This window comes from Chromatiales bacterium 21-64-14 (assembly GCA_002255365.1).
Lineage (GTDB): Bacteria > Pseudomonadota > Gammaproteobacteria > 21-64-14 > 21-64-14 > 21-64-14.
The window spans coordinates 57,516-110,351 of record NCBI01000007.1; the positions used below are offsets into that span (position 1 = coordinate 57,516).

General features: G+C 65.9%; 44 protein-coding genes. 31 read left to right on the plus strand and 13 right to left on the minus strand.

Annotation, left to right across the window (positions count from 1 at the left end; genetic code table 11):
* Positions 1-18 precede the first annotated feature (18 nt).
* Positions 19-993 (minus strand): zinc transporter ZntB, encoded by a 975-nt coding sequence (locus B7Z66_05915; protein OYV77163.1) that lies wholly within the window; start codon positions 991-993, stop codon positions 19-21.
* A 465-nt stretch (positions 994-1,458) separates the two neighbouring features.
* Positions 1,459-1,887 carry a hypothetical protein gene (locus B7Z66_05920; protein ID OYV77119.1) on the minus strand — a complete coding sequence of 143 codons (429 nt, stop codon included), beginning with the start codon at positions 1,885-1,887 and terminating at the stop codon, positions 1,459-1,461.
* Between the two features lie 274 nt (positions 1,888-2,161).
* Between B7Z66_05920 and B7Z66_05925 the strand changes: the two genes are divergently transcribed.
* From B7Z66_05925 to B7Z66_05950, 6 genes are all read left to right on the plus strand, one after another.
* Positions 2,162-3,469 (plus strand): hypothetical protein, encoded by a 1,308-nt coding sequence (locus B7Z66_05925; GenBank protein OYV77120.1) that lies wholly within the window; start codon positions 2,162-2,164, stop codon positions 3,467-3,469.
* A 251-nt stretch (positions 3,470-3,720) separates the two neighbouring features.
* On the plus strand, positions 3,721-6,030 hold the full coding sequence (locus tag B7Z66_05930; GenBank protein OYV77121.1) for a penicillin-binding protein 1B: 2,310 nt from the start codon (positions 3,721-3,723) through the stop codon (positions 6,028-6,030).
* Positions 6,027-6,530 carry a hypothetical protein gene (locus B7Z66_05935; protein OYV77122.1) on the plus strand — a complete coding sequence of 168 codons (504 nt, stop codon included), beginning with the start codon at positions 6,027-6,029 and terminating at the stop codon, positions 6,528-6,530. The genes B7Z66_05930 and B7Z66_05935 overlap by 4 nt, the downstream gene beginning before the upstream one ends.
* 126 nt (positions 6,531-6,656) lie before the next feature.
* Positions 6,657-7,166 (plus strand): hypothetical protein, encoded by a 510-nt coding sequence (locus B7Z66_05940; protein OYV77123.1) that lies wholly within the window; start codon positions 6,657-6,659, stop codon positions 7,164-7,166.
* Positions 7,167-7,251: 85 nt separating this feature from the next.
* Positions 7,252-9,207, plus strand: coding sequence for a helicase (locus tag B7Z66_05945; protein ID OYV77124.1), 1,956 nt, complete (start codon positions 7,252-7,254; stop codon positions 9,205-9,207).
* Between the two features lie 111 nt (positions 9,208-9,318).
* Entirely contained in the window at positions 9,319-10,002 is a 684-nt protein-coding gene (locus B7Z66_05950) for a tRNA (adenosine(37)-N6)-threonylcarbamoyltransferase complex dimerization subunit type 1 TsaB (GenBank protein ID OYV77164.1), read from the plus strand.
* A 364-nt stretch (positions 10,003-10,366) separates the two neighbouring features.
* On the opposite strand, the gene B7Z66_05955 is transcribed toward B7Z66_05950, so the two are convergent.
* The 4 genes from B7Z66_05955 to B7Z66_05970 all read right to left on the minus strand — a co-directional run bounded on the left by B7Z66_05955 (position 10,367) and on the right by B7Z66_05970 (position 14,006).
* The gene (locus B7Z66_05955; protein OYV77125.1) at positions 10,367-11,506 is read right to left on the minus strand and encodes a succinyl-diaminopimelate desuccinylase; all 1,140 of its coding nucleotides are present in this window, start codon (positions 11,504-11,506) and stop codon (positions 10,367-10,369) included.
* Between the two features lie 72 nt (positions 11,507-11,578).
* A complete protein-coding gene (locus B7Z66_05960; protein OYV77126.1) occupies positions 11,579-11,923 on the minus strand; it encodes an arsenate reductase in 345 nt (114 codons plus the stop codon).
* A 33-nt stretch (positions 11,924-11,956) separates the two neighbouring features.
* Positions 11,957-12,778: a 2,3,4,5-tetrahydropyridine-2,6-dicarboxylate N-succinyltransferase gene (locus tag B7Z66_05965; protein OYV77127.1), complete on the minus strand. Its 822-nt coding sequence runs from the start codon at positions 12,776-12,778 to the stop codon at positions 11,957-11,959.
* A gap of 34 nt (positions 12,779-12,812) precedes the next feature.
* The gene (locus B7Z66_05970) at positions 12,813-14,006 is read right to left on the minus strand and encodes a succinyldiaminopimelate transaminase (protein OYV77128.1); all 1,194 of its coding nucleotides are present in this window, start codon (positions 14,004-14,006) and stop codon (positions 12,813-12,815) included.
* Positions 14,007-14,159: 153 nt separating this feature from the next.
* Between B7Z66_05970 and B7Z66_05975 the strand changes: the two genes are divergently transcribed.
* Both B7Z66_05975 and B7Z66_05980 read left to right on the plus strand, forming a co-directional pair.
* Entirely contained in the window at positions 14,160-15,056 is an 897-nt protein-coding gene (locus B7Z66_05975; GenBank protein OYV77129.1) for a hypothetical protein, read from the plus strand.
* A complete protein-coding gene (locus tag B7Z66_05980) occupies positions 15,053-15,442 on the plus strand; it encodes a glyoxalase (GenBank protein ID OYV77130.1) in 390 nt (129 codons plus the stop codon). Before B7Z66_05975 ends, B7Z66_05980 begins: the two co-directional genes overlap by 4 nt.
* 9 nt (positions 15,443-15,451) lie before the next feature.
* On the opposite strand, the gene B7Z66_05985 is transcribed toward B7Z66_05980, so the two are convergent.
* Both B7Z66_05985 and B7Z66_05990 read right to left on the minus strand, forming a co-directional pair.
* Positions 15,452-18,145, minus strand: a complete 2,694-nt coding sequence (locus B7Z66_05985) for a [protein-PII] uridylyltransferase (protein ID OYV77131.1) — start codon at positions 18,143-18,145, stop codon at positions 15,452-15,454.
* Between the two features lie 37 nt (positions 18,146-18,182).
* Complete coding sequence (locus B7Z66_05990) at positions 18,183-18,950, minus strand: type I methionyl aminopeptidase (GenBank protein OYV77132.1); 768 nt, start codon at positions 18,948-18,950, stop codon at positions 18,183-18,185.
* Between the two features lie 259 nt (positions 18,951-19,209).
* Here B7Z66_05990 and B7Z66_05995 point away from each other — a divergent pair, with 259 nt between their 5' ends.
* From B7Z66_05995 to B7Z66_06105, 23 genes are all read left to right on the plus strand, one after another.
* Positions 19,210-20,124 (plus strand): 30S ribosomal protein S2, encoded by a 915-nt coding sequence (locus B7Z66_05995; GenBank protein OYV77133.1) that lies wholly within the window; start codon positions 19,210-19,212, stop codon positions 20,122-20,124.
* Between the two features lie 37 nt (positions 20,125-20,161).
* On the plus strand, positions 20,162-21,052 hold the full coding sequence (locus B7Z66_06000) for a translation elongation factor Ts (protein OYV77134.1): 891 nt from the start codon (positions 20,162-20,164) through the stop codon (positions 21,050-21,052).
* Positions 21,053-21,110: 58 nt separating this feature from the next.
* Entirely contained in the window at positions 21,111-21,836 is a 726-nt protein-coding gene (locus B7Z66_06005) for a UMP kinase (protein ID OYV77135.1), read from the plus strand.
* Between the two features lie 17 nt (positions 21,837-21,853).
* Positions 21,854-22,414 carry a ribosome recycling factor gene (locus B7Z66_06010; GenBank protein OYV77136.1) on the plus strand — a complete coding sequence of 187 codons (561 nt, stop codon included), beginning with the start codon at positions 21,854-21,856 and terminating at the stop codon, positions 22,412-22,414.
* Between the two features lie 101 nt (positions 22,415-22,515).
* A complete protein-coding gene (locus tag B7Z66_06015; protein ID OYV77137.1) occupies positions 22,516-23,292 on the plus strand; it encodes a di-trans,poly-cis-decaprenylcistransferase in 777 nt (258 codons plus the stop codon).
* Entirely contained in the window at positions 23,285-24,112 is an 828-nt protein-coding gene (locus B7Z66_06020) for a hypothetical protein (GenBank protein OYV77138.1), read from the plus strand. The genes B7Z66_06015 and B7Z66_06020 overlap by 8 nt, the downstream gene beginning before the upstream one ends.
* The gene (locus B7Z66_06025; protein ID OYV77139.1) at positions 24,109-25,302 is read left to right on the plus strand and encodes a 1-deoxy-D-xylulose-5-phosphate reductoisomerase; all 1,194 of its coding nucleotides are present in this window, start codon (positions 24,109-24,111) and stop codon (positions 25,300-25,302) included. Before B7Z66_06020 ends, B7Z66_06025 begins: the two co-directional genes overlap by 4 nt.
* The gene (locus B7Z66_06030) at positions 25,302-26,666 is read left to right on the plus strand and encodes an RIP metalloprotease RseP (GenBank protein ID OYV77165.1); all 1,365 of its coding nucleotides are present in this window, start codon (positions 25,302-25,304) and stop codon (positions 26,664-26,666) included. The genes B7Z66_06025 and B7Z66_06030 overlap by 1 nt, the downstream gene beginning before the upstream one ends.
* A 31-nt stretch (positions 26,667-26,697) precedes the next feature.
* Positions 26,698-28,995 carry an outer membrane protein assembly factor BamA gene (locus B7Z66_06035; GenBank protein OYV77166.1) on the plus strand — a complete coding sequence of 766 codons (2,298 nt, stop codon included), beginning with the start codon at positions 26,698-26,700 and terminating at the stop codon, positions 28,993-28,995.
* A gap of 17 nt (positions 28,996-29,012) precedes the next feature.
* Positions 29,013-29,546 carry a hypothetical protein gene (locus tag B7Z66_06040; protein ID OYV77140.1) on the plus strand — a complete coding sequence of 178 codons (534 nt, stop codon included), beginning with the start codon at positions 29,013-29,015 and terminating at the stop codon, positions 29,544-29,546.
* A gap of 16 nt (positions 29,547-29,562) precedes the next feature.
* Complete coding sequence (locus B7Z66_06045; GenBank protein ID OYV77141.1) at positions 29,563-30,621, plus strand: UDP-3-O-(3-hydroxymyristoyl)glucosamine N-acyltransferase; 1,059 nt, start codon at positions 29,563-29,565, stop codon at positions 30,619-30,621.
* 42 nt (positions 30,622-30,663) lie between these two features.
* Positions 30,664-31,104, plus strand: coding sequence for a 3-hydroxyacyl-[acyl-carrier-protein] dehydratase FabZ (locus B7Z66_06050; GenBank protein OYV77167.1), 441 nt, complete (start codon positions 30,664-30,666; stop codon positions 31,102-31,104).
* Positions 31,101-31,871, plus strand: a complete 771-nt coding sequence (locus B7Z66_06055) for an acyl-[acyl-carrier-protein]--UDP-N-acetylglucosamine O-acyltransferase (GenBank protein ID OYV77142.1) — start codon at positions 31,101-31,103, stop codon at positions 31,869-31,871. Before B7Z66_06050 ends, B7Z66_06055 begins: the two co-directional genes overlap by 4 nt.
* Before the next feature lie 64 nt (positions 31,872-31,935).
* Entirely contained in the window at positions 31,936-33,108 is a 1,173-nt protein-coding gene (locus tag B7Z66_06060) for a lipid-A-disaccharide synthase (protein ID OYV77143.1), read from the plus strand.
* A complete protein-coding gene (locus B7Z66_06065) occupies positions 33,105-33,725 on the plus strand; it encodes a ribonuclease HII (GenBank protein OYV77144.1) in 621 nt (206 codons plus the stop codon). The genes B7Z66_06060 and B7Z66_06065 overlap by 4 nt, the downstream gene beginning before the upstream one ends.
* Positions 33,726-34,007: 282 nt before the next feature.
* Positions 34,008-37,547 carry a DNA polymerase III subunit alpha gene (locus tag B7Z66_06070; GenBank protein OYV77145.1) on the plus strand — a complete coding sequence of 1,180 codons (3,540 nt, stop codon included), beginning with the start codon at positions 34,008-34,010 and terminating at the stop codon, positions 37,545-37,547.
* 103 nt (positions 37,548-37,650) lie between these two features.
* On the plus strand, positions 37,651-38,613 hold the full coding sequence (locus tag B7Z66_06075) for an acetyl-CoA carboxylase carboxyl transferase subunit alpha (GenBank protein ID OYV77146.1): 963 nt from the start codon (positions 37,651-37,653) through the stop codon (positions 38,611-38,613).
* A gap of 75 nt (positions 38,614-38,688) precedes the next feature.
* Positions 38,689-40,041, plus strand: coding sequence for a tRNA lysidine(34) synthetase TilS (locus tag B7Z66_06080; GenBank protein ID OYV77147.1), 1,353 nt, complete (start codon positions 38,689-38,691; stop codon positions 40,039-40,041).
* Positions 40,042-40,219: 178 nt separating this feature from the next.
* Positions 40,220-41,869 (plus strand): CTP synthetase, encoded by a 1,650-nt coding sequence (gene pyrG, locus B7Z66_06085; GenBank protein OYV77148.1) that lies wholly within the window; start codon positions 40,220-40,222, stop codon positions 41,867-41,869.
* The gene (locus B7Z66_06090) at positions 41,866-42,708 is read left to right on the plus strand and encodes a 3-deoxy-8-phosphooctulonate synthase (GenBank protein OYV77149.1); all 843 of its coding nucleotides are present in this window, start codon (positions 41,866-41,868) and stop codon (positions 42,706-42,708) included. Before pyrG ends, B7Z66_06090 begins: the two co-directional genes overlap by 4 nt.
* A gap of 48 nt (positions 42,709-42,756) precedes the next feature.
* Complete coding sequence (locus B7Z66_06095; GenBank protein OYV77150.1) at positions 42,757-44,046, plus strand: phosphopyruvate hydratase; 1,290 nt, start codon at positions 42,757-42,759, stop codon at positions 44,044-44,046.
* 86 nt (positions 44,047-44,132) lie between these two features.
* Positions 44,133-44,426, plus strand: coding sequence for a cell division protein FtsB (locus B7Z66_06100; protein ID OYV77151.1), 294 nt, complete (start codon positions 44,133-44,135; stop codon positions 44,424-44,426).
* A gap of 168 nt (positions 44,427-44,594) precedes the next feature.
* Positions 44,595-45,302: a 2-C-methyl-D-erythritol 4-phosphate cytidylyltransferase gene (locus B7Z66_06105; GenBank protein OYV77168.1), complete on the plus strand. Its 708-nt coding sequence runs from the start codon at positions 44,595-44,597 to the stop codon at positions 45,300-45,302.
* On the opposite strand, the gene B7Z66_06110 is transcribed toward B7Z66_06105, so the two are convergent.
* The 5 genes from B7Z66_06110 to B7Z66_06130 all read right to left on the minus strand — a co-directional run bounded on the left by B7Z66_06110 (position 45,299) and on the right by B7Z66_06130 (position 52,427).
* Positions 45,299-45,583 carry a hypothetical protein gene (locus B7Z66_06110; protein ID OYV77152.1) on the minus strand — a complete coding sequence of 95 codons (285 nt, stop codon included), beginning with the start codon at positions 45,581-45,583 and terminating at the stop codon, positions 45,299-45,301. The two genes, B7Z66_06105 and B7Z66_06110, sit on opposite strands and share 4 nt — an antisense overlap.
* Positions 45,584-45,677: 94 nt before the next feature.
* Positions 45,678-46,694, minus strand: a complete 1,017-nt coding sequence (locus tag B7Z66_06115; protein OYV77153.1) for a cytochrome d ubiquinol oxidase subunit II — start codon at positions 46,692-46,694, stop codon at positions 45,678-45,680.
* Positions 46,695-46,696: 2 nt separating this feature from the next.
* Positions 46,697-48,124: a cytochrome ubiquinol oxidase subunit I gene (locus B7Z66_06120; protein ID OYV77154.1), complete on the minus strand. Its 1,428-nt coding sequence runs from the start codon at positions 48,122-48,124 to the stop codon at positions 46,697-46,699.
* 1,469 nt (positions 48,125-49,593) lie between these two features.
* Positions 49,594-51,732 carry a hypothetical protein gene (locus B7Z66_06125; GenBank protein OYV77155.1) on the minus strand — a complete coding sequence of 713 codons (2,139 nt, stop codon included), beginning with the start codon at positions 51,730-51,732 and terminating at the stop codon, positions 49,594-49,596.
* 86 nt (positions 51,733-51,818) lie between these two features.
* The gene (locus B7Z66_06130) at positions 51,819-52,427 is read right to left on the minus strand and encodes a hypothetical protein (GenBank protein ID OYV77156.1); all 609 of its coding nucleotides are present in this window, start codon (positions 52,425-52,427) and stop codon (positions 51,819-51,821) included.
* Positions 52,428-52,836: the final 409 nt, after the last annotated feature.

A 52,836-nucleotide genomic window follows, 5' to 3' on the forward strand; every position in this document is an offset into this window, starting at 1 on the left:
CCCCTGCTGCGGAGGCGTTCACAGCCAGCCTTTGCGCCGCAGTGTCCACAGCTGCAACCCGAAGATCGCGGCCAGCAGCACACAGACGATGGCGAATCCCTGGGAGTATTGGGCGCCTGGGAGTCCACCCACATTGACGCCCAGCAGGCCGGTGACAAATCCCAGCGGCAGAAACACCGCGGCCGCCAGCGACAGCACGTACATTCGGCGTTCCACCTGCTCGGCTAGCCGGCTGCTCAGTTCCTCGTGGGTGACCACGGCTCGGTCCCGCACCGCGTCCAGGTCTTCCACGTAGCGGGTGGTGCGGTCTGCTACCTCCCGGATACGCATCCGGTCGGAATCGTCCAGCCACTGGACCGGCTCGGTCTGGAGGCGTGTCAGCGCGTCGCGCTGGGGTGTCAGGTAGCGCCGCAGGGCGATCACTTCACGGCGCAACTCTGCGAGTTTTACCCGCAGTTCGTGGCTGGAGGCGGTCAGGACTTCTTGCTCCAGATCGTCGGCGGTCTCGTCGATGCGGCCGATGGCATCCGCCATCCGCGTCACCAACCGGTCCGCAAGGGTGACCAGAAAGTCGCCGGCGGTGCGCGGTCCCGAGCCGGCGGCGATGGCGTCGCGCAGGTCCTGTACTGCGGCAAGGCGCCGGCGACGTACGCTGATGATGCGCTCGCCATCGATCCAGAGCCGGATCGACACCATGTCCTCTGGGTCTGCACCCGGATTGAGGTTGACCCCCCGCAGGATTACCAGCAGTCCGTGGCCGCTGACGACGCTGCGCGGGCGGGTCTCTTCCGCCAGGAGCGCCTCGGCGGTGACCGGGTCGAGGCCGCTACGTTCGAGGATCCAGTCTCGGGCCGTGGTATCGGTGTAGTCCAGGTGGATCCAGAGCAGCCCGTTGCCTGGCGTCCAGGACTCGATCTCGCGCCAGCCCACCGGCTGGCCGGTACCGTTGGCGGCAAGTCGGTACGCGGCAACCAGTCCGTCTTCGTGTTTCATGTGGCCTCCCAGCGCACGCGCCGTCTGGCCCCCGGGCCGCGCGTAGTGCGCGACCATGCACCGGTGGGGTGCGGGGCTGCGGCCAAAGGCGTCATGTACCACCCGTGGGCGAGGCTTGCAAGTGGGCGCGGTTAGTGCCCGGGAGAATGGCCATCCTCCTCACTGTGACCGGGATCGGCGACCCGGTCCAGTGGAGACGCAGGGCCTTTGCATGGTCCGCGTTCCGCGGGGTCGCTCAGAGCGTGCCCGCAGCGTTTACCAGGCTCCTGCTGTGAACCCCTCGATGTCGAGTCGGCGCGCGCCGCACGCCGGTGAACGATGTGCGCTACGCCAGCGGCGGTGTCTGCCGTCGCGGTTGCCGGATCGTTGGGATGGCGTCGGATACCGGGAAGACCGAGTTTGCGGAGTTCCCGCCTCACCCGGGCGGGCGCGGCGATCCGATGAGACAGTACTCCCGCGGCCGGGTCAGATCCTCGGGAAATCCGCAGGTGCCACCATGGCCGGATGCCGGGGTCGTTCGGCGCCGCTGGCGGCGTGTGGGCGTGCGACTTCCCGGGGGGCGGCGTGGGATGTCAGGGTCGGCCGGGGGGGCGGTGCCAAACCGTCTTCGATGATTTGGCCCGCCAGAGAGTGGGCGCCCTGCGCTAGGTGTTCATTCAGGAGGCGCTGACGGGCGGTCAGGTCGCGGGTCAGTTCGGCGGTACCGGCGAAGTGTTGGGCCACCTGCTTGCGGAACGCCGCAAAGTCCTTGGTTGTCGCGTCCAATTCCCGTTCCAATTCCTGGGTGCGCCGGGCGTCCGTGGTGGTACTGCGCCCCAGGTAGAATCCGGCGCCGATACCGATGGCGAGACTTCCGATGGCGGTGGTCAACATCCACGTCAGGGCGTGATCCATGGTGGCGGTTCCGGTGGGTGAGATCCAGGGTGCCGGGCGCAGGGGGCGGACCTGTGCCGCTGCGTCGTCCACGGGGATAGCGGCGGTGGCTAGACGTCCTTTACCGCATGCCACCCCGGGTACTGGCGTCCGCGCGTGAATCCGGGCTCAATCTTTGAGCGCTACGGCCGATAGTCGTAACGTCTGGCGTTGCGGCCGGTGTATCCACCGGATCCGCGCCCAGGCCTGCGGGGCAGGGCGATACCAGGATCTGCGTTCGAGAGTTGGGGTTGAGATGGGAGAGAAGATCAAAGTCGATATCCAGGATCTGCGGATCGGCATGTATGTGGTCGAGTTGGACCGGCCCTGGCTCGAGACGCCGTTTCCGTTCCAGGGTTTCTATCTGAACAGCGCGCGGGCGATCGAAGCGGTCCGACAGGTCTGCGAGTATGTGTTCGTGGACTGCCAGCCCCGGGTCCGGCGCGGGCAATCCGCGGCCGTGGGGGACGTGCCTGCTGCCGCGGCGCCCGTCGGCGCAGCCCGCGATCCCGTGCCGATTGGTATCTCACCCGATGTCCTGGCACGCCTGTCGCTGGGTCATTCCGGAACGCCAGTCTACCGTGACCGCACTACCTTCCAGCAGGAGATTCCGCGTGCCTGCAAGCTGCGTGCGGAGGGCCGCGCGCTGATCACCCAGGTGTTTCGGGATGTGCGTCTGGGCCGGAGCCTGGAGCCCGGAGACGCCAAGGCGCTGGTCCGGGGCCTGGTGGAGAGCATCCTCGATAACCCGGACGCGCTCGTGTGGCTTACCCAGCTCAAGAGCCGGGACGAGTACACGTCACTGCACTGCCTGAACGTGAGCATCCTTACCCTGGCCTATGGACGCCAGCTGGGCTTGTCCAAGGAGGCGCTCTACGAAGTGGGCCTCGGTGCGCTGCTCCATGACATCGGCAAGATGCGCGTTCCTCTGGAGATCCTGAACAAACCCGGGCGCCTTAATCCCGAGGAGTTCGCGGTGGTCAAGACCCACGCGGGAGCAGGCCATGAGATCCTGCGGGTACACAGTGGCCTGCCCGACAGTGTGCTGGATGTGGTCTATGGCCATCACGAGCGGCGTGACGGCAGCGGTTATCCGCGCAATCTCAGGGGCGATCAGATTGGTCTCTACAGTCGTATGGTGGCGATCGTGGATGTCTACGATGCGGTGACCAGCGATCGTGTGTACCACGATGCCGCGTCGCCGGTGGAAACCCTGAAGTGGATGTACGAGAGCCGTGAAAAACTGTTCGATCCCTGGTTGATGGAACAGTTCATCCAGTGCGTTGGCATCTTTCCCGTCGGTAGCGTCGTGGAGATGACCACGGGCGAGGTGGGTGTGGTGGTCAGCGACAACCATCTGCGTCGGTTGCGGCCCCGGGTCCTGATGGTGCTGGATCCGGACAAGGCGCGCCGCGAGGCGCCACAGGTAGTGGACCTGATGGAGCGGCGGCGAGACGGTGCCGGCCGGCCGTTCGACGTGCGCCTGGTTTTGGTTCCCGGTGCCTACGGGATCCATCCCCAGGACTACCTCACGCCGGAGCGGGTCGCCGCCGGAGGTTCCTGAGCGATCCGGGCGCCGGCATCCGCGTGCCCCCCTGTCTGGCGCACCGGTTTGGGGTATCATGACGGCGGAATCCACCCGACCGATCACATGCCGTTGTTCTTAGCCCCGGCGGCAGGAGGCCCCGCTCCCATGAACCCCCACGCAATCCCCCCCCGGTTGCGCTCCGCTACTGGTGACCACCCGGTGCCGCGGATCTCCGCGCCGACGCCGCCCGTATCCATCCGCTGATCCGCCGGACCTTCCGCGTACTCATGGCGCGACGCAAGCGGCGCAAGGATGGCGTCACCCCCGGCAAGACCCGGTTCCAGCGGGCTTGGCCCTGGGCGACGGCGTTTTGCGTGCTGCTGCTGTTCCTCTATGTGGTCTATCTGGACTTCACGATCCGCAGCCAGTTCGAGTCCAAACGCTGGTCACTGCCGGCGCAGGTTTATGCGCGGCCGCTGGATCTCTATCCGGGGCTCGCTCTGAGTGCGTCCCAGTTCGACTACGAACTTCACGCCCTCGGCTACCGGCGGGTGGCCCAGCCCGGCGGCCCCGCTACCTATGCGCGGCACGGGAATACCTATGATTTCGTGACCCGCGACTTCACCTTCTGGGACGGTGAGCAGGCGTCCGCGCGCGTGGCCATCGATTTCTCCAGTGGACACGTGACCGGGCTCCAGCAGTTCCCTGCCGGCGGTGCTCTGCCGCTGGTGCGGATGGACCCGGTGCAGATCGGCGATATCTATCCTTCGCGCGCGGAGGACCGGATCCTGGTGCGCTTGAACGAGGTGCCGCCGCTGTTGCTCCAGGGTCTGATCGCAGTGGAGGACCGGCATTTCTATCAAAACTTCGGGATCGAGCCCAAGGCCATATTGCGCGCCACGCTGGCCAATCTGCGCGCCGGACATGTGGTGCAGGGCGGCAGCACCATCACCCAACAGCTGGTGCGCAATTTCTTTCTGAGCAATACCCGCTCCTTGTCGCGCAAGGCCAAGGAGGCGGTGATGGCGATGCTGCTGGAGTTGCATTACAGCAAGCAAGCAATCCTTGAGGCGTATATCAACGAGGTATATCTGGGTCAAGACGGGGCGCGTTCGATCCACGGTTTCGGTCTTGCCAGCCGCTTCTATTTCGACCGGCCCCTGGCGCGGCTCAAACTGCCCCAGCTCGCGTTGCTGATCGGGATGGTCAAGGGACCTTCCTACTATGACCCGCGGCGTCATCCGCAGCAGGCTAAAATGCGGCGCGACGTCGTGTTGGACGTCATGCAGACCCGCGGCGTTATCGATGCTGCACAGGCACAGGCCGCGAAGGCCGCACCGCTGGAAGTCACGCCGAAGCCGCGCCCGCTCACCGCCTACCCGGCGTTCTGGGACCTCATGCGCCGACAGCTGTTACGGGATTACCGCGAGCAGGACCTGCGCTCCGCGGGCCTGCGCATCTTTACCACGCTGGATCCTCTGGTGCAGCAGAGCGCCGAGCGCGCTTTGGACGAACAGGCGCGCGTCCTGGAGCGTGACCGCCATCTGCCGGTGGGTAGCCTGCAGGGCGCCGTGGTGGTGACCTCGGTCAGCGGTGGTGAAGTACTGGCGGTGGTGGGAGGCCGCGATGCGCGCTATGCCGGTTTCAACCGTGCCCTGGACGCGGCTCGCCAGGTGGGCTCGCTGATCAAGCCGGCGGTCTATGTGACCGCCTTGGGTGAGCCGAAGCGCTACACCCTGGGCACCCTCGTCGACGATGCACCCATTACCATCACCGATCCGGATGGCCAGACTTGGTCGCCGCGCAACTATGACCGGCGTTCCCATGGCGAGGTGCCGCTCTACCAAGCATTGGCTCATTCCTACAACCAGGCGACGGTGCGCCTGGGGATGCAGGTGGGCGTGGCTAACGTGGTGGACACCCTGCACCGCATGGGCATCGAAGCGCCGCTGCGTCCCTATCCGTCGCTGTTCCTGGGCGCCGCCTCCTTGTCGCCGTTGCAGGTGACCCGTATGTACGAGACCCTAGCCACTGGCGGCTTCCGGGTGCCGTTGCGCGCGATCCGGGACATCCTGGACGCGGACGGCAAACCCCTGCAGCGCTATCCCCTCGAGGTCCAGCAGGTGCTACCCGCGGCACCGACCTATTTGGTGAATACCGCATTGGAGGACGTGGTGGCCGAGGGGACCGCGCGCAGCGCGTCGCGCTGGCTGCCGCCCGGATTTACCGCCGCCGGTAAGACCGGTACCACCGACGATCTGCGCGACAGCTGGTTCGCAGGTTTTACCGGCAGCTACTTGGCGGTGGTGTGGCTGGGCCGTGATGACAATCAGCCGGCGGGACTCAGCGGCGCCACCGGCGCGCTCCAGGTCTGGGGTGACGTGATCAAGCGGATCGGTTCCCAGCCCCTGCGGCTGGTGCCGCCGCCGAATGTGGAGTCGGCCTGGATCGATCCCGCCTCGGGGCTACGTGCCGACGCGGACTGTCCGGGTGCCGTGCAACTGCCCTTTATCCAGGGTTCGGCGCCCACCGCCGCAGCACCCTGTGCGGGGGGCGGCGGATCGGTTGGTAGTTGGCTGCGGAGGTTGTTCCAATGACTTGGACGCGCGATGGGATCTTGGCCTTGGTCGGCGCGCTATTGTTGAGCGCCTGTACCGGAGTCACTCCCGTGCCCGGCGAAGCGCCGCGGCCCACGCCTACCGCGCCCGGCTTGCGGGAGCCGCCGGCGCCCGCACCGCCGGAGGCGGCGCTCGGGCGGCGCGCGGCGGTGCGGGCGCTCGTGGTGGACGCGGCTCGCAAGGCCCAGGCCGGTGCGTTGGAGGCGGCGGCGGCGAGCCTGGAGCGGGCGCTGCGGATCCAACCGGACGATCCGGTCCTGTGGCAGGGTCTCGCTAAATTGAGACTTCAGCAGAACAATTATAGCCAGGCGGAACAACTCGCGCGGCGCTCACTGCTGGCGGCCGGGAACCGCACGGCGGTAGCGGCCGAGGCGTGGCGGATCATCGCGGCGGCGCGAACCGGGGCGGGGGATGCGGCGGGGGCTCGGGCGGCACAGGTTCGGGCGGATGCGTTGGGTAGCGACGCGGCTCAGCATTGACGCCAGTGCCGGTCCCCGGGGGGGACGTTTCCAGGTACACTGTAAAGGGGGTATGCGGTCCAGGGGCGCGTGTTCCACGCGCAACGGGCCGTGTGCGCGAGAAGCGGTAAGGGAGGCGGGAGACCCGTGACGGTCTACTCGGTGGACAAATTGATTGCTCAGGCGCGCCAGTTGGCAGCGGACTACAAGCGCGCCATGGGCAAGCCGCTGGCGGGGGTCAGCGGCGAGATCGCCGAGTACGACGCGGCGTGCTTGCTGGACCTGGAATTGTGTCAGGAACGTAGGGGCGGTTACGACGCTATCGGCCGCGGCCCACGCGACGGACTACGGTTCCAGATCAAGGGGCGGGCGATCTTCGATGAAAAAAAATCCGGTCAGCGCATCGGGCAACTGAAGGTCGATCAGGAATGGGACCGCCTGCTGCTAGTACTGCTCGACGAGAACTTCGAGACGGTGGAGATCTACGAGGCACAGCGCGAGGCGGTGCTCGAAGCGGCGGGCAGCGGCGCGTCCAGCCGTCGCAGCAAGCGCGGAGCCATGTCCGTGGCACGATTCAAAAATATCGCTCGCTTGGCGTGGAGCCGCGAGCGGGGTGTGGAGGAGGACGAGGTCTGGGACAACCGCAGCGCACGCTGATAGCGGTCCGGCGTCCGACGGCGCGCACCCACCCAACGTGCCCGGGCGTGGTTGCTGCGTGCGATCCGGCGCACAGGCGCCGGTGATGGAGACCCTTGCTGAACTGTTGGGGGCTGGCGGGCCCCTCGCCCGCGCGCTGCCGGGGTTCGCGCCGCGTCCCCAGCAGCAGGCCATGGCGGAGGCGGTGACCGCGACGCTGGAGCACCGCGGTGTGCTCATCGCGGAGGCCGGCACCGGCACCGGCAAGACCTACGCCTACCTGGTGCCCGCGCTGCTCTCCGGCCACAAGGTCCTGCTATCCACCGGAACCCGCACCTTGCAGGATCAATTGTTCCACCGTGACCTGCCCGGTGTGCGCGCCGCCCTCGGGGTGCCGGTCACCGTCGCGCTGCTCAAGGGCCGCGCCAACTATCTGTGCCTGCACCGGTTAGAGAATACCGCGTCTAGCGGCCGGTTCCGCTCCCGCGAGCAGGCCGCCGAACTCCAGCGTATCCACGTCTGGGCCGGTCGCACCGCGGCCGGGGATATCGCCGAACTACCCGATGTGCCGGAGAACTCCGGGTTGTGGAGCCGGGTGACCTCCACCACCGAGAACTGTTTGGGTCAGGAGTGCCCCGAGTACGGCGAGTGTTACGTGGTGAAGGCGCGCCGCGCCGCCCAGGAGGCGGACGTGGTGGTGATCAATCACCATCTGCTGTGCGCCGACATGGTGCTCAAGGATGCCGGGTTCGGGGATCTGCTCCCCAGCGCCCATGGCTTCGTGGTGGACGAGGCGCATCAGCTTCCCGATATCGCGGCGCGGTTTTTCACCCAGTCCCTGGGTGCCACCCAATTGTTGGAACTGTCTCGGGATGCCACCATTGGGTCGGTGGCCGCCGCTGGGGACACTCAGGCGGTGCGCGAGTGCGCCGACGGGCTCGAACGGGCGGTGCGCGAATTGCGCTTGGCGCTCGGCGTCGGCGAGCAGCGGGCGGCCTGGCATCGGGTCGCGGGGCAATCGGGCGTGCAGACGGCGGTGGTGAGATTGCGCACGGCCCTGGGGGCTATGGCCGCGTTGTTGGAGCCGGTGGCGGGGGCCAGCAAGGAACTGGAGGGGGTGCTGCGCCGCTGCGCAGAGCAGGAACAGCGCCTCGCGCAGATCACCGCGGAGACGGCGCCGGATCCCGCTGCCCTGGACGCCGTGTGCTGGTGGGAGACCCACCGCCACGGATTCAGCCTGCACCGCACGCCGCTGGATGTGGCGCAGTTGTTTCGCGCACGCATGGAGGAGTACCCGGCGGCGTGGATCTTCACCTCGGCGACCCTGGCGGTGGGGGCTTCCTTCGATCACTTCATGGGCCGTCTCGGTTTGCACCACGCGCTGACGCGCCAGTGGCAGAGCCCGTTCGACTTCGCGCGCAACGCCCTTCTCTATGTTCCCCAGGGCCTGCCGGATCCCAATCAGCGCGGGTACACCGCGGCGATGCTGGAGGCGGCGGTGGGGGTGCTGGAGGCCAGCGCAGGGCGCGCCTTCCTGCTGTTCACCAGCCACCGGGCCCTGCAGGAGGCGGCGGAATTTTTGGCGGGACGCATCCCCTATCCGTTGCTGGTGCAAGGCACGGCCCCGCGCGATGTCCTGTTGCGCCGCTTCCGCGAGTTGGGAAACGGGGTCTTGCTCGGGACCGCGAGCTTCTGGGAAGGGGTGGACGTGCGCGGCCCCGCGCTGTCCTGCGTCATCATCGACCGGCTGCCGTTCGCGCCTCCGGACGACCCGGTGCAGCAGGCACGCATCGAGGCGTTGCGCGCTGCGGGGGGAAACCCGTTCCTGGAATATCAAGTGCCGAGTGCGGTGCTACAGCTCAAGCAGGGGGTAGGCCGGCTGATCCGCGACGTGGACGACCGCGGCGTGCTGGTGCTGTGCGATCCGCGGCTGATGAACAAGCCCTACGGACGGATATTTCTGCGCAGCCTCCCAGAGATGCCCAGCACCCGGGCGCTGGAGGATGTACAGGCGTTCTTCGAAACCGGGGAGACGGTGCTTGCAGACCATGCGGCGCAGTAACCGCCCGCGCGCGGGTCGGGGGGGAGGCGGGATCCTGGAATCCGCGTGGCGTGGGCGCTGCGGCGTGCCTCCGCGCTGCATGGGAACGTTTCCCGGTATCGGCTGGCTGCCATGAAGATCCTCGCCATCGAGACCGCAACCGAGACCTGTTCCGCGGCCCTGTATCAGGACGGTGCCGTGCTGGAACGCTCCGCGCTGGCGCCGCGCGAACACGCGCGGCTCATCCTGCCTATGGTGGACGCCTTGTTGGCCGAGGCCGCGCTATCGTTCGCCGCCCTGGATGCCCTCGCCTTCGGCCGCGGACCGGGCGGGTTCACTGGGGTGCGTATCGCCACCGCGGTGATTCAGGGCTTGGCATTCGGTGCCGGCTTGCCGGTGGTTCCGGTGTCCACGTTGGGGGCATTGGCGCAGGGGGCGCTGCGCGAGTCCGGGTACAGGGCGGTGCTCGCCGCGCTGGACGCGCGCATGGATGAGGTCTACTGGGGCGCCTATCGGGCCGGTCCCGAGGGGGTGATGGCGCCGGTGGAGGAAGAATGCGTGTGCCGGCCCGCGGCGGTCCCGGTCCCGTCCGGGACCGATTGGCACGGGATCGGGAGCGGTTTCGACCGCTACGGGGACGAACTGCAACGTCATCTGGGGACAGCGTTGTCGGGGTGGACCGCGCAGCGTGCGCCCCAGGCTTGGGATGTCGCGGTGCTGGGGGCGGCAGGGTGGAGGATGGGTCAGGCGGTGGCGGCGGAGGCCGCGCTACCGGTCTATCTGCGCGACCGGGTGGTCGGGGACGGGGGCCGCTAGCGGGTTTGGGTCGGCGGGCGCGCGGGTGGCATCAAGAAGGAGATCTCGCAGGATCGGACGATGGTGGGTCCTAGTCGTCGTTTGGGGGCTGCTCGCCGCCGGCGGGGAGCAGCCGGCACGGTTGGCGGCTTTGGGTCCCGACGCGGATCGAGGCCGATCGGGCCCTGACGTCCGACTCGGTCCATCCCAACGCGGAAGGCTACCGGGAACTGGCGCAGGCGATCTATGCCACGCCGAAACGAGCGGGCGCCCTACGACCAGCGGCGGCGCGGGTTGAATTCCCGGGGAAGTGGTGTGCCGGGGGGCGGGCAGAGACCGGCGGCATGACGCGGGGTCGGTAACCGCGCCGGCTGGGGCGTGTGGCCTATTCCACCAAAAGCCGTTCGAGCACCCGGCGGTAGAGCGCGGACAGGGCGTCGAGTTCTTCTAGTGCCACGCGTTCATTGATCTGATGGATGCTGGCGTTCACCGGTCCCAGTTCGACCACCTGGGCGCCGGTGGGCGCGATGAACCGGCCATCCGAGGTGCCGCCGGCGGTGGATGCCTCGGTCTCGATCCCCAGCACATCCCGCACCGCGCCGCGCACGGCGTCCAGCAGTTCGCCGCCGCGGGTGAGGAACGGCTGACCCGAGTGGCTCCAGTCGATCTCGTAGCGCAGTGCGTGGCGTTGCAGCAGCGCCTCCACTCGTTGTTGCAGATCCTGCGCCGTGACCTCGGTGGAATAACGGAAGTTGAACGCGACTTCCAGATCCCCGGGGATCACGTTGTAGGCGCCAGTGCCCCCGTGCACATTGGAGATCTGAAAAGTGGTTGGGGGGAAGTGTTCGTTGCCCGCGTCCCAACTGGCCGCGCATAGCTCGGCGAGCGCCGGCGCCGCGCGGTGGATGGGATTGTCGGCGCGTTCGGGGTAGGCCACGTGCCCCTGGGTCCCCAACACCCGGAGCCGGCCGCTGAGCGAGCCGCGCCGGCCGATCTTCACGGTATCGCCCAGCCTCCGCACGCTGCTCGGTTCCCCCACCAGGCACCAGTCGATGGTCTCGCCCCGGTTCTGAAGGTGTTGCACCACGCGCACGGTCCCGTCCACCGCGTCGCCCTCCTCGTCGCTGGTCAGCAGCAGCGCAACGGAGCCGCGCAGTAGCGGACCGGAGGCGAGGGCGGCCTCGCAGGCGGTGACCATGGCCGCCAGGCTTCCCTTCATGTCGGCGGCGCCGCGGCCATAGAGCTGCCCGTCGCGCACGGCTGGCTCGAAGGGAGGGGTATCCCAGCGTTCCTCCGGGCCGCTCGGCACCACATCGGTGTGTCCCGCGAACACCAACAGCGGCGCGCTGTCGCCGAGGCGGATCCAGGTGTTGGTGACGGGACCGAAGGGCAGCCGTTCCGCCTGGAAGCCGAGGGCCTCCAGGCGTCGGATGAGCACTTCCTGGCAGCCGCCGTCCGCGGGCGTGACCGAGGGACGGCGGATCAGCTCGCGGGCGAGGACGACGGTGGCGGATGGATCAGGCATGGGCCCAGAAGGATAGCGCATCCCGGTGCGCCCCGGCTACGCGCGGATCACCCGGACCGGCGCCGAGTAGGCTTAGTCGAACAGCCCCTGGTATTCCACCTCGGAGAACCCGACGTGATGGCGCTTGTCGAGTTCCAGCACCGGGCGCTTGATCAGGGTCGGTTCTTCCGCCATTAATGCCACGGCGCGGGCCGCGTCCAGGTCCGTCTTGCGGGCCGCGGGCAGGGCGCGCCAAGTGGTGCTGCGGCGGTTGAGCAGGGTCTCCCAACGCAGTTCCCGTTCCCACTTCCGCAACCGGTCCACGCCGGGTGGCGCGGCGCGCAGATCCTGGAAACGGTAGCGCACCCCGTGGGTGTCCAGCCAGCGGCGCGCCTTGCGGCAGGCGTCACAATTTGGGATACCGTAGAGGATGATCATGCGGCTTCCGGCCGTGGATCAGGCGGCATCCGGTTACACATCGCGCAGCAGTGCGTTGATACCCACCTTGCTGCGGGTCTTCTCGTCCACCTGTTTGACGATCACCGCGCAATAGAGGCTGTACTTGCCGTCTTTGGAGGGCAGGTTGCCGGATACCACCACCGAACCCGCGGGGATCCGGCCGTAGAAGATCTCGCCGCTCTCGCGGTGATAGATCCGGGTGCTCTGCCCGATGTAGACACCCATGGAAATTACCGAACCCTGTTCGACAATAACGCCCTCCACGATCTCGGAGCGGGCGCCGATGAAGCAGTTGTCCTCGATGATGGTGGGCGCCGCCTGCACCGGTTCCAACACCCCGCCGATGCCCACGCCGCCGGACAGGTGGACGTTGGCGCCGATCTGCGCGCAGGATCCCACGGTGGCCCAGGTGTCTACCATGGTGCCGCTGTCCACATAGGCGCCGATGTTCACGTAGGACGGCATCAGCACCACGCCGGGGGCGATGTAGGCGCCGCGGCGCGCCGCGGCCGGTGGTACTACGCGCACGCCCGCGGATCGGAAATCCCGGGAGTTGGTGTCGGCGTACTTGGCCGGCACCTTATCGTAGTAGTTGGCGAAGCCGCCCTTCATGAAGTTGTTGTCCTCGATGCGGAAGTAGAGGAGCACCGCTTTTTTCAGCCACTGGTTGACGATCCAGTCCGCACCGCGCTTCTCAGCCACCCGTGCCTTGCCCGTGTCCAACAGGCCGATGGCCTCGTGTACCGCCTCGCGCACGTGGGTCTCCACGTTGCGCGGCGTGATGTCCGCGCGGCGTTCAAAGGCCTCTTCGATGATGTTCTTCAGGTCGTCCATGGGATGGCTCCCGGTTGGTTCATGGAATGTAGGGTCACAGGGCGGCGAGCAGCCCGCGGATGCGGTGCGCCGCCTCCACACACTCGTCCATGGGCGGTACCAAGGCGATGCGTACCCGGCCGCGGCCCGGATTCTCGCCGTAGGCCACCCGGGACAGATAGCTCCCCGGCAACACCGTGACGTGCTGGCGCTCATAGAGCGCGCGAGTGAACACCGCGTCGTCTACTGGCGTACGCGGCCAAAGATAGAATCCCGCTGCCGGCCGCCGCACGTCCAACGCGCCGCCTAGAATATCGAGCACGGTGTCGAATTTCTCACGGTAGGCGGCACGGTTGCGCCGCACGTGTTCCTCGTCCTGCCAGGCCGCGATACTGGCGGCCTGGACCGGCGGCGCCATGGAGGCGCCGTGATAGGTGCGGTAGCGGAGAAACTGCGCGAGGATCTGCGGGTCGCCGGCGACGAAACCGGAGCGCATGCCCGGGACGTTGGAGCGCTTCGACAGGCTGTGGAACGCCACGCAGCGCCGGTAGTCGTCGATGCCGAAGGCGGCGGCGGCCTGGAGTAGTCCCGGCGGTGGGCGCGCCTCATCCAGATAGATCTCGGAATAGCACTCGTCGCTGGCGATGATGAAGTCGTGCTCCTGGGCCAGGCCGATCAACCCTTGCAGGGTGGGAAGGTCGAGCACGGCACCGGTGGGATTGCCAGGCGAACACAGGTAGAGTAGCTGGCAGCGGTCCCACACGGCGGCGGGGACCGCGGCGAAATCGGGTGTATCCGCGTCGCTGCCGGCCGGGTTGATATACCAGGGTTCGGCGCCGGCGAGCAGGGCTGCACCCTCATAAATCTGATAGAACGGGTTCGGCATCAGCACCAGGGGCCGGGTGCCGGGGTCCACGACGCATTGGGCGAAGGCGAACAGTCCTTCGCGGGTGCCATTGAGGGGCAGCACGTGGCAGGCGGGATCCAATTCCGGTGTGAGGCCGTAACGCCGGCTTGCCCACGCCGCGATGGCGGCGCGCAGGGTGTCTGCGCCGCGGGTGCTTGGATAGCGCGCGAGGCCGCCGATCTGGGCGGTGATTTGCGCGGCGATGGCGGCGGGCGGGGCGTGTTGGGGTTCGCCGATGGACAGCGCGATGGGGCGCAGGCCCGCAGGTGGTTCGGCGCCCGCAAGGAGCTGCGCGAGACGCTCGAAGGGATAGGGTTGGAGACGGGAAAGGTCCGGATTCATGGTTCCAGGTTCATGCAGCGCGCGGCTGGCCGCGCTTCCAGGTTCGGCCCCCACTCAGGGACGGTCTGCGCCGCGGACGGTACCGACGCCGCGCGCGCGCCGCGCATCCCGGCGGTGGTCCGGACTCCCCGGATCCGCGTCGTAGTATAAGTCATGGCCATGACCGGTACCAAACCCGCGCGCGCACTGCTGCCCGTTTTCAGCCTGCTGTTGGCGGCCAGTCTTTGGGGGGTCATCTGGTATCCCCTGCGGATCTTGCAGAGCCACGGCCTCGATGGGCTATGGGCTGCCCTGGTTAGCTACTCCGCTGCCGCGCTGCCCGGGCTGGTGATGCTGTGGCGGGGTCGTGGGCAACTTGTGCGCCGGCCGTTCGGCCTGCTGGCACTCGCCGTGGCGGCGGGCTGGTGCAATGTCAGCTTCATCCTCGCGATCCTCGATGGGACGGTAGTGCGCGTGCTGTTGCTGTTCTACCTTTCTCCGGTATGGGCGTCCCTGATGGGCTGGATTGTCCTGCGCGAGCCCCTGAGCCGGCGCGCTGTCGTGGTGCTGACCCTTGCCATGGGGGGGGTACTGTTCATGAGCTGGCACCCGGAGCTGCGGCATCCGTGGCCCCGGGAGCCGGGGGATTGGCTGGCGATCTCATCCGGTTTCAGTTTCGCCCTTGCCAACGTCCTCGTGCGTCGCTTATCCGACGTGGGGATCCCAGTGAAGACGGCGGTCACCTGGGTCGGGGTCGCGGGGGTGGCGGGGGTCTGGCTGCTGGCCGTGGGCGCGGCGGCGCCGCTTGCCGCCGGGGCCGGCCCTTGGCTGGGGGCTGCGGCGCTGGGCTGGTTCGGCATCGTCCTGATGACGGTATCGGTGCAGTATGGGGTGACCCATATGCCGGTGCAGCGCTCCGCGGTGATTCTGTTGTTCGAACTGGTCGTTGGTGCGGTCTCCTCCCAGCTGCTGACCCGGGAGGTGGTGACCTCCCGGGAATGGCTGGGTGGTCTGTTGATCATGGCGGCTGCCTATTTCGCGGCCCGGGTCCAGGAGCGGCATCCGGAATGAACGCGCGCTATACCGGCATCCAGCACGCAGCCGTGCTGGTGGAGGATACCGCCCGTGCCCTGGCGTTTTATACCGGGGTGTTGGGACTGACGGTGGACCCTGCGCGCCCGGACCTGGGCTACCCCGGGGCATGGCTTACGGTAGGCGATCAGCAGTTGCACCTGATGGAACTGCACAATCCGGACCCGCGCGAGGGTCGCGCCCGGCACGGCGGACGCGACCGCCATGTTGCACTGACGGTGACGGATCTCGCACCGGTGGCCGAGGCATTGGCGGCTGCGGGAGTCTTTTTTACCCGCAGCCGGTCGGGGCGCAGCGCCTTGTTTTGTCGGGATCCGGACGGGAATGCGTTGGAGCTCGTCGAACGCCCGGCGGGCGTGGCCTGAGGCGCGGGCTCAGGCAGGTGTGCTGCGCGCCACGCTGCGCCCTGGGTCGTTCTGGTCCAGGGCCGCGGAGAGGATGCCACGCAGTTCGCGGATCCGTTCCTCCGAAAGTGGTTCGTTGCGCAGGTCGGTCACGAAGAATACGTCGTTGGCCTGGGCGCCGATGGTGGTGACCTTGGCGTTCTGGACCCGTACCCCGCAGCGGTGGAAGGCCTGGCCGACTTGGGAGAGCAGGCCGGGGCGATCGCCGGTCAGCAGATCGATCACCGTACGCCGGTTGCTGTCGTCCTGGACGAAGTCCAGTTGCGTGGGGATGCTGAAGTGTTTCAGGTGGCGTGACGGGTGGCGCGTCACCGCGACGCTGCGCTCCGGCGTGCGCAACCGGCGTTGCAGCGTGACGCGGATCTCATCGAGCCGGTAGGGTTGTTCGATGAGACCACCGTCGGCCTCCAGCACCAAGTAGGTGTCAAGTGTGAACCCGTGCCGGGACTTGATGATGCGTGCGTCGACGATGGTCAGACCGAGCTGATCCAGGGCCGCGGTGGCGGTGGCGAAGAGGTGATCCGCCTCTGCCGTGTAGAGAAAGATCTGGGTGCCGCCCCGGGTGCTGTGGGGTCGCACCAGCACCAGGGGCAGGTCTGCGGCCGTGCAGCCCGCAATGGCTTCGGTGTGCCAGACGATCTCGTCGGGAAGATAGCGCAGGAAATAGTCCTCGCTCACTTCATCCCATACCTGGTCGATCGCTTCCTCCCCCAACCCGAGCCGGCGCAGCTCGGCGCCGGCCTCTTCCTGCGCCTCTGCGATGCGCTCCTGCTTGTCGATGGGGTTCTCCAACCCGCGTCGCAGTGCGCGGGTCACCGCGTTGTAGAGTTCCAGCAGCAGGGCTTGGCGCCAAGCGTTCCACAATTCCGGATTGGTGGCCCGGATGTCCGCCACGGTCAGCAGATAGAGATAATCCAGGTGCGCTTGGTCGCCCACCTTCTGGGCAAATCCGTGGATTACCTGGGGATCGCTGATATCCCGGCGCTGGGCGGTGAGGGAGAAGATCAGGTGGTTGCGCACCAGCCAACAGACCAGGCGGGTATCGTACTGGCTGAGCCCGTGGGCCCGGCAGAAGGCCTCGGCGTCGGCCGCGCCCAGCTCGGAGTGGTCGCCGCCGCGTCCCTTGGCGATGTCATGGAACAGCGCCGCGATATACAGCAGTTCGGGTTTGGGCAGCTGCTGAATCAGCCCGCTGCACAGCGGAAATTCGTGGCTGAACTCGGCTACGGTAAAGCGGCGCAGGTTGCGGACCAGGGTCAGGGTGTGCTCGTCTACCGTGTAGACGTGAAACAGGTCGTATTGCATGCGCCCCACCACCTGCCCGAAGGCGGGTATATAGGCCGCGAGGATGCCGTAGCGGTTCATCCGCCGCAGTTCGTGGGCCACGCCCCGCGGCTGGCGCAAAATCTCCATGAACAGGCTGCGGGCACGCAGGTCTGCGCGGAACTTGTCGTCGATGCGTTTACGGTGCGCGCGGATCAGGCGGATGGTGGAGGCGCGCACACCCGTAAGCTCCGAGTGCTGCTGCAGCAGGAGGAAGATTTCCAGCAGCGCAAACGGGTAGTGCCGGAAGACGTCCGGACCGGTGACCTCGATGAACCCGTTGCGGGCTTGAAAGCGGCGGTTGATCGGGACCGGAGCGCCGGGATCGTCGCCGTACAGAATCGCTTCCTGGAATAGTTGCAGCAGCATCTCGTTCAGACGGCCCAGCTCCATTACCGTGCGGTAATAGACCTGCATGAACTGCTCGACCCCCAGATTGTGATCGGCGTCCTGGTAACCGAAACGCCGCGCCACCGCGGCTTGGTGATCGAACAGCAGCCGGTCCTCGCGTCGCCCGGTGAGGTCATGGAGGGCGAAGCGGATGCGCCACAGGTGATTCTGGCCGTCCGCCAAGGCTTGGTATTCCGCCTCGGTCAAGAATCCGTGGGCCACCAAGTCGTGCAGGGTGGCGGCGCCGAAGTGACGCTTGGCCACCCAGCCCACCATCTGGATATCGCGCAGGCCCCCGGGCCCCTCTTTGATGTTCGGTTCCAGGTTATAGGCAGTGTCGTGGAACTTGGTGTGGCGCGTTTGCTGTTCCTTCCGCTTGGCCTCGAAGAACGCGCGGCTCGGCCACAGCCGATCCGGCCCGGTGGCCGCACGCAGGGCGTCTAGGAGGGCCTCGGGCCCCGTCAGGAGCCGCGCCTCCATCAGGTTGGTGGCCACGGTGATGTCTTGCTGGGCCTCGCGCACGCAGTCGTCCACGGAGCGCACGCTGTGGCCGACGTCCAGCCCCAGGTCCCAGAGCAGGGTCAGGTAACGCTCGATACCCTCGCGGTGGTGTTCCCGGTCCACGCCCTGGGCGACCAGGATCATGAGGTCGATGTCGGAACACGGGTGCAATTCGCCGCGGCCGTAACCCCCCACCGCCACCAGGGCCAGGTCGGGGCCAGCGCCACCCAGTAGTTCGCGCCAAGCGGCGATGAGTACCCCGTCCACCTGGCGTGCCCGTCCATGCACCAGCTCATCGGCAGGGGCATCCTCCGCGAAGCGCCGGGCCAGCTCGGCATCACTGGTATCCAGAGCGCGGCGGAAGATCGCCAGCGGGGGCTCACCCGCGATGCGTGCCCGCTGCACAGAGGCGGGGTCCAGGCCTGCGGGCGGCGCAGGGATGGACGTCATGGCGGCGCGGGGCGGGCGGTGGCCCGGACGGGATCCTTCACACCTCGTTCCCGGGACGTGTGGTGAGAATCTCGTGGGCGTCCTGGGTCACCAAGATGGTGTGTTCCCATTGGGCGGAGAGGCTGTGGTCCTTGGTTACCACGGTCCACCCATCGGGTAGGAGTTTCACGTCCGGTTTCCCCGCGTTGAGCATGGGCTCAATGGTAAAGGTAAGGCCGGGTTGGAGCACGAGGCCGGTGCCGGGGGTGCCGTAGTGCAATACCTGAGGATCTTCATGGAATTCCCGCCCGATCCCGTGCCCGCAGTACTCGCGCACGACGGAGTAGCCGTGTTGCTCCGCGTGGCGCTGGATCGCGTGGCCGATATCCCCCAGCCGGACCCCGGGTTTGACCATCCGGATGCCGATCATCATGGCCTCGTGGGTCACCTTGACCAAGCGCTGAGCCATCACTGAGGGCTCTCCCACGAAGAACATCTTGCTGGTGTCCCCGTGATAGCCATCCTTGATCACTGTGACGTCGATATTGATGATATCTCCGGTTTTCAGTCGTTTACTGCTCGGGATCCCGTGACAGATCACGTGGTTTACTGAGGTGCAGACCGATTTGGGAAATCCGCGGTAGTTGAGGGGGGCGGGGATCGCCTGCTGTTCGCTCACGATGTATTCGTGGCAGATCCGGTCCAGCTCGTCGGTGGTGATGCCGGGTTGCACGTAAGGCTCGATCATGGTCAGCAGCTCGCCTGCCAGGCGACCGGCCACGCGCATCTTCTCAATCTCTTCCGGTGTCTTCAGGGTAACGGGCATCGTAGGACTCCGGGCCCGGCTGCCTAGTCCGGGATGGGGGCAGGCAATCCGGCAAAATACGCGGATCGCACAGCGGTTTCAATTGTTGCCACCGATGGTTTATGGTATAAAGCGCCGCTTCACCGTGCAATACGGCCATTGCGGCCAAACCCACACATACGCCGGCACATGGGGCCGGGTGCCGAGGGCGGAGACCCGCCGTCGGTTGCCTCATGGGGCGTATGGAGGCTCAACCCAAGACAACGAGGAGTGGTACCTCATGGCGAACGTCACCATGCGCCAGATGCTGGAGGCCGGCGTGCATTTTGGCCACCAGACCCGTTATTGGAACCCCAAGATGGCCCCCTACATCTTTGGGGAACGGGACAAGATCCATATCGTCAACCTGGAAAAGACCCTCCCACTCTATCAGGATGCGATGAATTTCGTTGGCCGTCTGGCCGCCCAGGGGGGGTCCGTAATGTTCGTCGGCACCAAGCGCGCCGCTCAGGAGATCATCCGCGAGCATGCGGTACGCTGCGCGATGCCCTACGTGAGCTACCGTTGGCTCGGTGGGATGCTGACCAATTTCAAGACCGTCAAACAATCCATCCAGCGGCTGCGCGAGCTGGAGGTAATGACCGAAGACGGCACCTTCGAGCGTTTGACGAAGAAGGAGGTGACCCGCCTACGGCGCGAGATGGGCAAGCTGGAGCGCAGCCTCGGCGGCATCAAGGACATGACGGGGTTGCCGGATGCGCTCTTCGTGATCGACGTGGGCAACGAGAAGATTGCCGTGAAGGAGGCCCAGAAGCTGGGTATCCCCGTGGTTGGGGTCGTGGATACCAATAACGCCCCCGACGGAGTGGACTATGTCGTCCCCGGCAATGACGACGCCATCCGGTCGATCCAGCTGTATGTGGCGGGCGCGGCGGATGCGGTGCTGGAGGGGCGCGCCACTCGGTCCCAGGCGATGCCGGAAGACGAATTCATCGAGTTGGACGCGAGCGGTAGCCCGACTACCACAAGGGCGGCGAAACCCAAGACTGCGCCGCGCAAGAAAGGTGCCGCGCCCAAGAAGAAGGCGGTGGTGACGAGCCGCGCCTCCGAGGCCGTCAAGGAGCCTGACCTGTTGGCAGCCGATGCCGACGGGGACGATGCCGCGGGCGCGGAGGATGCGCCAGGCGAGTCCTGAGCGCTTCCTCCACCGACCCAGCAACAGAGGACATAGCATGCAGATATCCGCCTCCCTCGTGAAAGAACTGCGGGATCGCACCGGCGCCGGAATGATGGAGTGCAAGAAGGCGCTGACCGAGACCAGCGGAGATTTGGAAGCGGCCGTTGAGCATATGCGCAAGACCGGTCTCGCGAAGGCCGACAAGCGGGCCGGGCGGGTCGCTGCGGACGGCGCTATCGTTCTGGTGCGCAGCGACGACGGCGCCCGGGCGGTGATGGTGGAGGTAAACTGCGAGACCGATTTCGTAGCCAAGGGCGACGACTTTCAACGGTTCAGCCAAGCGGTGGCGCTGCGTGCGCTGGACACGAAGGTGTCCGACCTCGAGGCACTCCTGGCCGCTCCACTGCGCGACGGCGACTCAGTTTCGGTCAACGTCGCGCGGCAGGAGCTGATCGGCAAAATCGGCGAAAATATCGCGGTACGCCGCTTCGAGCGCTGCGAACTCGCCTCCGGCACGCGGCTCGGCGCTTATTTGCATGGCACGCGGATCGGCGTGCTGGTGGAAATGACCGGCGGGGACGACGAGCTGGCGAAGGACGTGGCAATGCATGTGGCGGCCAGCCGGCCCACCTGCATCGACGAGACAGACGTATCGCCGGAGTTGCTCGACCGGGAGCGGGAAATATTCCGGGCCCAGGCCGCGCAGAGCGGCAAACCCGCAGACATCGTCGACAAGATGGTACAGGGACGACTTAAGAAATTCCTGGCCGAAGTGACGTTGGTTGGTCAACCCTTCGTGAAAGATCCCGACAAGAGCGTCGGCAAGCTCCTGAAGGAGAGCGGGGCCGCCGTAACCCGCTTCCATCGCTACGAAGTGGGCGAGGGGATTGAAAAGAAGGTAGAAAACTTTGCCGAGGAAGTGATGTCCCAAGCACGAGGTTCCTGAGCTCCGGTGTCGCACGTCCCACTACATGACAATCGTTCGAGCGTGATGACCTGACCCGATGCCGGACCCAGCGCCCAGCTACCACCGGATCCTGCTCAAACTGAGCGGGGAGGCGCTGTTGGGCTCCCAGGACTTCGGTATCGATCCGCAGGTCCTCAACCGAGTCGGGAACGAGATCCGCGATGTGCGCGGGCTGGGCGTGCAGATCGGGCTGGTGATCGGCGGGGGCAACATTTTCCGCGGTGTCGGCCTCGCCGAGGCGGGCATTGATCGGGCCACCGGCGATTATATGGGCATGCTGGCGACGGTGATGAACGCCCTTGCCATGCAGGATGCCCTCGAGCGTCTGGGAGTGCCGTGCCGGGTCATGTCGGCGCTCAAGATCAATCAAGTCTGCGAAGACTACATCCGGCGCCGCGCGATCCGCCATCTTGAAAAATCCCGGGTAGTGATCTTCGCGGCCGGGACCGGTAACCCGTTTTTCACCACCGATTCCGCGGCGAGTTTGCGCGCCATTGAGATCGGCGCCGATCTGCTTCTGAAGGCCACCAAGGTCGATGGCGTATATTCCGCCGATCCGGTCAAACAGCCGGATGCCGTACACTATGCCAAGTTGCGCTATCAGGAAGTTCTGGACCAGCGACTCATGGTCATGGACCATACCGCCATCATTCTGTGCCGTGATCACGGCATTCCGCTGCGCGTATTCAATATGAATCGCGCGGGGGATCTGATGCGGCTGATGCTTGGTGACTCGGTGGGTACCCTGGTGGCGGCGGATTGAGCGCGGGAGAGGGTCCGATGGTCAATGATATCAAGAAAGGTGCCGCCGAGCGCATGGCCAAGAGCGTCGAGGCCCTGAAGCAGGAGCTTTCGAAGTTGCGCACCGGACGTGCCCATACCAGCCTGCTTGACCACATCACGGTGGAATATTATGGGGCGCAGACGCCGCTCAGTCAGGTCGCAAGCGTCACCGCGATCGACGCGCGCACCCTCGCCGTGAGTCCATGGGACAAGAACATGGTCTCCGCCGTCGAGAAGGCCATCATGACCTCCGATCTCGGACTGACGCCGGCCACCGCCGGCACCACTATCCGCATCCCCTTGCCGCCGCTTACCGAAGAACGCCGCCGGGATATGACCCGGCTTGTCCGCCAGGAAGCAGAGGCCGCCCGGGTCGCCATTCGTAACATCCGTCGCGACGCCAACAACGAATTCAAGCGCCTGCTAAAGGAAAAGACGATTTCGGAGGACGAGGCCCGGCGCGCGGAGGAGGAAATCCAGAAGTTCACTACGCATTATATTGAAGTTGACGTGGAAGGCGTGCTGCAAGCGAAGGAGAAGGAACTGCTCGAGATCTGACGCCATCGGTGCCGCGTGAGGCCGCGCGGGCGCCGTTTTCCGGTGCCGCCTGAACGCCTGACACGCCGCGTGACAAGCTCCCGGGGTACGACCAAAAGATCATGTCCAGTCACGAGGAGATCTCCGCAGGGGTCAGCGACCGCATCTGCCGGTCAGTTCCGCGGCATATCGCCATCATCATGGATGGCAACGGCCGCTGGGCGCAGAACCGCCGGCTGCCTCGCCACCGGGGCCATAAGGCCGGCGTCGAGGCGGTGCGCGCGGTAGTGGAACAGTGCTCTTCCGTTGGGATCCAGGTCCTCACCCTGTTCGCTTTCAGCAGCGAGAACTGGCGCCGTCCGCGGGCTGAGGTGCGGCTGTTGATGGAACTGTTTATCTCCACCCTGGGGCGCGAAGCACGGCGCTTGCATCGCAACAACGTGCGCCTCATGGTGATCGGGGATCGTGAGGCGTTTCCCGAACGGCTGCAGCAGCGTATCCGGGACGCCGAAGAACTGACCCGCGAGAATACCGGCCTCACCCTGGTGATCGCCGGCAACTACGGTGGCCGGTGGGACATCGCACAGGCGGTGCGCCAACTCGCCGCGCAGGTGCAGGCCGGTACGCTCCAGCCCATCGACATCACGCCCGAACGGCTCCAGGATCATATGGCGCTCCATGGGGTCCCCGAACCGGACTTGTTCATCCGTACCGGTGGTGAACAGCGCATCAGCAATTTCCTCCTCTGGCAATTGGCGTACAGCGAGTTGTATTTCACGGAAGTCCTGTGGCCGGACTTCGATACTCGCGCGCTGGCCCAGGCCCTGGACTGGTTTTCCCAGCGCCAACGGCGCTTTGGGCTCACCGGCCAACAGGTGGAAGCCATCAAGGGTGCTTAGACAGCGCCTGATCACCGCCGCGTTGCTTATCCTGGTGGTCGGCGGGGGGGCATTCATGTTATCCAGCTGGCAACTCGGCGTGATCTTCGCCGTGTTCGTGCTGGCGGGCGCCTGGGAGTGGAGCGGCCTGACCGATTGCGGCGGGACCGGCACGCGTATTTTCTATCTGTTATTGGTACTATTGCTCCTGCTCGGCGTCTGGTGGGTAGCCCGCCGTCCGAATGGACTCCTGGGCATACTGCTACTGGCCCTGGTGTGGTGGTCGATGGTGGCGGTGGGCCTGACGCGCTACCGGGGTGATACGGGCGGTGTTTCCTGGGCCGCGCCCGTCAAGGCGCTGGTGGGAATGTTGACCCTGGTGCCGGCCTGGATGGCCCTGGTGGCGCTCCATGGTACCGGGCCTGATGGCCCATCGTGGCTGCTGTATCTCCTCGGTCTGGTCTGGGTCGCGGACAGCGGCGCCTATTTCGTCGGCCGCAACTGGGGCCGGGTGAAGCTGGCCCCGCGCCTGAGCCCGGGCAAGACCCGGGAGGGTCTCTACGGCGCGCTCGCCGCGACGATCGTATTCGCGTTGGCGGGGGGGCTGGTGTTTCGTTTTCCTATCACCCAGGCGGCGGCCTTTGTGGGCCTGAGCCTGGTGACGGTGTTGTACTCGGTGATCGGCGACCTGTTCGAAAGCATGATCAAGCGACTGACTGGAGTGAAGGACAGCGGATCTCTGCTGCCGGGGCACGGCGGCGTACTGGATCGGGTGGATAGTCTTGCCGCGGCGGCGCCGGTGTTTCTTCTGGGATTGATATGGCTGAAATTGGCGAAATGATCGGAGTCACGGTCCTGGGTGCCACCGGGTCCGTGGGCAAAAGTACGCTGGACGTGCTGGCGCGGCACCGTGACCGTTACCGTGTTGTTGCGTTGACCGCGAATACGGATGCGGAACGCCTGTTCGCGTGCTGCCGGGAGCACCGGCCGGAGTTCGCCGTTCTTGGCGCGACTGCCGCCGCGTCGCGGTTGGAGGAACGGCTGCGGGACGCGGGGGTGGATACCCGGGTGCTGAGCGGGCCAGAGGGCCTTGCGACGGTGGCCGGTCTGCCTCAGACAGACTACGTAATGGCAGCCATTGTGGGTGCCGCCGGGTTGCTGCCCACCCTGGCCGCGGTGCGCGCCGGCAAGCGCGTGATGCTGGCCAACAAGGAAGCCCTGGTCATGGCGGGGCGCCTCTTCATGGATGAGGTCGCACGGTATGGGGCGCAATTGTTGCCCATCGACAGCGAGCACAACGCGATCTTTCAATGCATGCCGCCGCAGTCCGACGGCGGGTTGGCGGGTATCGGCGTGAGCCGGATCCTGTTGACGGCCTCCGGGGGGCCGTTCCGCACCGCGCCCTTGTCGGCATTGGAGGACGTTACGCCGGAGCAGGCCTGTGCGCACCCCAACTGGGTGATGGGCCGTAAGATCTCCGTGGACTCGGCTACCATGATGAACAAGGGCCTCGAGGTGGTGGAGGCATGCTGGCTGTTCCAGACCACGCCGGAACACGTGCAGGTGGTTCTGCATCCCCAGAGTACGATCCATTCCATGGTGGAATACGTGGATGGATCCGTCCTGGCGCACCTGGCTACGCCTGACATGCGAGTGCCCATCGCTCACGCCCTGGCTTGGCCGGAGCGCATGAGTTCCGGCGCTGCTACATTGGACATCGTGGCGGCGGGACGCCTGGATTTCGAGGCGCCGGATCTGGAGCGCTTCCCGTGCCTTGCCTTGGCCTACCGCGCAATCGAGGCTGGCGGCACGGCCACCGTGGTGCTGAACGCGGCCAATGAGGTAGCTGTCCAGGCGTTTCTGGATCGCCGTCTACCGTTCACCGGGATCCCGCAGGTGATCGAGTCGGTACTGGACCGCGTGCCGCTTCATGCCCCCGACAGTCTGGATGTCATCCTGTCCGATGACCATGTGGCGCGCGTCGCCGCCGACCGGGCCGTATCAGCCTGGACGCAGAGGGTCGCTCCGTGATCCACGTGCTGCTCTATGCGGCCGCCTTTGCCGCGGCCATCAGCGTGCTGGTCACGGTCCACGAATTTGGCCACTACTGGGTGGCGCGCCGCCTCGGTGTCAAGGTGCTGCGGTTTTCCATTGGTTTCGGAAAGCCGCTCTGGATCTGGCGTGCGGGGGCCGATCGTACCGAGTACGTGCTGGCGGCGGTACCCCTGGGCGGCTACGTCAAGATGCTGGACGAACGCGAGGCGCCGGTGTCCAGGGAAGAATTGCCGCGCGCGTTCAACCGCAAGCCGGTGTTGTCGCGCATGGCGATCGTCGTCGCGGGGCCCCTGTTCAACTTCCTGTTGGCGATCATGGCCTACTGGATCATGTTCATGCTGGGCGTGATCGGCGCCCGGCCGCTGATCGGGGCGGTGGCACCCGGCAGTCCCGCGGCCCACGCGGGACTCATGGCCAACGAGGAGATCGTGGCGGTCAATGGTCACCATACGCCCACCTGGGACACCACGCGCTTCGCCCTGCTGGACGCCGCCCTGGACCATAAGCCGGTGCAGTTGACCCTGCGCGACCCGCAGGGACACCAACTCGAACGGACCTTGCCACCGTGGAAGTCCGGCGCGCTGTTCAAGGATCAGGACCTGCTGGATGTCCTTGGTGTGCGTCCGTGGCACCCAAGCTTTCCACCAGTGATCGGGCGGCTGGTGCCTGGGGACCCGGCCCAGGCGGCCGGCCTGCAGGTCGGCGACCGGATTGTCGCCCTGAATGGCACGCCGGTGCTCGACTGGGACACCATGGCGGGCTATATCCGCGCGCGTCCCGGCCAAGCCTTGCGCGTGACCGTACGCCGCGGTAGCGCCGAGCGGACCGTTGTCGTGGATATCCAGAAGGCGATGACGGATGGCGGCGCCGAGGGACGCATCGGGGTCTACCCGAGGGTCCCGAAGGACCTGTTCGAGCGGGTGCGGGTGATGGTGCGCTACGGACCGGCGGAAGCGCTCGGCCATGCGTTCCGCAAGACCGGGGACATGACGGTGCGGATGCTTCAGATTCTGGTCCGTATGGTGTCCGGCGAGGCCTCCGTGCGGAGCATTAGCGGACCCATTACCATCGCCAAGTACGCCGGTGAGAGTGCAAGCATGGGACTCTCGCCGTTCCTCGGGTTCCTTGCGATCGTCAGTGTGAGTCTCGGTGTGCTTAATTTGCTCCCGATCCCGATCCTGGACGGCGGTCATCTGCTCTATTATCTGGTGGAGATCGTCAAAGGCAGCCCGGTGTCCGAGAAGGTCCAGATGGCCGGTCAACGGCTCGGCATGGTTCTGTTGGTTCTGTTGATGAGTTTGGCGTTCTACAATGACCTGCGCCGATTATTCGTCGGCTGATCACACCCTGAGGCATCCGGTCCATTATCTGATGAAGCGTCTGATCCGTAGAGCGTTCTGGACCTGCCTGCTGGGGTTGTTGTTCACGGTACGGGCATACGCGTTTACCCCGTTCGTCGTCAAAGATATCCGCATCGATGGCTTGCAGCGGATCTCCACTGGAACGGTTTTCAACTACTTGCCGTTGAAGATCGGCGATCGTATGGATGACACGCGGTCCGCCAAGGTGATCCGCGCATTGTTCAAGACCGGGTTCTTCAAGGACATCCGTCTGGAGCGTGACGGCGATACCCTGATCATCGTGGTGGCGGAACGCCCGACGATCGCCAGCCTCAAGTTTTCCGGCAACAAGGACATCGAGACCAAGACCCTGCAGAAATCCCTGAAGGATCTAGGCCTCGCGGACGGCCAAGTGTTTAACCGATCCACCCTGGACCAGGTCGAACAGGAACTCAGGCAGCTCTATTTCAGCCGTGGAAAATACGGCGTGCGGGTCAAGACTACCGTGACACCAATGGAGCGCAACCGGGTCGGGGTGGCCATCGATATCTCGGAAGGGCAGGCCGCCAAGATCCGACAGATCAATATCGTCGGTAACCACGTCTTCCCCGAAAAGACGCTCGTGAAACTATTCAAACTCGGCACGCCGAACCTGCTCTCGTTCTACACGAAGAACGACCAGTATTCGAAACAGAAACTTGCAGGGGACCTCGAAGCCCTTCGCTCCTATTACATGGACCGGGGCTATATCAATTTCGCTGTCAGCTCGACCCAGGTCAGCATCACCCCGGACAAGAAGGACATATACATCACGGTCAATATCAGTGAAGGCCACAAGTATACGGTCAAGGCCGTCCGGCTAGCCGGACGGCTGGTGCTCAAGCCGGCGCAGCTGTTCCCCCTGGTAGTGATCCGCAAGGGCGAGACTTTCTCCCGCAAAGCCGTTACGGCGAGCGCGGACGCCATCAATGCTCGCCTCGGCGACGCCGGTTACGCATTCGTCAACGTCAACACCATTCCGGACATCGACAAGAAGACGCGCCAAGTCACCTTGACGTTCTATATTGACCCCGGCAAGCGCACCTATGTGCGACGGATCAACTTCACTGGCAATACCAAGACCAAGGACGAGGTGCTGCGCCGGGAGATGCGTCAGATGGAAGCGGCGCCGATTTCCACCAAGAACGTCAAGCTGTCCCAGGCGCGATTGCAGCGGCTGGGCTACTTCAGTCACGTCGATGTGGGCACCGATCCCGTAGCGGGCACCACCGATCAGGTCGACCTCGATTATAAGGTTACCGAACGGCCTTCCGGCAGTCTCATGGCAGGCGTTGGATTTTCGCAGACCGGCGGTGTGTTGCTCAATGCCAGTGTGACCCAGCAGAATTTCCTTGGCACCGGCAACCAAGTGAGTGTCAACTTCAACAACAGCCAGTTCAGTACGATCTACAGCGTCGACTATACCAATCCATACTACACTATTGATGGTGTCAGCCGCTCTTTCAGCGCGTTTTATCGCAAGACCAATGCCGCGGCTGCAAACCTCGCGAACTATACTACCAGCGATGTCGGCGGGAACGTTGGCTTCGGGATCCCGGTGAGCGAGTACAACCGGATTCAGTTGGGATTCGGCGCGAGTCATACCACGGTGACCACGGGCATTTTTACCTCCACCCAGGTGCTCGATTTTCTGGCCCGGGACGGCAGCGTTTTCAACTCCTTGGACCTGACCGGTGGATGGTCGCGGGATACGTTAAACCAGCTGGTGTTCCCGGATAGCGGGACGCGCCGGAGACTGAGCATGGACCTCGCGGTCCCGGGCAGTACCGTCAAGTTCGCCCGCGTATCCTATAAAGAGCAACACTACTTTCCGCTGACCCGGCACGTGACCTTTTCGCTTACGGGAGACGTGGGGTATGGCGCCACGTACGCGGGGAACAAGGAGTTCCCGATCTTTCAGAATTTCTTTGCCGGGGGTATCGGGTCGGTGCGTGGGTACCAGGACAATACACTGGGCCCGACCGATTCCAATGGGCTGCCTCTGGGCGGGCGTTTCCGGGTAGGTGGGTCCGCGGAACTTCTGTTTCCACCTCCGTTCATGACGAAGAACCACTCGGTGCGCTTGAGCCTGTTCACGGATATAGGTAATGTATATTCCGATATCAGCGCCTTTAAGGCCAGTGAGCTTCGGTATTCGGCGGGCATCGGCGTGGTCTGGCTCACACCTTTCGGCGCACTTAATTTCAGTTACGGTATCCCATTGAACGCATCGAGCACCGATCGGAAACAGCAGTTCCAGTTCACGGTGGGTGCCCCGTTCTCCTTCTGATAAAGGATGGCAAGGCCTTGAAGAGATTCCTCGTGGTATCGGCGCTCATCCTGAGCGCCAGTCTGGCCGTTCCGGGGATCGTGTCGGCGGCAGAGTTGAAGATCGGTTTCGTGAATCCGGCGACGCTGCTGGAAAAGGCGCCCCAGGCGAAGGCGGCCAGCAACCTGCTTGAACAGGAATTCGCCCCACGCCAGAAAAAACTGGAGTCGGAGCAGGCGCGCATCCAGAAGCAGGAGGCGAAGCTCGAGCGCGACGGCGCCGTTATGAGCCAGCCTGAGCAGCAGAAGCTACAGCGGGAAATACTGAACGACCGCCGGGAGCTCAAGCGCAAACAGGATGAGTTCCGCGAGGACCTCAATATCCGCCGCAACGACGAGCTGGGCAAGCTGGAACAAGTGATCCGTCAGGCGATCTTGACCCTCGCCAAGGAACAGCACTACGACCTCATTGTCAGCGACGGTGTGTTGTATGCCAGCCCGCGGGTGGACATGACCGATCAAGTTTTGAAGCTGCTCCGGGAGAAGGCCAAGCAGCCCGCCGCGGCCAAGTGATCAGGGGATCCGATTGATGGCGTTTACGCTGGGGGAACTGGCGGAACGTGCCGGCGGCGAATTGCGCGGCGACCCCTCGTGCGCCATCGACGGCGTGGCCCCGCTGGGTGACGCGCGTCCGGGCACTATTGCCTTCCTGTCGAATCCGCGCTACCGGCGCTACCTGCGCTCCACCCGTGCGTCGGCGGTGATTCTGGGGCCGGTGGATGCCCCGGCCTGCCCGTGCCCGGCGATCGTTTCGGACAACCCTTACCTGGCCTACGCGCGGGTGGCGGCCTTGTTCGTGCCTCCGCACCCGCGACGCCACGGGATACACCCCACCGCGTCGGTCAGTTCCGCCAGCCGGATTCACGACAGCGCCTGGGTTGGTCCGCACTGCGTGGTGGAGGCCGGTGCCGAGATCGGGGAGGATGTGTTTTTGGGCCCCGGGTGCGTGGTTGGGGGAGGGGTTCAGATCGGTGCGCAATCGCGCCTGGAGGCCCGAGTCACGCTGTGCCGCGGTACGTCCATCGGCCGCAACGCCCATATTCAAGCCGGAGCCGTGATCGGCGGCGACGGTTTCGGGATCGCGAACGACGGCGGGCAATGGGTCAAGGTTCCCCAGCTCGGCAAGGTGCGCATCGGTGACGATGTGGAGATCGGTGCCAACTCGACCATCGACCGCGGAGCGCTGGAGGATACCGTGCTGGAAGACGGGGTGCGTCTCGACAACCAAATCCAAATTGCTCACAACGTCCACATTGGCGCCTATACCGCGATCGCCGGTTGCGTGGGAATCTCCGGCAGCGTGCGGATCGGAAAGCGCTGTATGATCGGAGGCGGTGTCGGCATTGCCGGCCATTTGGAGATCGCCGACGACGTGGTCATAACGGGCATGTCGCTGGTGACGCGGTCGATTACGGCCCCCGGGGTGTATTCGTCGGGCATCGCGGTGGAACCCGCGGTGCGTTGGCGTCGCAATCACGCCCGGTTGCGGGGCCTCGACGAGCTCGCGCGCCGGGTGAGAGAGCTGGAACGCCGGTTTGAAGAGGGTCGGGTGCTGCTCTCCGGTTTACCACGGCAGAAGGACGACTGAGTGCCGATCATGGACAGTGCAGAGGGCGCCCCGCGGGGCGAAATGGATATCCAGGCGGTGATGCGACATCTTCCGCATCGCTATCCTTTCCTGTTGGTGGATCGTGTGATCGCGTGCGTCCCCAGCGCATCGCTGACCGCGGTCAAGAATGTGACTATCAACGAGCCCTTCTTTCAAGGTCACTTCCCGGAACGTCCGGTGATGCCGGGGGTTCTGATTCTCGAGGCTATGGCCCAGGCTACCGGCATCCTGGCGTTCGAGAGCGCGGGGCGACGTCCGGAAAACGGTTCGATCTATTTACTGGTCGGGGTCGACCACGCGCGCTTCCGCCGCCCGGTGGTGCCCGGCGATCAGCTGCTCCTCGAGGTGGTGTACAAGGCCCGGAAACGCAACATGATGCGGTTCAGTGTGGACGCCACGGTGGATGGCGTGCTGGTGGCCAATGCGGAACTGATGTGCGCAGCGAAAGAGGTCGCGGATTGATCGATGGGCGCGCCATCGTGGATCCCGGGGCGCGGATCGCGGAAGGCGTGGCCATTGGTCCCTATAGTGTGATCGGCGCGGACGTGGAGATCGGCCCCGGTACCTGGATCGGTCCTAACGTGGTGATCAACGGTCCGGCCCGCATCGGGAGGGACAACCGGATCTTCCAGTTCTCGTCCCTAGGCGAGATGCCCCAGGATACCAAATACGGCGGCGAGCCTACCGCCTTGGAGATCGGCGACCGCAACACGATCCGGGAGTTCTGTACATTCAATCGCGGGACGGTCCAGGGTGGTGGAACCACACGGATCGGCGATGACAACTGGATCATGGCCTACGTGCATATCGCCCATGATTGCCAAGTAGGCAGCCATACCATATTTGCCAACGGCGCATCGCTGGCCGGCCACGTGACGGTGGCCGATCACGTGGTCCTCGGAGGATTTACCCTGGTGCATCAGTTCTGCCGCCTCGGGGCGCATGCCTTTACGGCCTACAGCACCGGCCTGCACAAGGACGTTCCGCCCTATGTGACGGTGCGTGGCCAGCCCGGACGTCCCCATGGGATCAACAGCGAAGGGCTGCGGCGGCGTGGCTACTCCACCGCGAGCATCGAAATCCTGCGTCAGGCCTATAAGACTTTATACCGCGCAGGACTTCGGCTCGAGGAGGCCATCGGGCGTCTGCGGAGCATGGCCGAAGACCACCCCGAAGTGCTGCCACTGGTGGAGTTCCTGGAGACCACCACGCGCAGTATCGCACGCTGATCTCCGGGTTGTGGCCCGATGGCGGTCGTGCCGGGTCCCGGGCTAACAGCGGAGCACAGGGCGGATGACCCGTATCGTGTTGGTGGCCGGGGAGGCCTCCGGGGACCTGCTGGGCGCGGGACTGATCCGCTCGCTCCGTGAGCGTGTGCCGGGGGCGGTGTTTGAAGGGGTCGCCGGGCCGCGCATGGAGGCGGCCGGGTGCGGGGTCTGGTTTTCCGCCGACCGGCTCGCGGTCATGGGTTTGGCGGAAGTGCTCACACGTCTACCGGGGCTCGTGGCCTTGCGGCGCGAGTTGCTTCGGCGGCTGCGCCTCGATCCACCCGATGCCTTGATCGGGATCGACGCGCCGGATTTCAACCTGGGGCTTGAACGTCGCGCCAAGTCCCTGGGGATCCCCACGGTCCATTATGTCAGCCCCTCGGTCTGGGCGTGGCGGCAGGGGCGGGTACAGGCCATCCGGCGCGCGGTGGACCTGATGCTGACCCTATTTCCATTCGAGGCGGCGTTCTACCGCAGCCACGGGGTTCCGGTACGCTACGTGGGCCACCCACTGGCGGATGAAATCCCCGTGGATGACGACCAGCGGTCCGCGGCCCGCGCACGCTTGGGGCTGGATCCGCACGCGGAGACCATCGCCCTGTTGCCGGGTAGCCGGGGCGGGGAGTTGCGCCGCCTTGCGGCCCCGTTTATCGCCACCGCCCAGTGGTGTTTGGCGCGTCGGCCGGGGTTGCAATTCGTGGCGCCCATGGTAGACGTGCAGGCGCGGACCCTGTTCGAGCGGGCTCTGGCGCGTCGCGCTGCCCGCTCACCGGGGGTTGCGGTACGGATCTGCGAGGGATGTGCGCGGGACGCGCTCGCGGCAGCCGATGTGGTGCTGGTGGCCTCCGGCACCGCGACCCTGGAGGCGATGTTGTGTGCACGGCCCATGGTCGTGGCCTACCGCCTCCACCCGGTCACCTACTGGATCGTCCGGCGTCTGGTGCGGATTCCGCGGGTCGCATTGCCTAATCTGTTATCCGGGGAGGCGCTGGTGCCGGAATATCTTCAACAGGGTGTGGTCCCCGCGCGGCTTGGTGCCGCGCTGCTCCACTGGCTGGACGATCCTCAGGCGCGCAGTGCGGTTGCGGAGCGCTTCGCGGCCCTGCATTGGGAACTGCGGCGGGACGCCAGTACCCAAGCGGCGGCGGCGATCCTGGATCAGGTGATCCAGCCGGCCCCGGAGGCGCGGGATCAATGAGTGCGGGATACCTGGACGCGTGGGGATCCGGCAGCGCCACGGTATGGGTGGCAGGTGTGGATGAGGTGGGCCGCGGGCCCCTGGCGGGCCCGGTGGTGACTGCGGCGGTGATTTTGGATCCGGCACGCCCGGTGCTGGGGTTGGCGGACTCCAAGGCCCTGAGCCCGGCGCGTCGCCTGGTGCTGGCGGAACAGATCCGCGCCTGCGCCCGCTGCTGGTCTTTGGGGCGTGCCGAGGTGGAGGAGATCGACCGGCTCAATATCCTCCAGGCGACGTTGCTGGCCATGCAGCGCGCGGTCGCTGCCTTGATTCCGCCGCCGCACCGGGTGCTGGTGGACGGGAACCGCTGCCCGGACTTGGCGGTGCCGGCCCAGGCCGTAGTTCGGGGCGATCAGCGGGTGCCGGAAATCTGCGCGGCCTCGATCCTGGCCAAGGTAGCCCGGGATGCAGAGATGGTTGGCCTGGAGGAACATTTTCCGGGCTACGGGTTTGCGCGTCACAAGGGCTATCCCACCCGGGAGCACTTGGCGGCCTTGGAGCGTCTGGGCGTGAGTCCCATCCATCGCAGCTCGTTTGGTCCGGTGCGGGCGCGGATTGAACGCGCGGCCGGGCGCTGACCCGGGTTGTCAACCGGATCCGGGCCTCGTCTCGCGGCCACGCAGTCGTCAGTTCTCAATCCGTCGGCCGCGCCGTGGCGCCCGCGCATCCGCGAGCGGCCCAGGGGCCGGCCGAAACGATCGGCGCGGTGCGGATAGGGCCCCTGACGCCGCGGCCATAACAGGTATTTCCCTGGGCTGATCCATGGCTTGCGCAAACGCGGCCGCTTATCGGCCGGGGTGGAGGCCGGCCCTGGGTGGCGGCGTCTCGGCCCCCGGCACGGTGCAGTACAATAGGACGCCATGACCGACTACGTTCATCTCCACCTGCACACGGAATACTCACTGGCGGACGGGCTGGTGCGGGTACCCGAGCTGGTCCAGGCGGTGCGCGCGCGCGGTATGCCCGCGGTGGCGGTGACCGATCTGGGCAACCTGTTCGCGGCGGTGAAGTTCTACCGGGCGGCGCTCGCCGCCGGCATCAAGCCGGTGCTCGGGGTGGAGGCTTGGATCGAGGAACGGGCCATGGGCCGCGGCCCATCACGCTTAGTGCTGTTGTGCCAGAATGAGGTTGGCTACCGGAATCTCACGCGGCTGGTGACGCGCAGCTACCGGGAGGGTCAGCACCGGGGCATTCCGGTCATCGCCCGGGCATGGCTGGAAGGGGCCTGCGCGGGGCTGATCGCCCTGTCCGGCGGCCGCGATGGGGACGTGGGGCAGGCGTTGCGCGGTGCCGACCGGGACCAGGCGGGCCAACGGCTGCGGTACTGGGCCGGACTGTTCCCCGGGCGCTTCTATTTGGAACTCACCCGCACCGGCCGCGACGGTGAGGAGGAATACCTGCACGGGGCGGTGGAGCTGGCCCTGGCCCAGGGTATCCCGGTGGTGGCTACCAACGACGTGCGGTTCCTGGCCCGGGACGACTTCGAGGCGCACGAGGCACGGGTCTGTATCCACGACGGGCGGGTGCTGAACGATCCGCGCCGCCCGCGGCTCTATTCCGATCAGCAATACCTGTGTAGCCCGCAGGAGATGGCCGAGCGGTTCGCGGATCTCCCGGAGGCCCTGGCGAACAGCGTGGAGATCGCGCGCCGCTGCAATCTCCAGTTGCGCCTGGGCGAAAACTATCTGCCGCAATTTCCGGTACCCGGTGGCCTGGGCACCGACGAGCACCTGTGCAACGAGGCCCGTGCCGGGCTCGCCGAACGGTTGCAGCGGATGCCGCCGTGCGCCCCCGACGCGGATCCGGAAGCGCGGCGGCGCGCCTATGAGGCGCGCCTCCAGCTGGAGCTGGAGGTCATCATCGGGATGGGTTTCCCGGGGTATTTCCTGATCGTCGCGGACTTCATCCGCTGGGCCAAGGCCAACGGCATTCCGGTGGGCCCCGGACGCGGTTCCGGTGCCGGCTCGCTGGTGGCCTATGTGCTCGGGATCACGGATCTGGACCCGATCCAGCACGATCTGCTGTTTGAGCGCTTCCTCAACCCTGAGCGCGTGTCCATGCCGGATTTCGACGTGGACTTCTGCATGGACGGTCGTGACCGGGTCATCGAATACGTGGCGGAGCGCTACGGCCGCGACCAGGTGGCGCAGATCATTACCTACGGCAGCATGAACGCCCGCGCCGTCGTGCGCGACGTGGGGCGGGTGCTGGGCCATCCCTACGGATTCGTGGACCGCATTGCCAAACTGATCCCCTTCGAGCTGGGCATGACGCTGGACAAGGCCCTGGAGCAGGAGGAGGAACTGCGCAAGCTGCGTGAGACCGACGATGAGGTGAACGGTCTCATTGAGCTCGCCCGGTCCCTCGAGGGACTCGCCCGCAACGCCGGCAAGCATGCCGGCGGTGTGGTGATCGCGCCCTCGGCGTTGACCGATTTCACCGCGCTGTACTGCGAGCCGGGTGGCGGCAGCGCGGTGACTCAGTTCGATAAGGACGACGTGGAGGCGATCGGGCTCGTCAAGTTTGACTTCCTGGGCCTGCGCACCCTCACGATCATCGATCGCGCGGTGGTCACCATCAATCGCCAGCACCGGGAACGGGGGGAACCGCCCCTGGACATCGGGGCGCTCCCCATGGACGACCGCGACAGCTACGAGCTGCTGAAGGCGTGCAAGACCACCGCCGTATTCCAGCTCGAATCCCGCGGCATGAAGGACCTCATCAAGCGTCTGCGTCCGGATGGCTTCGACGATCTGGTGGCGTTGGTGGCCCTCTATCGCCCCGGTCCGCTGCAATCCGGGATGGTGGACGACTTCATCGCCCGCAAGCACGGCAAGGCGCGCGTGGAGTACCCGCACCCGGACGTGGCGCCGATACTCAAGCCTACCTACGGCGTGATCCTGTACCAGGAGCAGGTGATGCAGATCGCCCAGGTGCTGGCGGGTTATACCCTGGGCGGCGCGGACCTGCTGCGCCGTGCGATGGGCAAGAAGAAAGCGGAGGAGATGGCGCGTCAGCGCAGTGTCTTCGTGGAGGGCGCGCGGGCGCGCGGGGTGGAGGAGGGAATCGCCACGCGGATCTTCGATCTGATGGAGAAGTTCGCGGGCTACGGCTTCAACAAATCGCACTCCGCCGCCTATGCGTTGATCTCCTACCAGACCGCGTGGCTGAAGGCGCATCATCCCGCGGCGTTCATGGCCGCGGTCCTGTCCTCGGACATGGACAATACCGACAAGGTCGTGGCACTGATCGAGGAATGCCGTCTGCTCGATCTTGAGGTCCTGCCGCCGGACATCAATGCATCGGACTATCCTTTCACTGTGGACGGAGAGCGGCGCATCCTCTACGGGCTCGGTGCGATCAAGGGCGTAGGTGCGGCCGCCATCGAGACCATGCGGTCGGAACGCGATGCCGGCGGCGCGTTCCTGGACCTCTTCGATTTGTGCCGGCGCATCGATCTGCGCAAGGCCAACCGCCGGGTGCTGGAGGCATTGATCCGTTCCGGTGCGCTCGACAGCCTGGGATCCAACCGTGCCAGCCTGATGGCCCAGTTACCGGCTGCGCTGCAGGCCGCGGAGCAGCACTCCCGGGATGACGCGGCCGGCCAGAATGACTTGTTCGGCGCCGGTGTCCACGAGCCGCGGGCGCCGGTTTCCGTCGCAGCGCCTGAGTGGGAGGACGATGAACGGCTCGCCGGGGAGAAGGAGACCCTGGGCCTGTATCTCACCGGTCACCCGATCACCCGCTATTGGCCGGAGCTGGCCCAGGTGGTGACCGCGCGCATCGCAGACCTGGCTGCGGAGGGCGAGGGTGTCGCCGTTGCGGGCGGTGGCCGTGCCCGGCTACGGGAGCAGACCGCCGTACTGGCGGGGCTGGTGGTGGCGCTGCGCACGGTGCAAACGCAGCGCGGGCGCATCGCCTTTCTGACCCTGGATGATCGCAGCGGACGCATGGAGATCGCGGTATTCAGCGAAGCGTTCCAACGTTACCGGCCGCTGCTGGTTAAGGATCACCTCCTGGTGGTGGAAGGGGCGCTGGGGGTGGATGACTATACCGGAGGCTACCGGATGAGCGCCGAGCGCATCCTTGACATCAACCAGGCGCGGGCCGTATTCCTGCGGCGTCTGGTGGTGGAGGTGCGTGCACAGCAGGCGGCCAACGGCTTCGTGCAATCCCTGGCGATGGCCCTGACCCCATTTCGGGTCGCCGCCGACGGAGCGCAGGTGGAGGCGGGAACGGCGGGGCCGGCGGCGGGTTGTCCGGTATGGGTGGACTACATGCGGGCCGGGGCTCGGGCCCAGATCGCATTGGGTCCGCAGTGGCGCGTGGAGCCCACAGACGAGTTGTTGCAGCGGCTCGCGGAGTTGGCCGGCCAGGAACAGGTTAAGCTCGTCTATTGAGGGGCGGGCGGTTCCACCCCCGAGACGGATTCGGTATAGTCGCGGACAACGACCGTTATCCCCGCGGCATCAGAGTCGGCGCCAGAGGCCGTTCCGCCACCCCATGGATCTCAACTTTCTCGATTTCGAACGGCCGATCGCGGAGCTGGAGGCCAAGATCCAGGAGCTGCGCTTTGTAAGCGGCGGCCAGGACATCAACCTCCAGGACGAGATTCAGCGTCTCGAGGCGAAGAACCGTGCCCTCACCGAATCGATCTTCGCGTCCCTGACGACTTGGCAGGTGGCGCAGATGGCGCGCCATCCCCAGCGCCCCTACACCCTGGACTATGTGGGTGGAATCTTCACCGAGTTCCACGAGCTGCATGGGGATCGGCTGTTCGCCGATGACCATTCGATCGTAGGCGGGCTGGCGCGTCTGGAAGGGCGGCCAGTGATGATCATCGGCCATCAGAAGGGCCGGGATACCAAGGAAAAACTCTACCGCAACTTCGCGATGCCGCGTCCCGAGGGTTACCGCAAGGCGCTGCGTCTCATGCTCCTCGCCGAACGCTTCCGGGTCCCGGTGCTGACCTTCATCGATACCCCCGGCGCCTACCCCGGGATCGGCGCCGAGGAGCGCGGCCAGAGCGAAGCCATCGCGCGCAATCTTTCCCAAATGTCTATCTTGCGCACGCCGGTCCTGTGCACGGTGATCGGCGAAGGGGGCTCCGGCGGTGCCCTGGCCATCGGGGTAGGGGATCGGCTGCTGATGCTCCAATACAGCACCTACTCGGTGATCTCGCCGGAAGGTTGCGCCTCCATCCTGTGGAAGAGCGCCGAAAAGGCGCCGGAGGCGGCCGAGGCCATGGGGATCACCGCCGGACGCCTCAAACAACTGGGACTGATCGACGAGGTCGTCTCCGAACCTCTGGGTGGCGCGCACCGCGATCCCGGCACCATGGCCAGGCGCCTGAAACAGGCACTGGTGGAGAATCTGGAACGCCTCGAAGAGGTCCCGCTGGATCGGCTGCTGGAGGCGCGGTACGCGCGGCTGATGGCCTATGGGCGTTTTAAGGAGACGGCCTGATCCCCTGCGGCGCCGTGATCGACGCATGGGCGCCCGGGTCCCGGGCCCCGCAGGGGGGACGGTGCGGCGCACGTCATGGAGTTTGATCCCCACGCACTGCTGAGGGCCCTCGCCGGGTTTCCACCGGCCCGCGGCCACTGGGTCGCCTATAGCGGGGGCCTGGATTCCTTGGTACTGCTGCACGCCTTGGCCACCGGCCCGGCCCGTGGTGCCGTGGCAGGTTTGCGGGCGGTGCACGTGAACCACGGGCTGCAACCCGACGCCGCCGCATGGGAGATGCACGGCCGCGCGGTGTGCGCCGCCCTGGGGGTTCCATTCCGGGCGCTGTCCGTGGACGGGCGGCCGCGGCCTGGAGAGAGTCCCGAGGCCGCCGCGCGGCGCGCCCGGTACGGCGCCCTGATTACTCTGGTCGAACCCGGTGACCTGCTGCTCACCGCCCATCATCAAGACGATCAGGCGGAGACCGTGCTGCTCCAGTTGCTGCGGGGCGCCGGTCCAGCGGGGCTTGCCGGCATGGCTGCCTGTGCGCCCTTCGGCGCCGGGTGGTTGGCCCGCCCCCTGCTCGGGTTCCGACGGGAGTCCCTGCACCGCTACGCCCTGGCACATGGCTTGTCCTGGGTGGAGGACGGCAGCAACCGCGACCTGCGTCTGGACCGCAACTTTCTGCGCCACGAGATCCTGCCGGCGCTGCGCCAGCGTTGGCCGTCCTGTAGCCGGACTCTGTCCCGGGCCGCGTCTCACGCGGCGGAGGCGGCGACGGTACTGGAGTACTGTGGTGACCAGGATCTGGCATCGGTAGCGGAGCCCGGTGATAAGGTTCTGCGGGTCAGCCGGCTGCGCGCGCTGGCGCCGGCACGGCGGCGCAACGCGCTGCGCGCCTGGTTTCGCACCCTGGGTCTTCCGGCGCCGTCCACTGCACATCTGGAGCGTTGCCTCACCGAGGCGCTGGACGCCGGACCGGACCGCAACCCGCGCGTCCATTGGCCGGGGGCCGAGGTGCGCCGCTACCGGGACCGCCTCTACGCCATGGCCCCGTTGCCGGTATTTTCCGCGGCTTGCCGACAGGACTGGGATTTGGACACGGCGGTGGAATTACCCGGGGCATTGGGGACCCTGCGTGCTGTCCCCTGCACCGGCGGCGGGCTGCGGCTGGCGGATTGCCATGGGCAGGCGGCGACGGTGGGGTTCCGTGCCGGAGGCGAGGGTTGTCGGCCGGCCCCGGGCGCGCCCACCCGCGCACTCAAGAAGCTGTTCCAGGAACGTGGTGTCCCGCCCTGGGCGCGGTCCCGGATCCCGCTGGTGTATCTGGACGGCGTCCTGGCGGCGGTAGCGGACTGGTGGGTGTGCGCCCCGTTTCAGGCCGACGCCGGCGAAGCCGGGCGCGCCGTATCCTGGACACGCGGTCCGGGTGCGGGCGGGGTGCCGTAATCTACAATCAGCTGGCAGCCAGCGACTTAGCGGCGTGCACGCCGCGCTGCGGGGTTGGTTGCTGGCGCGGTGTACATCGGGGGCGGTTTCGATTGTGGAAGGTGGCGTGTTCTGGTAAGTTTGAATCCCGTCCGTAGGGCTTTCTGAAGCGCCCTGCATCCGTCTCTTCCAGCGGCCCATGACCAGATATATTTTCATTACAGGCGGTGTCGTGTCCTCCCTGGGCAAAGGCATCGCAGCCGCCTCATTAGGCGCCATCCTCGAGTCCCGCGGCCTGCGGGTGACGATGATCAAGCTGGATCCCTACATCAATGTGGATCCCGGCACCATGAGCCCGTTCCAGCATGGGGAGGTCTATGTCACCGCAGATGGGGCGGAGACCGACATGGACCTCGGGCATTATGAGCGCTTCGTGCGTACCACCATGGGCCGGCGCAACAACTACACCACCGGTCAGATCTACGAGAACGTGATCCGCAAGGAGCGCCGCGGCGAATATCTGGGCGGCACGGTCCAGGTCATCCCCCATATCACGGACGAGATCAAACGCCGGGTGCGCGCGGGGGCGGAGGGGGCCGACGTGGCGATGGTGGAGATCGGTGGTACGGTGGGTGACATCGAATCGCTGCCGTTTCTGGAGGCGATCCGCCAGATGGGCGTGGAACTGGGCCACCAGCGCGCCCTGTTCATGCATCTGACCCTGGTGCCGTTCATTGCCAGCGCCGGTGAGATCAAGACCAAACCCACCCAACATTCCGTCAAGGAACTGCGCTCCATCGGGATCCAGCCCGACATCCTGTTGTGCCGGGCCGACCGTCCATTGCCCCGCGACGAGCGGCGCAAGATCGCGTTGTTCACCAACGTGGAGGAGCGTGCGGTGATCTCCGCGGTTGACGTGCACAGCATCTATGAGATTCCCCTCCACCTGCACAACCAGGGACTGGACGACATCGCGGTGGAGAAGCTCGGCTTCCAGGTGCCTCCCGCCGACCTGACGGAGTGGGAGCGCGTCGTTGACGCCATGGCCCACCCCGAGGCGGAGGTCCGAGTCGCCATGGTGGGCAAGTACGTCAACTTGGTCGATGCGTACAAATCTTTGAACGAGGCCCTGATACACGCGGGCATCCAGACCCGCACCCGGGTCCAAATCGTATACGTGGATTCGGAGCACATCGAGCAGACGGGTACCAGCTGTCTGGAGGGGATGGACGCGATACTGGTCCCCGGAGGCTTTGGGGAACGCGGTGTGGAGGGGAAGATCAGCGCCGCGCACTACGCCCGGGAACACGCGATCCCCTATTTGGGCATCTGCCTGGGCATGCAGACCGCGGTGATCGAGTTCGCGCGCAACCAGGCCGGGCTGTCCGGGGCCCACAGCACTGAGTTCCGTACCGACGCGCCGCATCCGGTAATCGCGTTGATTACTGAATGGCAGACCTCGGAGGGTACCGTCGAGCGGCGCAGCGCGGATTCCGATCTGGGGGGTACCATGCGTCTGGGTGCCCAACCGTGCCGGCTCCAGCCGGGGTCCCTGGCCCATCGTACCTTTGGAAAAGACGTGATCGTGGAGCGTCACCGGCATCGCTACGAATTCAACAACCGGTACCGTGCGGCGTTGGAGCAGGCGGGCATGCGCATGGCGGGCAACTCCATGGACGGAAATCTGGTGGAGATCGTGGAGATCCCGGACCATCCCTGGTTCCTTGCCTGCCAGTTCCACCCAGAGTTCACCTCCACGCCGCGTGACGGCCACCCGCTGTTCACCGGGTTCATCGGCGCTGCCCGTAGCCATCGCCGGATCGCAACCGGGCAGGCGGTGGACGCGTGAGGCTGTGCGGTTTCGACGTAGGGCTCGATCGCCCGCTGTTCCTCATTGCCGGCCCGTGCGTGATAGAGAGCGAGCAGCTCGCCCTGGATACCGCGGGGCGGCTCAAGGAGCTGACCGACCGGTTGCGGGTACCCTTCATTTACAAATCGTCCTTCGACAAGGCCAATCGTTCGTCCCACGGCAGTTTTCGCGGCTTGGGCCTGGAGGCGGGTCTGGGGATCCTGGAACGAGTGCGTGCCCAAATCGGTGTTCCGGTGCTCACCGACGTGCACGAGGATACGCCCCTGGCGGAGGTGGCCGCGGTCGTGGATGTCCTTCAGACCCCCGCCTTTCTGTGCCGACAGACCAATTTCATTCAAAATGTGGTGCGCCAGGGGCGGCCGGTCAATCTGAAGAAGGGACAGTTCTTGTCCCCGTGGGAAATGAATAACGTGGTGGAGAAGGCGCGCGCCGCCGGCGGCGCGCAACTCCTGGTGTGTGAGCGCGGCGCCAGCTTTGGATACAATAACCTGGTATCGGATATGCGTTCCCTCGCGGTGATGCGTGAGACCGGTTGCCCGGTGGTGTACGATGCCACTCATTCAGTGCAGCTCCCCGGCGGGCATGGCGACGCCTCCGGCGGGCAACGGGAGTTCGTGCCGGTATTGGCCCGGGCAGCGGTGGCGGCCGGGGTCGCGGGCGTGTTCATGGAGACTCATCCGGATCCAGAACGCGCCCTGAGCGACGGTCCCAATGCATGGCCGCTGGCGCTGATGGAGGAATTGCTGGAGACCCTCAAGGTGCTGGACGAGTCCGTCAAGGCACGCGGCCTCGTGGAACAACAGTTGCCCGGACGCTGACCCCGGCGCGCCGGGTGACTCGTTAGATTGAATAGGGATAAAGGTCGAATGTCGCAGATCATCGATATCCGGGCGCGGGAGATCCTGGATTCCCGCGGCAACCCTACGGTGGAGGCCGAGGTCCTCACGGGCTCGGGCGCGGTGGGCCGCGCCGCAGTACCCTCCGGTGCCTCCACCGGCACCCGCGAGGCCGTGGAACTCCGGGACGGGGATGCGCGCCGTTACGGTGGCAAGGGCGTGCACCTGGCGGTGGACAACGTGCACCAGCAGATCCGCCCGGCGCTGCTTGGGCGTAGCGTGCAGGACCAGGAGGGGCTGGATCGGATCATGATTGAACTGGACGGCACCGCCAACAAGTCGCGCCTCGGCGCCAACGCGATTCTGGCGGTATCCCTGGCCGCCGCCCACGGCGGCGCCCGGGAACGGGACCTGCCCCTCTACCGATACCTGGGTGGCGACGGTGATCTGGAGCTGCCGGTGCCCATGATGAATATCGTCAATGGCGGGGCTCATGCGGATAACAGCGTCGATATTCAGGAGTTCATGATCATCCCGGTGGGTGCGCCGGACCTGCGCGAAGCGGTGCGCTACGGTGCCGAGGTGTTTCACGCACTGAAAAAGGTGCTCCAGGGCCGCGGTCTGGCCACGGGTGTGGGCGACGAAGGCGGCTTTGCCCCCGATCTGCCCTCCAACCAGGCGGCCATCGAGCTCATCCTGGAGGCCATCGAGCGCGCGGGTTTCCGTGCCGGCGTGGACGTGTGCCTGGGGATCGATGCGGCGAGCAATGAGTTGTACCGGGATGGCCGGTATCATCTGGCGTCGGAACGGCGCAGCTTCACTGCGGCGGAATTCGTCGAGTACTTGGCATCGTGGGTGGACCAGTATCCGATCCTGTCTCTGGAAGACGCCATGGCCGAGGACGATTGGGAAGGCTGGGGCCTGCTGAGCCGCAGCCTTGGCGCGCGCGTCCAATTGGTGGGCGATGACCTGTTTGTCACCAATACCGAGATCCTGCGCCGCGGCATCGACGCGGGTGTCGCCAATGCGATCCTGGTAAAGCCCAACCAGATCGGCACCCTGACCGAGACCTTGGCGGCGGTGGACATGGCCCGCGCCGCCGGCTACGGTGCGGTGATCTCGCATCGTTCCGGGGAAACCGAGGACACGACCATCGCCGACCTTGCCGTCGGCACCAGCGCCACCCAGATCAAGACCGGGTCTCTGTCGCGTTCCGACCGGGTCGCGAAGTACAATCGGCTGATGCGCATCGCCGACGAATTGGGCACTGCGGCGCGCTACGCCGGGCAGGGCGCGTTCCCGCATCTGCGTGTGCGGTAAGGGGTGCGGTGCCCGGGACCGAACCGATCGCGCTGGCGCGGGCTGTTCGGTAACTGATCCTGATGAAGCGAGGGCGGCTTGCCCTTATGAAAGCGATTTTTGGATTGCTGGTGGTCCTGCTGGTGGTGCTCCAGTACCGACTCTGGGTGGGCGAGGGCAGTTTCGCTGAGGTCGCGCAGTTGCGCGCAGCGGACCGGGCCCAGCGCTTGGAGAACCACGCCCTTGCGGAGCGCAACCAAGCGCTCACCGCCGAAGTACTGGATTTAAAGCACGGGCTGGCCGCCGTGGAGGAGCGGGCGCGGACCGGTCTGGGGCTGATCGGCAAGGATGAGACCTTCTTCCAGGTGGTGGGCGCAGGCGGTGGCCGGCCTCGGGACTGATCCGCCGCGCTGGCCGCGGGCCCCGGCACGGGTGCTTGCGGCCGACGGCGTGCATGGGTGTGGCGGTGCCCGGAGTCGGGCCGACGATCGGCGCGGGCACGGTGCGGAGTTCGCGTCGGGACGATGGGTGTTCCGGTCGTCGGCGTGGTCCCGGCGGCCATAGTGCCCATGATGAACCGGCCACGCTACTGGGGCGTGATTCCCGCTGCGGGTAAGGGCACCCGCATGGGCGCGGAGTTGCCCAAACAATACTTGGAACTCGCGGGCCGCCGGGTCCTGGAACATACCCTGAACCGCCTTGCCGCCGATCCCCGTATCGTCGGGATCGTGGTGGCGCTGGGCGCCGACGATACCCTCTGGCCGCGTGTCGATCCGCCCCAATCCGTCACCCTGCTCACGGTGACCGGCGGCGCAGAGCGCTGCCACTCGGTACTCAACGCGCTGGATCACCTCGCCGAGCGTGCCGACGAGCACGACTGGGTCCTGGTCCATGACGCGGCGCGGCCGTGTTTGCGGGTCGCGGACTTGGCGCGGCTGATCGACACCCTGACGGAGGACCCGGTCGGAGGACTGCTGGCCTTGCCGGTGCACGATACCATGAAGCGCGCGTCCGCCGACCGGCGTGTGCTGGACACCGTGAACCGGGACGGGCTCTGGCACGCATTGACACCGCAGATGTTCCGGCTCGGGGCCCTGCGTGCCGCACTGAAGGCGGCAATCGCGGCCGGCTTCCTGGTCACCGACGAGGCCGCCGCCATGGAGTGGTCCGGACACCGCCCGCGGCTGGTGGAGGGCAGCGGTGACAACCTGAAGATCACCCGCCCCGAGGATCTGCCCCTGGCGGAATACTATCTGGGCCGTCAGGCGCCGGGCTAGGCTGCGCCGCCACCGCCCTTCTTCCCGCTCCCGCCCCCGTGACAGGTCTTGGACCGGAAGTCCTGGTGCGCCATCTTGAACAGGCGCTCGCCACCGGGTGCCGCGCTGCCGGCACCGGGGCGCGCGCCGCCACCCCCGGTCTGCACGCCCGCGGCGGAAACCAATTTGCGCAAGCGCGGCTGGTGGCACGCCGGGCACTCCGTGAGCGGCGCCTCGCTCATCTTCTGCAAGGTCTCCAGCCGGTGCCCGCAGGCCTCGCATTGGTACTCATAGATCGGCATGGGTGCTGCCCTCCCGGGATGCCGGCGCGCCGCGGGTAATCCGGGTATGCGTGGTTGGTGATGGCCACTATACGCCACCCGGGTCCGGTGGATCTCAGTTCTCTTCGCGCGCGTAGTGGGTATGACGCACCTTGCCCCGGAATACCAGATACTGATAGCTGTTGTAGATGATCATGATCGGCAGCAGCATCCCCACGCCGGTGAGCATGAATACCAAGGTCTTGGAGGAGGCCGCATCGGCCAGAGTCAGATTGGGGGGCACCAGGAACGGGTGCAGGCTGATGGCAAGGCCGACGAAGGAGGTCACGAAGATCGCCAGACTCCACAAGAACGGTGCGCGTTCCCGGTGCCGGTGCAGGGCGCGGAACAACATCAGGAACGCGAACGACGCGAACACCGGTAGCGGCGCGATGTAAAACATATAGGGTGCGCTGAACCATTTGTAGGCCACGAACGGATGTACCAGCGGAGTCCACAGGGTGACGATCACCGCTACCACCAGGGTCACCACCGCCGACACCGCCGCGCGGCGGTAGCTACGCGCCTGGATCTCGCCTTCGGTGCGCATGATCAGGTACGTGGCACCCAGCAGGGAATAGCCGGAGGCTACCCCTACCGATACCAGCACCGAAAAGGGGGTGAGCCAGTCCCAGGGGCCGCCGGCAAACCGGCCCTGGGATACTGGGATCCCTTGCAGGATGCCGGCCAGGGCGAACCCCTGGGCGAGGGCGGCGAGCAGGCTGCCCAACCCGAAGGCAAGGTTCCACGGCAGCTTGCGCCGCGCGTGCTCACGGAACTCGAAGGCGACCCCGCGGAAGATCAGCGCGAACAGCATGAGCATGATCGGCACGTACAGCGCGTGCAGGACTACCCCGTAGACCAGCGGGTAGGAGCCAAACAGCGCCCCGCCCAGCAACACCAGCCAGGTCTCGTTGGCGTCCCAGACGCCGCTCAGGCTCGCCATCATGATCCCGCGCCGACGCTCGTCGCACGCGAACAGCGAGACGATGCCGACACCCAGGTCGAAGCCGTCCAGCACCACGTACAGGACCAGTATCAGTCCCAGCAGGAAGAACCAGATATCCGCCAGAAACAGGTGCACGGAATCCATCGTCAGGTCTCCCCGCGCCGTGGGGTCAGGCCGAGCGCGGAATGCTCCGCGTCGCCCGCTGTGCCCGGCGGTTCCGGCGGCGGCAGCGACAGGTCCGGGCCGCGGCGCAGGATGCGCGCGGCGAAGCGCAGTGTGACGATCAGCAGCGTGGCGTAGATCGCCGCGAATCCGAGCAGCGACGCCAGCACGGTGGAGGCGGGCAGTTGCGAGGCCGCCGCGCTGGTGCGCAGCACGCCGTAGACGATCCACGGCTGGCGGCCGACCTCGCGCACGATCCAGCCCGCCTCCACGGCCACGTAGCCCATGGGGATCGCGGCTACCCAGGCGCGCAGCAGCCAGCGGCGCGGACGCAGGCTGTCGGCGCTCAGGCCCCGGCGCCACCACACCCACAGGCTCCACAGCATCAGGCCGACGAAATAGAAGCCGATGGCCACCATCACGCGAAAGCTGTAGAACAGCAGCGGCAGCGCTGGCGGTTGGTCCTTGCGTGGGAACGCACGCAGTCCGAGCACGCGTCCGTCGAGGCTGTGGGTGGCGAGCAGGCTCAGCAGGTTCGGGATCTCCAGCGCCCAGTCGTTGCGTTGGGCATCCCGATTGGGCCAGGCGAGCACCGCCCAGGGTGCGCCCTGTCCCGGGGGGTTGGTGTTCCAGTGCCCCTCGATGGCCGCGCCCTTGGCGGGCTGATGCGCGAAGACCGCCACGCCGCTGCCGTCACCGAGGAAGACCTGCAGGGGCGCGATCAGCACTGCGGCGGCTACCGCGATGCGCAGCGATTTGGCGAAGAACACCGGTTCGCGGTTCCGGAGCACGTACCAGGCACTCAGGCCGCCGACTACGAACAGGCTGGTCTCCAGACACGCCACCCACATGTGCGAGGTGCCCCAGGGCATGTCCGGATTGAAGATGGCGTCGAAATAGCTCGTCACCACGAAATGGCCATCGACGAATTGTCCGCCCGCCGGGGTCTGCATCCAGGAGTTGGCCACCATGATCCAGAACGCCGACAACGATGCCCCCAGCGCGACCATGATGGTGGCGAACAAGTGGATCCCCGGCGCCACGCGTTTCCACCCGAACATCATGATGCCGAGGAAACCTGCCTCCAGCATGAATGCCATGGCGCCTTCGAAACCGAGGATGTTGCCGAAGAAATCGCCCATGGCGGTGGAGAACGGTGCCCAATTCGTGCCGAACTCGAACTCCAGCGGCAGGCCGCTCACCACCCCGACCCCGAAATTGAGCAGCAGCAGCCGCGCCCAGAAGCGCGCGTGATGGTAGTAGGCGGGGTCGCGGGTCTTGAGCCAGAGCGCCTCCGCGATCACCAGGAAGGCCGACAGACCGATGGTGAGTACCGGCCACAGGATGTGAAAGATCGCCGTGAGCGCGAATTGAAGGCGCGAAAGGAACACGGAATCCAGTGCCCATTCCATCGGTGAACGTCCTTGGTCGCGGCCGGTTCGCCCGCCAGTGACCCGGTCCCCGGAAAGCGCTACCGGCGCGGGGGCCGGATCAGGTGCGACGGCCCATTAAAGCGCGATTTGCGCGGCACTGCGAGGGGTGGCGGCGGACCGGTGCATGGATCGGTTTGGGCGTCGCGTGCCAGATGCTCGGGGTGTCAATGTTCTTTACACATCTCGGGCGCCGTAATCTTTCGTGTAGACAATCGGCTATAGAAAAAACTAACCCGTAAGACACCGTTGTCACTATAGATCGTGTCATGGTTGGCACGGGTTCGCGCCAGCCCCACCCGTGGTTCGGTATGCGACGAATAAGATCATGTTTTTAAGATATTTATTGTTTTTTAGTCGGCGTGCCACAGATGCCGGGTGTCAGCGGTTTTTACAGCCCCGGCCATCGAAACGCACGCGCGCCGGGCCGATACTCGCAACATTATGTTTTTATATAATTTAATAGATTGGCTCGATTTTTGCTTTGCAGGGATCCGGACACCCCATCCGTTCCAGGGGCATGGTCGGTTGCGAGGGTCACCGGTGCCGATTAGGACCCGACCGCGGTGAAGACCTTAGAACGATCCGGCACACCGGTACCGGACCGGAAACAACGAAGCGCTGAGAGGAAGCAAGTCATGAAACGATGGTTGAATCTGTCATCTGCCGTGCTATTAACCCTGGCTGCGACCGCGGTTCAAGCCGGACCGATCAACGTGCTCTGGTACACCGGGGGCGTGGCGAACTCCCCCGCCTACCAATCAACAATTTCCAACCTCGTTGGCCAAGCGGCGGCGGCGCCGGGCCATAACAGCTGGTCCATCACCTACTGGGACAGCGGCGCCATGCCCACCGGCAGCTACAATGCCCTGGTCGTCGCCTCGCCGGAGGGGTCTTGGAATATCAATCCGAACTACGGCGCGCTTGTCAGTGCCGCCCCGACCTTCGGCAGTCGCGTGATGGTCACCGGTCAGGACGCCGACTGGCATTACCTCAACCATCCCGGACCCGCGAATTTCAATGGCCCGCAGGGATTCCTGATCGACGCCGTCAATTGGGCCGGCTCCGGCACGGGGATGGGGGCGGTATTGTTGGGCGCCGATTCGTCCCATTACTCGGCAGAGGGTGGCAACATTCTCGCGAGCTTGACGGGGTTGGGGACGGAAACGGGAAAATCCAACAATACCGTTACCATCCCCGCCACCTACGCGGGCTTCCCGATCAATCAGGGTTTGACCTCGAGCGGGATCAGCAACTGGTACACCGCCGCGCACAACAGTTGGACCGGCTACGACACCAGTCTCTGGACCGGGATCAACACCGCCCCGGACGGCAGTGCGATCACGCTGGTGTCGAAGGCCCGCCACGCGCGGGGGCTTTTTTTCGGGACCGGACGGCTGCGCCCGCGTGCCAGAGGCCGCCACGGCGGACCCTGTGCGGCAGCACCGCCGTCAGGGGCCAATGTCCCCCGCGCGCAGTCCCTGCAGCGGCTCCAGCCAGCGGGCATAGTGCCGCCAACGCCCCACGGAGGTGGTGTACACCGGTTGGCGTGCCTGCCATTTGCTGGCGGTGCGGATGGCGCGCGCGCCAACGCTCGGGCCCACGCAGCGCGGGTTCCATGCCAATCCGCAGAAGGCCACCAGCCGCCGGGCCATGCCCTCGGGTTCCGTCACCAAGTCCTCGTAGTCCACTTCCAGGAAGCGTTCCGGGGGCAGTTGGGTTTGCCAGTGGACCATGAGTCGCCGGTAGCTTGCATAGTAGAACGCCAAGTCGTCCAGGTCATGGGCGTAGGGGTGGGCGCTTGCGAAGCGGGTAAAGTAGACCGACAAGCAGGTATCCAGGGGGTCACGCCGACAGTGGATGATGCGTGCGCCGGGTAACAGATGGCATATCAGTCCGAGGCGCAGGAAATTGGTGGTCAACTTGTCCGTCACCCGCGCGGCACCGGGGGCCAGTCCTTGCAGATGGGTCAGATAGTCACCGGCGGCGGCGCGGGTCGCGGCCGGATCCGGTGGGGTCTGCGGCTCCGGCATGTGTCGGGATTCCCACCGTGCCCAGAACTCCAGTTCGCCGCCGACACCCACCTCGGGATGGCGCGCGAGGATCTGTTCGACCAGGGTGGTGCCGGAGCGCGGCATCCCGACGATGAGGACGGGTAGTTCCGAGTCCATGCCGGGACCCGCGCCCGCGGCGGTGGTGGTCAATGCGCGGATCCGTGCCCGGTGCCGTTCCCGATCGAAGGCACCGTCGCTCGCTTCCAATCGATTCTTGCGTTGGATGTGGGCCATGGCGCGGTCGTACGCGGCCAGATCGTCGTAGGCTTTGCCCAACGCGGCGTGGAGATCGATGGCCTCGTTGCGCGACCGCCCCGGATCCCCGGCCAGCGCCTCCATCCGGGTCAGCAACGGGCCGTCCTCGGCGCGTGTGGGCCCACAGCGTACCAGGCCGCAATAGGGCTCCACATAGTCCGGTCGCACCCGGATCGCTTCCCGGTACGAGGACCGCGCCTCCTGGAACGCACCCTGCGCGTGGAACAGCCGGCCGAGACCGCAGTGCGCTGGCGCGCAGGCCGGTTCCGTGCGCAGCGCCTCCCGGTATTGCGCTGCGGACTCTGCCCAATGGCCGAGGTCGCTCAGGGTCACGCCCAGGTTGCACCGGGCCTCGGCGTAAGCGGGGCGTGCCGCCAGGGCCCGGCGGTAGGCGTCGACCGCATCCGGCAATTGTCCGCGGCTCCGTAACAGGTTGGCCAAGTTGTTATGAGCCTCCGCGCGCTGCGGTTGCAGGGCCAGGGCGGCGTGGTAGCATCGCTCGGCTTCATCGATCTGCCCGAGATCCTGCAGCGCCAGCCCCAGGTTGTGGTGGGCGTCGGCGAACTCCGGGCGGATCGAGAGTGCGCTGCGATAGCACGCGGCGGCCGCCTCCGGCGCGGCGCGCGCATGATGGGCGAGACCGAGGTTGAGGTGCGCTTCGGCGTAGCGGGGTTGCAGGACCAGGGCCTGTCGGTAACAAGCCGCCGCCTGCTCCAGTTGTCCCTGCGCGCGCAGGGCGTTGCCCAGATTGTTGTGGGCCTCGGCATAGTCGGGCCGCAGCTTCAGGGCCGCGCGGTGCGCGGTGGCGGCCGCGTCCCAGTCCCCCTGGGCCTGCAGAAACAAGCCGAGATTGTTATGGGCTTCTGGAAGGCGGGGCTGGATGGCCAGGGCGCGGCGGATCAGGGTCACGGCGCCGGCCGGGTCACCGCGCTGACCGGTGATCACGCCGAGCAGATGAAGCGCGCCGGGATGGCGCGGGTCGGATTCCAGTACTTGACGGTATAGCGTTTCGGCCTGGGCCAGTTGTCCGGAACGGTGCAGCGCCAGCGCCCGCTGGAGGGCAGCGGAGGACTGCGGCGGCGCCGGATTCGGTGTTGGTTTGGCGGCGCCGCAGCAGTGTTTGAACTTGCGGCCGCTGCCGCAGGGACAGGGCTGATTCCGTGCGGGTTTCATCGAGGGATCTGAGATCCGGTCCGGGCCCCACAGGGTACGGGCCCGCGGCGGTGGCTGGCAAGTTCCCGCGCGCCGGTAAGCGGCACGCCGTTCGTCCCCATCGGCCATAGCGCCGGTGCGGTGGGGCGCCTCCCGATAGAAAAAACGGCGGCCCAAGGGGCCGCCGTGGCTGCAATCGTCCGCAGGATTTTCGGTTAGACGCGGGCCTTGCGGCGCCGGGCCATGAAGCCCAGCCCGGGAAGGCCGATGCCGAGCAGGGCGAGGGTCGCGGGTTCCGGCACGCTCGGGGTTCCGCCCCCGGTGGGGGTTATACCGCCCCCGGAGGTGATGGCGCTGGGACTCCCCTCCAGGCTGAAGTAGGCGCTGGCGCCGTTGGCCAAGCCACCGGTGAAGTTTACGGTACCGGTAGTCTTCGCCGTATTGATGCCGCTGAAGGAGGTGTTGGGTCCTTCATATCCAGTGGGCCCATAGGGGGTGCCGGTATAGACCGAGAGTCCGTCTCCCTCAAACGCGAAGATGCCCCCGAACACACTGGAACCAGTGAGGGTGAGGGAGTTGATCACGCCGCCAGAGTTATTCTGCACGCCTACTAATGCGTCATCGCTGCTGTCGTAAGGGCCCACGCTGGGATCCGTCTGAGTGGTGACGGAGCCCCCCGACCCGAAGGTGAACAAGATTGAACACGAAGGGCTGGCCCCGATGCTGGGGCACTGGGTGAACGGGACGGCGCTGGCGGACTGGGCCCCCAGCCCGAGTCCCAGCGAGAGCAGCGCTGCTGCCGTGAGCTTTCTGCGCGTATTCATGGTCTGATTTCCCCCCAAGAGCCTGCCCGGGGATAGATCTCCGGACAGACCTGATGCATGTGGATCGAAGTTTCTGCTGTCTCTGACCCCCGCAATCTGCAAAGACCGGGGAAGCGGCAGTTTCATCGGGGGGAATGCAACAACGGGGCCAGCCGTACGTTTCAGACGGTATATCACGTGGTTGCACGCTGGGGATGGATTGCGTAGTGGCGCCGTTGACGAAATCTGTAAAATACCATGACACCGGGCCTCTGCCCCAATCCCAGAAATGTCCTATAACATCCTTTAAAAACAATATTATTATCGCAATGCCCTCGATTGGAATCGTGTCACTGATGTAATTTTGCGTAATTAATTTTTTGTAGTTATAACGATGTCACATAGGAGGTTGCCGAAGGGAACCTACGGA

Coding starts and splice junctions, on each gene's coding strand:
- B7Z66_06025 (OYV77139.1), top strand. CDS start 24,109: ATGATCGGAGTCACGGTCCTGGGTGCCACCGGGTCCGTGGGCAAAAGT.
- B7Z66_06060 (OYV77143.1), top strand. CDS start 31,936: ATGACCCGTATCGTGTTGGTGGCCGGGGAGGCCTCCGGGGACCTGCTG.
- B7Z66_05970 (OYV77128.1), bottom strand. CDS start 14,006: ATGAATCCGGACCTTTCCCGTCTCCAACCCTATCCCTTCGAGCGTCTC.
- B7Z66_05975 (OYV77129.1), top strand. CDS start 14,160: ATGGCCATGACCGGTACCAAACCCGCGCGCGCACTGCTGCCCGTTTTC.
- B7Z66_06010 (OYV77136.1), top strand. CDS start 21,854: ATGGTCAATGATATCAAGAAAGGTGCCGCCGAGCGCATGGCCAAGAGC.
- B7Z66_06105 (OYV77168.1), top strand. CDS start 44,595: ATGATGAACCGGCCACGCTACTGGGGCGTGATTCCCGCTGCGGGTAAG.
- B7Z66_06115 (OYV77153.1), bottom strand. CDS start 46,694: ATGGATTCCGTGCACCTGTTTCTGGCGGATATCTGGTTCTTCCTGCTG.
- B7Z66_05915 (OYV77163.1), bottom strand. CDS start 993: ATGAAACACGAAGACGGACTGGTTGCCGCGTACCGACTTGCCGCCAAC.
- B7Z66_06000 (OYV77134.1), top strand. CDS start 20,162: ATGCAGATATCCGCCTCCCTCGTGAAAGAACTGCGGGATCGCACCGGC.
- B7Z66_05945 (OYV77124.1), top strand. CDS start 7,252: ATGGAGACCCTTGCTGAACTGTTGGGGGCTGGCGGGCCCCTCGCCCGC.
- B7Z66_06075 (OYV77146.1), top strand. CDS start 37,651: ATGGATCTCAACTTTCTCGATTTCGAACGGCCGATCGCGGAGCTGGAG.
- B7Z66_06070 (OYV77145.1), top strand. CDS start 34,008: ATGACCGACTACGTTCATCTCCACCTGCACACGGAATACTCACTGGCG.
- B7Z66_06125 (OYV77155.1), bottom strand. CDS start 51,732: ATGGCCGATGGGGACGAACGGCGTGCCGCTTACCGGCGCGCGGGAACT.
- B7Z66_05965 (OYV77127.1), bottom strand. CDS start 12,778: ATGGACGACCTGAAGAACATCATCGAAGAGGCCTTTGAACGCCGCGCG.
- B7Z66_05955 (OYV77125.1), bottom strand. CDS start 11,506: ATGCCTGATCCATCCGCCACCGTCGTCCTCGCCCGCGAGCTGATCCGC.
- B7Z66_06120 (OYV77154.1), bottom strand. CDS start 48,124: ATGGAATGGGCACTGGATTCCGTGTTCCTTTCGCGCCTTCAATTCGCG.
- B7Z66_06130 (OYV77156.1), bottom strand. CDS start 52,427: ATGAATACGCGCAGAAAGCTCACGGCAGCAGCGCTGCTCTCGCTGGGA.
- B7Z66_06050 (OYV77167.1), top strand. CDS start 30,664: ATGGATATCCAGGCGGTGATGCGACATCTTCCGCATCGCTATCCTTTC.
- B7Z66_06100 (OYV77151.1), top strand. CDS start 44,133: ATGAAAGCGATTTTTGGATTGCTGGTGGTCCTGCTGGTGGTGCTCCAG.
- B7Z66_05990 (OYV77132.1), bottom strand. CDS start 18,950: ATGCCCGTTACCCTGAAGACACCGGAAGAGATTGAGAAGATGCGCGTG.
- B7Z66_06035 (OYV77166.1), top strand. CDS start 26,698: ATGAAGCGTCTGATCCGTAGAGCGTTCTGGACCTGCCTGCTGGGGTTG.
- B7Z66_05985 (OYV77131.1), bottom strand. CDS start 18,145: ATGACGTCCATCCCTGCGCCGCCCGCAGGCCTGGACCCCGCCTCTGTG.
- pyrG (OYV77148.1), top strand. CDS start 40,220: ATGACCAGATATATTTTCATTACAGGCGGTGTCGTGTCCTCCCTGGGC.
- B7Z66_06110 (OYV77152.1), bottom strand. CDS start 45,583: ATGCCGATCTATGAGTACCAATGCGAGGCCTGCGGGCACCGGCTGGAG.
- B7Z66_06095 (OYV77150.1), top strand. CDS start 42,757: ATGTCGCAGATCATCGATATCCGGGCGCGGGAGATCCTGGATTCCCGC.
- B7Z66_05920 (OYV77119.1), bottom strand. CDS start 1,887: ATGGATCACGCCCTGACGTGGATGTTGACCACCGCCATCGGAAGTCTC.
- B7Z66_05960 (OYV77126.1), bottom strand. CDS start 11,923: ATGATCATCCTCTACGGTATCCCAAATTGTGACGCCTGCCGCAAGGCG.
- B7Z66_05950 (OYV77164.1), top strand. CDS start 9,319: ATGAAGATCCTCGCCATCGAGACCGCAACCGAGACCTGTTCCGCGGCC.
- B7Z66_06065 (OYV77144.1), top strand. CDS start 33,105: ATGAGTGCGGGATACCTGGACGCGTGGGGATCCGGCAGCGCCACGGTA.
- B7Z66_06005 (OYV77135.1), top strand. CDS start 21,111: ATGCCGGACCCAGCGCCCAGCTACCACCGGATCCTGCTCAAACTGAGC.
- B7Z66_05935 (OYV77122.1), top strand. CDS start 6,027: ATGACTTGGACGCGCGATGGGATCTTGGCCTTGGTCGGCGCGCTATTG.
- B7Z66_05925 (OYV77120.1), top strand. CDS start 2,162: ATGGGAGAGAAGATCAAAGTCGATATCCAGGATCTGCGGATCGGCATG.
- B7Z66_05980 (OYV77130.1), top strand. CDS start 15,053: ATGAACGCGCGCTATACCGGCATCCAGCACGCAGCCGTGCTGGTGGAG.
- B7Z66_06045 (OYV77141.1), top strand. CDS start 29,563: ATGGCGTTTACGCTGGGGGAACTGGCGGAACGTGCCGGCGGCGAATTG.
- B7Z66_05995 (OYV77133.1), top strand. CDS start 19,210: ATGGCGAACGTCACCATGCGCCAGATGCTGGAGGCCGGCGTGCATTTT.
- B7Z66_06080 (OYV77147.1), top strand. CDS start 38,689: ATGGAGTTTGATCCCCACGCACTGCTGAGGGCCCTCGCCGGGTTTCCA.
- B7Z66_06015 (OYV77137.1), top strand. CDS start 22,516: ATGTCCAGTCACGAGGAGATCTCCGCAGGGGTCAGCGACCGCATCTGC.
- B7Z66_05930 (OYV77121.1), top strand. CDS start 3,721: ATGGCGCGACGCAAGCGGCGCAAGGATGGCGTCACCCCCGGCAAGACC.